This window comes from Flavobacterium limicola (assembly GCF_003634755.1).
GTDB lineage: Bacteria > Bacteroidota > Bacteroidia > Flavobacteriales > Flavobacteriaceae > Flavobacterium > Flavobacterium limicola.
This window is the reverse complement of the sequence record NZ_RBXA01000004.1, coordinates 115,344-173,014: the sequence shown is the minus strand read 5'-3', so window position 1 is coordinate 173,014 and position 57,671 is coordinate 115,344. Positions and strand designations below refer to the sequence as shown.

Genomic DNA, 57,671 nt, shown 5'->3' with positions numbered 1-57,671 from the left:
GGGTTCATTCTGCGAATGGCTTTTACGGTTTCAATCCAAATGATAGAACCACCATCTTTTAAATCATCTCTGTCAACGCTAGTAATTACGGCATGTTTGATGTTCATAATTTTTATAGAACGCGCCACTTTTTCAGGCTCATCCCAATCCACAGTTTCAGGCCTTCCGGTTTTAACACCACAAAAACCACAAGAGCGCGTACATACATTTCCTAAAATCATGAATGTTGCCGTTCCTTCGCCCCAGCATTCACCCATGTTCGGGCAACTTCCCGAAGTACAAATCGTGTTCAAACTATATTTATCAACTAAGCCGCGAAGTTCTGTATATTTTTGTCCAATTGGGAGTTTTACCTTCAGCCATTTCGGTTTTCCTACAGGTAAAGTATTTTCTAAAACAGTTTCCATATATCAATTTTCAGAGCACAAAGATAAGGAATGTAGTTTATTTGTGGATTCCTTTATTTGTTTATTTGAAGAAATAGAAACGGATGCTTTAGGAGCAGAATGTTTGCTTGTTTTTAGGGAATAGTCGTTCTGCTTTTCGTTATATCCACGCTGACTGCTACTCTCCTTACAATGACAGTATAGGACACCATGCAAATGAAATTCACTTAACCTCCTATGTGTAATAAAGGTTTTGTGAAGTAGTCAGGACTAGATTAGAGCTTTTTGTTGTTTTTAGGTTAAAAAGAAAAAAAAATAAAAAGATATTAAAAAGAAAAGCTTCAAAATTAATTGAAGCTTTTCTTTTATATTTAATTCATCTGTACTGTAATAGGAAGGCTATAGGAAGTTCGTACTGCTTTCCCGGCAATCATTCCCGGAGACCATTTTGTTTTCAAGGATTTTAACACACGAACGGCTTCTTTTCCCAAGCCATAACCAGGGTCTCTTTTCACTTGTATGTCAGTCATGCTGCCGTCTCTTTCAATTACAAAAGAAACATATACTCGAATCGAACCGCTACCGTCTATTTCTTGTTTCTCAAAATTATTGCCCACATAGTTATAGAACTTATTAATTCCGCCGGGGAATTCAGGGAGTTTATCCAGAGCAACACTATTGACAATAGTATTTCCAAGATCAACTGGCGTTACGGTTTCAGTTCCTGTTCCCGAAGAAGAAGTTGGATTAATTCCTATAGTTCCAGTTCCTTCAGTGGTTGTATTTGTTACGCTAGTATTGTCGGTGTTTTTTGCAATATCTTGATTTGCTTGTGAAGTCTTAACAATCATAGGATTAACAAGTTGTTTACTTTCAACTGGGACATCAACAACTTTGGTTTTTATCTCAGGAAGGGCTTTTTTGGGCTCAAGCTGATTCGGAATTATATTGGTAAGTTGGACGACAGTATTTGTAAGTTCAGGAATGCTTATTGTGATTCCTTTATTGGGGTTCAAATAGGTAATAATTACGGGAATACTTAAAGCCGCTGATAAAAATAATACACCCACAAAAAGTGCTGTTACTGCCGTTTTAGTGCTTTCCTGGCGTAATTGATACGCACCATATTCTTTGTTTCGGTCTTGAAAGACAAGGTTAATCCAACCGGTTTCGTAAATGCTTAATTTTGACATAATTTATGGATTTAGAGGTTAAGTACAATTAAATCATAAGCAGAGCTGTTTTTATTTTATAACGTGTAAAATAAGATTTTTAGTATATAAATTTAATAATTATTTTTGATTTTAGTTGTGTTATGTTTATTTATTTAACTTTTATGATAATTAATTGTTTGTTTTATTGGTTTTAGGGCTAGATATTCACAAAAAAAAGCGCATCCAGATCAATGAATGCGCTTTGTTGCGTGTGTAAATAGCTTTATTATTTTGTTAAAAATAAAGCTACCTTCTATTCTGAATGATTTCTGCCAGAAGTTTTTTGGCGCGAAGCAACTTAATCTTCACATTACTCAAAGGTTCGTCAATTTTATTGGCTATTTCTTGGTAACTCATTTCCTGGAAATAGCGCAACTGAATCACTTCTTGATAATGTGGTTTCAATTCTTTGATGAATTGCAGTAACCGAGAAAGATTTTGTTCGGTAATCAATTCATCTTCTGCAGATGGAGTAGTGTCGGCAATATTGTAGGCTTGCAGGTTTTGTTCATCAGTAATTTCGACAAAAAGACTTGATTTCTTTTTTCGTAATAAATCGATGTGTACGTTTTTTGCAATAGCAATAAGCCAAGTGTTGAACTGGAATTCTGAGTTGTAAGTGACTATTTTATCAAAAGCTTTCGAGAACGTTTCGATGGTAATATCCTCGGCATTGGTTTCGTTTTCGGTGCGTTTCAGCATAAAACCATACACTTCATTCCAATAATAATCCAATAGAAAAGTAAAGGCAACCTGATCGCCTTGTTTTGCTTTTTCTATTTGTTTGTTTATTTCCAATGTACCGGTTTTGAGAATATATTAGTTATAAAGATATTGATTTGTGTTAAGATAAGTACTATCTCAACTATAGGAAACCAGAATTTAATGTCATTTTCTTTAAGTTTACCTGCCGAAAATCCTACCACAATCCATGCCACAAGATAGCGCAATGCGATTAAACTTAAAACTAATATCCATTGAAATTGAAAGGCTAACAATATAATGGGTAATAAAATAAATAGTAATTGCGAACAATAGAATGCTCCTAATTGTAATTTATCTAGAGGTTTGTAATAATTTGCCGTGGCAATATGCCTTCTTTTTTGGATCAACCAGTCTTTGTAGGTTGTTTTTGGTTTAGAAAGCGTAAAACTTTCGGGTGTGTAGGCAATAGTTGTATTTTTAGCTTTTGCAGCTTGGTTTATAAATAAATCATCATCTCCAGAACGAATTTGCATGTGTTCGATGAATCCATTTACATTGAAAAATTCTTCTTTTTTATACGCTAAATTTCTTCCAACGCCCATGTATGGATGTCCGATTTTTGCCCATGAAAAATACTGGATTGCCGTTAGTAAAGTTTCAAAACGAATTATTTTATTCAGGAATGAATTAGGAATTTTTTCATATTTACCATAACCCAAAACGATTGTTTTTTGCATAGTAAATTGAGAGCTCATAGCTGTAATCCATTCTTTCGAAGTGGGGTAACAATCAGCATCAGTGAATAATAAATACTCTTTTTTGGCAGCTTTTATTCCTAATGTCAAAGCGTATTTTTTGTTTCCCCAAAAAGCTTCGTTGTTCTCCACTTTTACCAAACGAACATTGGGATATTGCTTTTCAAAATCTTCAAAAATATCCAAAGTACTATCACTTGATGCATCGTCAATCAGTACAATTTCAAAATCAGGATAGTTTTGTTCTGCAAGCAAAGGAATAAATTTAGCGACATTTTCCTCTTCATTTTTGGCACAAACAATCACCGAAATCGGAATTCTTTTTGGTGTTATTTTTTGCGCTTTAGCGAAAGCAAATTTTCCAAAAACACCTAGATAATACGAAATTTGAACAATAACAATAAAAATAAAAAAGTAAAGAATTAGTATAAGCATCTGAGTTTAATGAGTTTTTAAATCGAGTGCAAAGGTATGAATAGAATTGTGAATTGTTAAATAGAATCTGTGAATTTCGAAAGAATTTATATTGGACATTTCTTCATCTCATTCGCAATAGAAATGGACTGATTTGTATTGACTTTTTCTAGCTCAGTAATGATGTTTTGATGATTTTTTTGGTCTCTGTTTTGGGATATTTTTTTTGTGGCTTGGATTTCAGTAATTTCAATTTCAAATGCTACAATACCTCGGGATTGCATCATTGTTTTCTTAGATAAATCCTCTATTCGGACCGGATTTTCTAAATTTTGCTCATACTTATCCACGAGTTTTTTTAAGGATTCGATGACGGCTTCTCCTTCAATAATTTTGACTTTTCCGTACACATGTACGGCAATGTAATTCCATGTTGGAACATTTTCATGATCGTACCAAGAAGAAGAAATATAACTGTGGGGCCCTGAAAATACTGCTAAAATTTGGTCATTGTCTAAGAAACCATTCCATTGTGGGTTTTCTTTAGAAAGGTGTCCATACAAGATTTCCTTGCCTTCGCTGTTGATTTCCAGTTCTAAAGGAATGTGTGTGGCACACAATTTCCCGTTAGTTTGATTGATTAGAATACCAAAGCTGTTTTCTAGCAGAAATTTTTTTATTTCTTCCTGATTCTCGTTTTTATAGATTTCTGGAGTATACATGGTTTGATAACTTAGATTTAGTACTATTAGAATTAAAGATAAAACGAATCAATAAGTTGTCTAATAATATAAGGAGTCTAACATTTTTTTATTAAATTACATTCACTTCGGCTTCGATATGGATGCCAAAGGTTTTAAAAATAGTATCCTGAATATCCTTAGAAACATTCAAAATTTCCTGACCGGTCGCATTTCCATAATTCACTAAAACCAAAGCTTGGTTTTTATGGATTCCGGCATCACCAAAACGTTTTCCTTTGAAACCGGCTTGTTCAATTAGCCAGCCTGCAGGGACTTTTACTTCGGTTTCAGAAATATCAAAATATTTCATATCGGGAAATTGCTGATGAATTTTTTCGAAATCCGATTTCAGTAAAATTGGATTTTTAAAAAAACTACCACTGTTTCCCAGTTCTTTTGGATCGGGTAATTTGCTTTGTCGAATTGCAATTACGGCATTACTCACGTCCTTTAAACTAGGATTTGTGATGTTATTTTTGGCTAATTCAGATGAAATGTCTCCGTAAGAAGTATTGATTTTATGATTTGTTTTTGTCAATTTAAAAACAACCGAAGTAATAATGTATTGATTTTTTGCTTCGTTTTTAAAAATGCTTTCTCGGTATCCAAAATGGCATTCGTCCTTTGCAAACGTTTTCATTTCCTGACTTTCTATCGTCATTGCTTCACAGGAAACAAAAGTGTCTTTTATTTCGGTGCCATAAGCTCCGATGTTTTGGACCGGCGTTGTTCCAACGTTTCCTGGAATTAGGGACATGTTTTCTAAACCACCAAAATTTTGGTCAATGGTCCAAAGCACAAATTCATGCCAGCTTTCGCCAGCTTGACTTTCGACCCAGACAAAATTATTATTTTCTTCAATAATTTTCTTGCCTTTCAAATCGATATGAATGACAAGCGCACCAATGTCTTTTGTCAAAAGCATGTTACTTCCGCCGCCTAAAATAAATTTTTGAGTAGTTTTATTTTCTTGTAAAACAGTTTTCAATTCCTGTACAGAATGTACAGCAACGAACTGTTTTGCTTTGGCTTCAATGCCAAAAGTATTGTATTTTTTTAGAGAGAAATCAGGTACTATTTCCATAAAAGAAAGTGCTTTTTGAATTGTTTAATGTCGTGTCAAAAGTAAGAATTATAAATTGGTTGTTTGATCATGCAAAATCTATTAATTCTAAAACAGCTTATTCTGCTTTTGATCCATCAATTAAGTGATGGTATTTGTCGGCAATAATCTTCATATTAATACTGTAATCCACATTTTTTTCAACAAATTTTCTGTTTTTAGAAACGGCTTGTTTTCTGTGTTCTGTATTCTCAAAGGACCAGATTAATTCTTCTGCAAGCTTTTCATAATCGTCAATTGGAATCAATTGACCATTTTTTCTATGCTCAATCCAGCTTTGATTTCCTGCAATGTCACTTACAATTGGATAGCAATTGGTAGCCATCGCTTCAAATAAGGAAGCTGAAACCCCTTCGGTTATTGGCATACTAATGTAAATGTTGGCTTGTTGCAATAGCTTTGGCAATGCTGTATTTGGAATTCTTCCAGTAAAGTTAATTTTGTTTTTAATGTCTAACTCTTTTGCTAAATCTTTCAATTTAGAAAGTTGAGCCCCATCACCTATAATGGTAAGTGTGAAATCAATTCCCTTTTGGTTTAAAATTGCAAATGATTTCAAAATAATGTCATGACGGTATTCTGGCGATAAAGAACGCGTCACAATAGCGCAAATTTTTTCGGGATTGTCATTATTTTCAGCTCCAAATAGAGTTAAATTAATTCCCTTAGGTAAAACCAAAACTTTAGTCATATCAACATTGGACTCGGTCATAGAAATAGTCATCACAGGTCCCCAGGCATGGATTAAATCTGCTTTTTTGAAAGCGTAATGCTGAATAAGTTTTTTTAACGGCAGTGAAATTGATTTTTCAGGCCACAAATCAGTTCTGCCTTGTTGTGCTATAGCAACTGGTTTTACACCAGATATTGCAGCAAGGAACCCATAACTGGTGGTTCTTTCTGCAATAATCATATCCGGTTTTTGCCGTTGGATTATTTTTTTGATTTTAAAAAAAGCGAGACTGAATTCGAAAATTCTCTTTATTCGGTTAAAAATACCACTATTTGATGTTTTTAATTCCCAAGTGATAATATCAAAATCGCCAAATTCCTTAAGGCCATTTATCCACGTGATGGCATCGACTCTGTAGGTTTCTCCCAAAAAAAGTATCCTTCTCTTTTTTGTCGATATCATTTGAATTACTCGGAAGTTAAGGCTCGATTGATGAAATCGTTTAATGGTTTTAGCACAATCAGTTTCTGGCTCATTACGGCAACAAAATCTTTTTTTGCAGCAGCTGAAAACTCAATTTTCTGTGAAGATTCAAAACTCTTTAGTTTTAATAATTCTATCGCCGGATGTTCTTTGTCATAGCCTCTTGGCGGGTTTTTTAAAGTATCTTTTTCATTTCTATCAAAATCACCAAATTCTCTTTTGAAATCTTTTTCCTCAAGAATAGCTTCCAGATCATCATGGAAATAGGCAATTTCTTTGCGCATTTTTTTTAAGTCATCGGATTCCGGACAATATAATCCGCCTGCAATAAAACTGGCTCCTTTTTCTAAGTGAATGTAATAACCGGAACGATTCAGTCCTTTGGCACCAGACGAAAGCCAGATTCCCAAGTGCGATTTGTAAGGCGTTTTGTCCTTAGAAAACCGAATGTCGCGATTGATTCTGAACGTACAATTTTTAACTTCCAGCATTTCCAGCGATGGATCAAGCGGTTTCATGGCATCCAGTAAATCAGCAACTAATTGTTGGTAATCTTTCTTGAAAGCTTCGTAGCGTTTTTTATTTTCTAAAAACCAGTCCCGGTTGTTATTGGCTTTTAAATCATCCAGAAATTGCAGTGTTTCTTTTGAAAGCATCTTTGTACTATTGTATTTGTTTTCTTAATTCTTCTTCGCTTATGAAACCGGATTTTCTCCATTTTACTGCTGCTTTTTCATACAATAATATAGTAGGAAGTTCACTGATTTTCATTTCGGTCATTAAGGTTTTGTTTTTATCCGCATCCAATCGAATGATAGTTACGCTATCTGCTAGTTCAGTTTGCATTTTTGTGATGTAAGGTGTCATTTTTTTGCATGGTGCACACCATTCTGCATAAAAACTAACCAATACTTTTTTATCAGAGTCTACTAATTTATTGTAGTCCTGCAACGTCATTCCTGTGATTTTGTTGCTTGGTTTAGACAGTCCTGCAGCGTCCCATTTTAAAATTCCGCCTTGTAATTGGTAAACGTTTTTAAAGCCAAGTTCTTCCAGTTTTTTAACGGCACTTTGACTTCTCCCACCGCTTTTACAATACACGAAAACAGGTTTTGTTTTGTCCAGTTTTTCGGTTCCTGCAACAAAGTTGTCTCCGAGCCAATCTACATTGACGGCTTTGTCGATATGATCTGACGAAAATTCCGCAGGCGTTCGTACATCCAGAATTTGTGGATTTGGTGTTGCTGCAATTTTTTCGCTAAATGCTTTTGCATCGATAGTTTGGCTTTCTTTTGAGACTTGTCCGTTACAAGACAAAAAAGCAAAAGATATGATTAATAGGAATATTGAACTGAATTTCATTGTAATTTGATTTAAATTTGAATAGGCTAAATTAGTTTTTTTTCGATTTTTGAACGCTATAAAAACTATTAAATAAAAGTTATAAGTTAAAAATTTTATAGCTCTGATGAGTCGATTTTACAATAACTTCCGTGCGCTCCGGATGCGTATCTGAAATAAAGAGTTGTCCAAAAGTATCGCTGTTGACCATTTCGATTATTTTGGCCACCCGACTTTCGTCTAATTTGTCAAAAATATCATCAAATAACAGAATTGGTTTTACACCGCTTTGTTTTTTTAAAAATTCAAATTGTGCCAGTTTTAAAGCGATTAAATATGATTTTTGTTGTCCTTGTGATCCAAATTTCTTTATTGGATGTTCATCAATTTCAAAGGCTAAATCATCTTTATGAATTCCCACACTGGTATAATGTAAAGCACGGTCTTTATTGATGTTTTCCTGTAAAAGCGTCAACAGGTCTTTTTCGAATAAATTACTTTCATACACCAGTTGAACGGTTTCTTGTGAGCCGGTTATGGCTTGATGATGCGTGTTGAAAATAGGAATGAACTGGTCAATAAATTCTTTTCTTTTTTCGAAAATATAGTTTCCAAAACCATTAAGTTGCTCATTATATATAGATAAGGTGTCGTTTTCAAAAACATGATTCAACGCAAAATATTTTAGTAATGCATTACGCTGGCTCATTACTTTCTGGTATTGAATGAGTTGCTGTAAATAATGGGGATCCAGTTGCGAAATGACGCTGTCCATGAATTTTCGTCTGGTTTCGCTGCCTTCCACAATCAAATCCCTGTCAGCTGGAGAAATAATCACCAATGGAATAAACCCAATATGATCCGAAAACTTATCATACGCTTTGCCGTTGCGTTTCAATATTTTTTTTTGGCCTTTTTTAAGACTGCAGACGATTTGTTCCGTTCTTTCGTTCTTTTCAAATTCAGCATCAATTACAAAGAATTCCTCTCCGTGTTTAATATTTTGAACAGCTAATGGATTGAAATAGCTTTTTCCGTACGATAAATGGTAGATTGCATCGAGTACATTCGTTTTGCCAATACCGTTTTTGCCTACAAAACAATTTATTTTGCTGTCAAAATCGAAATTTGCTTCGGAGAAATTCTTATAATTAAATAGTGAAATTTTTTTTAAATACATGGGTAAGGCTTGCTGGTATTGAGAACTTTGCTGTTTTTGAACAGGTTTTTCAAAGTGGGTGCAAATTATTGAAAAATATCGATAAAAATGACTTTTCCATTTTTTCTATGTTGATTATTTTGCCTTTGGAAAGAAAGAATACCCAATGATATTTTTTTTGAATATAAAAGCATATTTTTTGTGTGGGTTTGAATAAAAATTTTATTTTTGCGACTCACTAAATTAAAAATAAATGGCTACTTACAATAAAAGAGGATATAAAGCACCAAAAGAAAAAGAAGTAAAAGACGGAGTTGAAACGGTAATTGTAGATGATAAGGATAGCACAACAGCAGAAGTGTTTTCAAAATTAGATGAAACCGCTACAATAACAGAGGATTGGGTTGCCAAAAATCAAAAAATCATTATTGGGTTAGTTGCCGCTGCCGCCATCTTTACGATTGGATATTTAGCATACCAAAGATTTATTGCAGCTCCACAACAAGATGAAGCAGCAAATGAAATGTTTGTTTCACAACAAAATTTTCAAAAAGCAACTGATGGTATTGCAAGTGACTCATTATATAAGTTGTCTTTGAATGGTTCAGAAGGAAAATTTGGATTCTTAAAAATTGCTGATGAATATTCTGGAACTGATGCAGGGAATTTAGCAAACTATTATGCGGGTATTGCGTATTTGAACACAGGAAAATATACTGAAGCTATTGATTACTTAAGCAAATTTAAATCAGATGATATTGTTTTAGGCGCTTTAGCAAAAGGAGCAATTGGAGATGCTTATTCTCAAAAAAATCAGCCGAAAGAAGCTTTAGAGAATTACGTAAAAGCTGCTGAATCAAATAAAAATGATTTCACAACGCCACGTTTCTTATTGAAAGCTGGAAAAACGGCTTTGGCTCTTGGAAATAAAGCGGATGCATTGAAATATTTTACAGATATTAAAGAAAATTATGAAGGAACTCCAGAAGCTGCTTCAGTTGACGTTTTGATAGGATTAGCGCAATAGTAAAAAATGATTTAAGATTACTGATTTAAGATTGTAGATTTTTGATTTGAAAATTCTACCTTTAATGTCTGAAATGAAAACTTTAAAATCAAATGGCTACCGAAAATAAAAATTTATCCGAGTACGACAAAAACGCTGTTCCAGATGCGAAAAATTTTCGTTTTGGAATTGTTGTTGCTGAATGGAATGAGACAATTACTGAAGGACTTTTTGATGGTGCATTCAAAACACTATTAGAGAACGAAGTTCCAGCTGAAAATATTTTACGTTGGAATGTTCCTGGAAGCTTTGAACTTATTTATGGATCCAAAAAAATGTTGCAAACTCAAAATGTTGATGCTGTAATCGCTATTGGATGTGTCATTCAAGGGCAAACCAAACATTTTGATTTTGTATGCGAAGGTGTAACGCAAGGTATTAAAGACTTGAATGTTCAAACGGATATTCCGGTTATTTTTTGTGTTCTAACGGATAACACAATGCAGCAATCTATTGATAGAAGTGGAGGAATTCACGGAAATAAAGGAACTGAAGCTGCAATTGCTGCCATAAAGATGGCTTATATTCGTCAGCAGGCTTCTCTTAGTCATCAATTTAATAACCAACAATTGTTGTCTTCCGGTGCATTACAAATTGAAAATTTGCCTTTGGAATTAGAAGAATAAAAATTTAAAATAAATAATTTAAAAACCTATACTGTCTCGTAAATAGTATAGGTTTTTTGTTTTTTTTATGATTAAATAAGCTACCATTCCCAATAGAAATTCATTAAATTTGTATTTCTTGGTTTTATAGACTTTAAACCTTAAACATCAAATAAATTTTTTAATGTCGAGTATAATTCAATTACTTCCTGATCATGTTGCCAATCAAATTGCTGCTGGAGAAGTCGTTCAAAGACCAGCTTCAGTTGTTAAAGAACTGCTTGAAAATGCAGTGGATGCCAGGGCTACAGATATCAAGTTAATTATTAAAGATGCAGGAAAAGCATTGGTGCAAGTAATTGATAATGGTTTGGGAATGAGTGTAACCGATGCTCGTTTGTGTTTTGAGCGTCATGCCACTTCTAAAATTCGTCAGGCAGAAGATTTATTTTCTTTAGATACAAAAGGTTTCCGAGGAGAAGCTTTGGCGTCTATTGCCGCGATTGCGCACGTAGAAATGAAAACCAAGCAAGAGCAAGAGGAGTTGGGAACACATATTATTATTGAGGGTAGTAAGTTCGTGTCCCAAGATGTTGCTGTTTTGCCAAAAGGAACTTCTTTTGCCGTTAAAAATTTATTTTTTAATATTCCGGCGCGACGCAATTTCCTCAAATCAGATACTGTGGAATACCGTCATGTGATTGATGAGTTTCAGCGTGTGGCTTTGGCTCACCCAAAAATACATTTTACGTTTTATCATAATGGTAGTGAAATGTTCAATTTGCCGCCTTTTACTTTGCGACAACGAATTGTCAATGTTTTTTCGGGTAAAACCAATGAAAAATTAATACCCGTTGAGGAAGAAACAGAAATAGTGGCCATTCAAGGATTTGTCAGCAAACCTGAATTTGCCAAAAAGAATCGTGGTGAACAGTTTTTCTTTGTCAATGACCGATTTATAAAAAGCGGTTATTTGCATCATGCTGTTATGGCCGCCTATGATGGAATCTTGAAAGACGGTGCTCAGCCCAGTTATTTTTTATATTTAACGGTGCCGCCAAATACCATTGATATTAACATTCATCCCACTAAAACGGAGATCAAGTTTGATGACGAGCATGCATTGTATGCTATTTTAAGAGCTTCTATAAAACATAGTTTGGGTCAGTTTAATGTGGCTCCAGTTTTGGATTTTGATCGCGATTCTAATTTAGATACGCCGTATCACTACAAAGATTTAACCGGAGAAACACCAACAATTCAAGTTGATGGTAACTTCAATCCTTTCTCTGAAGAAAAACCAAGCAAACAATTTTCCAGTTATAGAAAACCGGAACCAACGGCTAATTGGGAAAGTCTTTATGTTGGTTTAAAACAAGATACGGATGAAATAGGACAGATGACTTTTGAGAATGAAGAGGTAACTTCGTCTTTGTTTAATGATGAAGAAGTAGAGCATTCTGTTCATAAAACATATCAAATTCATAAGAAATACATTGTTTCTTCGATAAAATCAGGAATGGTAATTGTGGATCAGCAACGGGCGCACCAACGCGTTTTGTACGAACAGTTTTTGATTAATATGACCGTTCATCAGGCTTCAAGTCAGCAATTGTTATTTCCTTTGAACTTGTTTTATTCGTCAAGCGAAATGGAACTTATTGGTGAGTTGCAACTTTCGTTGATGAACACTGGATTTGTTTTTGAAGAAAATAATATTGATCATATCGTTATTTCTGGAATACCTGTAAATGTCACGGAAAGTGAAGTTCCATTGGTTTTAGAACAATTATTAAGTGATTTGCAAGACGGAATTCCCGAAAGTAGTTTCAGCCAGAATGATACTATTGCTAAATCCATGGCCAAAAGTTTGGCCGTGAAAACTGGAACTCACCTTTCAGAAAAAGAACAGGAAAATTTGGTAAACGGACTTTTTGCCTGTAAAGACCCAAATGTTTCCCCATTTCATAAACCCACTTTCATCACCATGCGTGTGGAAGACTTAGATAAAAAATTTGCAATATGAGAAACGTAACTGAAACCGTAAAACAATTAATTATAATCAACGTATTGTTTTTTGTAGGAACTCTGGTAATAGGTGATGTTGCCTATAAAATACTGGCATTGTATTTCCCGGAAAATTCAGATTTTCAACTTTGGCAACCGCTGACGCATATGTTTATGCATGGTGGTTTCATGCATATTTTTTTCAATATGTTTGCCTTGTATTCTTTTGGATCTGCTTTAGAGCAAATGTGGGGAAGCAAGAAGTTTTTGTTTTTCTACATTTCGTGTGGATTAGGAGCTGCCTTGTTGCATACCGGAGTTAATTATTACTATTTTCAAGATAGCTTGAATACACTTATTGGCAATGGATTTGAAAAACAGGAGATTTTACAACTTTTAAATGAGGGTAAAATCGATACAAGATGGCAGGAGATTTTGTCAACTTCAGATTTTCAAAATTTTACAAGTGCATTTATGGGAACTGCTGTTGGTGCGTCGGGGGCAATTTATGGTATTATTGTAGCGTTTGCTTTTATGTTTCCTAATGCTGAATTGGCTTTAATGTTTATTCCTGTTCCAATAAAGGCTAAGTACTTTGTTCCTGGCTTAGTCTTAGTCGATTTGTATTTAGGAATTTCTGGAAAATCAATTTTTGGTGGTGGTGGAATTGCCCATTTTGCGCACGTTGGCGGTGCTTTCTTCGGTTTTATTATTATGTGGTATTGGAAGAAAAACCAGTTTAATCAAAATCGTTGGAATTAAAATCTAACCACTTTTAAAGTACTACGACCTAAATATCAGCTCTTAAATCCCAATTTAAATTATGAATATTATTGACGACCTGAAATTACAATACAAAATGGGAGGAATAGTGACTCAGCTAATCTTTTGGAATGTGGCTTTGTTTGTTCTTCCGTGGTTGTTTTTTACTCTATTATCTTTATTGGGTGTCGATATCGATTATATGCATTATGTGAGTTTGTCTTCTAATCCGGCACATTTGCTTTGGAAACCTTGGTCGTTGCTTTCGTATGCTTTTTTTCACAGTGGAATCATGCATATCGTTTTTAATATGATTATTTTGAATTTCTCGGGTAGATTATTTATGACGTATTTTACGTCTAAGCAATTGCTAGGCTTGTATGTGTTGAGTGCCATTTTTGCTGGAATTAGTTATATTCTGGTGTTCTATCTTTTAAATATAAATGCTCCAATTGTAGGCGCCTCTGCTGCGATTATGGCTATTTTAGTCGCCACTACTACGTATTATCCTTTGATGAATCTTCGATTATTAATTATTGGAAATGTGAAATTATGGCATGTAACTGCCGTTATTATTATTGTGGATTTGATGCAGTTGCGTTCCGGGAACATGGGCGGACATATTTCTCATCTTGCAGGTGCTTTATTTGGTTTTATTTTTATTAAATTGCTTCAAAATGGAACAGATTTAAGTAAAATAGTATCTCTTGTTTTAGATTTTTTTGCCAATATATTTAAGAAAAATCCATCAACTCCATTTAAAAAAGTACATAAAAACTACCAAAAACCGGTAGAGAAAAATATTTCGAAAATAGTTACAAAGGATAAATCGCAACAACAAATCGATGAGATTTTAGATAAAATCAGTCAGTCGGGTTATGATAGTTTGACGAAAGAAGAAAAAGAATTCTTGTTTAAAGTAGGTAAATAAATAACTACAGGTCTTTTAATAGTTTGCCAAAATAAAAATATAGTAAATGAAAAATCTTTCATGGTTTAATAAAGGAATGTTTCTTTTGAACATTGTTCTTACACTTGTCACTTTTATTGCCTATGTTTTGCCTTTTTTAGCGCCAAAATCATTTCCGCTTTTGTCTGTTTTGACACTTTTTATGCCACTTTTTTTTGTTTTCAATGCGCTGTTTTTTATTTATTGGGCATTCCAATTCAAAAAGCAATTGATTGTATCGGGTTTGGTTTTATTGATAGGAATCACTTTTATAAATAAATTTTACAAGTTTTCGTCTCCTAAATTTTCTAAAGAAGAAAAAGATTTTACCGTCATGAGTTATAATGTTCGGTTATTGAATGTATTCAGGTGGATCGACAGAGATGATGTTCCTTCGGATATTTTAGCTTTCATCAATGATAAAAACCCCGATATTTTATGCATGCAAGAGTATTCTCCTTCTGCCGATATTGATTTGAAAGTGTATCCGCATCGGTATATTTTTACCGATGGAAACCAAATCAGAACCGGTCAGGCAATTTTTTCTAAGTTTCCAATTATCGATCAGGGAAATATAATTTTTCCTAATTCCAGCAATAATGTTGTATTTGCAGATATCAAAAAAGGGAAAGATATTATCAGAGTTTACAATATGCATTTGCAGTCTATCAAGATTTCTCCTGATGTGAACGAGATTGACGAGAATATTGATGCTATAAATCAGCAAAAATCACAAATGCTTTTCATCAGAATAAGTAAAGCGTTCAAGCAACAACAGCAACAAGCAGAATTGTTCAAAGAGCATAAAATGAAATGTATTTACCCAACTATTATTTGCGGAGACATGAATAATAGTGCTTTTTCGTATGTTTATCGAAGTATAAAAGGTAAGATGAAAGATAGTTTCGAGGAAGCGGGAAAAGGTTTTGGAGAGACGTATAAATTTAGGTATTATCCTGCTAGAATTGACTATATTTTTGTTGATGAAAAAATGACCGTTAAGAAATTTGAAAATTTCCCGAAATTTATTAACTCAGATCATTTTCCCATTATGGCAAGATTGTCTTACGAATAAGTAGACTATGAAAATTACTTTATAATTAAAGTTTGTTTTTTTAAGTAATCCATAGCATATTTCCCTTCGTTAAATAATAAATCTAAAACACTCAGATTGTTTATAAAGCCATATTTGTCATCAAAAACCTGTTTGTAGCTTTCAAAAATGGATGGATCTTTTTTTCCATTTATCAAATACCTGAAGTCCATCGTTTTAATTATATCTACGTCATGAAAGTATTCTGATGTGGTATCAAATTCTAATTTCATCCTAAAACATTTAGTCACAATAGCTAAAGTTTCAAAATTTAAATCCAATAAAAAATCATATTTTTTTTCGAAAATTATTCGGATATCATCTTCAAAGAATTCAAAAAAGGGGGAGCTTCTGTATGCAGCTTCAAGAGATTTGAAATGTTGCTTTTGCCAGTCAAAATCAGTTTCAATTTTGATGTCTTTTGTTTTTTGATGGCTTTCTTTCGAATGTTTTACAGGGATATTCAATAGCTGAATCCCGTTAGGAGAATAAATATAAGTTCGGTTGCGATTGGTCTGTTTTTGAAAGTTATCTTCTACTTCAAAAGTTATGCTTTCGGATTGTGCAATCGCTGCAAAGTGACTTATCGACGGAAAATAGGAGGGATGTAATATGGTATTCATATTGATAGTTTAAGGTTTAAAGTTTAAGGCTCAGTAAACTTTAAACCTTAAACTTTAAACATTTTTTATTTAAACTTTTTGCTCTTTTCTTTTTTTCCAAAAATAATCTCCTACGAAAAAGATAACCAATCCAAGTAAAAATAATTTGAAATAAGATTGAGGCTGACCTTCACCGCTAACTGTTGTGAAAACTCTGTCCCAACGAATTTTATTTATTCCTTTTCCATTAGGATCGATACTTAGCCATATAAAAATAGGTTTTCCTACAATGTGGTTTTGAGGAACAAATCCCCAATAACGGCTATCCTCGGAGTTGTGACGGTTATCCCCCATCATCCAGTAATAGTTTTGCTTGAAAGTATACGTATTGGCAATTTCACCATTAATTCTAATCTCTGAACCGTTAGTTTTTAAATCATTGTTCTCATAATCCGTAATGATTGCTTTGTAAAAAGGCAATGTTTCCATAGTTAAAGCAACTGTTTTTCCTTGTTCTGGAATATAAACAGGTCCATAATTATCACGATTCCATTTATTGATATGCGGGAAGACTCCATTATCAACTTCTTTTGATATTTGTCGGATGACGGCAGTTATGCCAGGTGTGTTTTTCAATCTCTCTGCTCCGGCTTCGGTCAAGGCACTCATGAAAAGTGTGTCTCTTTTGGTCTGATCCATAAAGCCGGCTGGATCCGTCACATCTAAATCTTTAAATAGAGTTTCAAAATCGATTGGTGTTTTTCCGTCCAAGGCCACTTTATAGGAGAATTGAGGTTTAGCTCTTTCAGGTAATTGTAACAGTTTTCCATCGATATAAACCATCCCGTCTTTTATGGATAAATTATCTCCCGGAATTCCAACACATCTCTTTACGTAATTCGATTTCTTGTCGACAGGTTTGTAAGCGCGTCTTTTTGAAGTATCAAAAAACCTGTAAACAGTATCCACCGGCCAGTTGAACACTACAATATCAGTACGTTTTATATTTTGAATTCCTGGTAATCTCATATAAGGTAATTGAGGCCAAGTCATGTAAGATTTGCTTTTTGTCAAAGGAATGGAGTCATGCACCATTGGTAAAGCTACGGTAGTCATGGGAACTCTCGCACCATAGTTCATTTTGCTCACAAATAAAAAATCCCCTACCAATAATGATTTTTCCAATGAAGGAGTTGGAATTGTGTACGGTTGAATAAAATAAGTGTGCACGATTGTAGCTACAACAATAGCAAAAAGTAAAGAACTAATGGTGTCAGCAGCTTTGTTTTGTGGGCTTAAACTTCTATCAGAAATGTAATTTAATTGTTGTGTATAATTGATATAATACAGATACAAGCCCAAGGTTATTAGTACTAAAAATGTATCTAATCCAGATCGTTTTCCAAAACTTCGTAACGTTTCTACCCAGATAACCGGAAAGATGATTAAATTGATAATGGGAATAAATAATAAAATCGTCCACCATGTAGGGCGACCGATAATTTTCATTAAAACGATCGCATTATAAACAGGAATGGCTGCTTCCCATCGTTTTCTTCCTGCACTTTCATATAATTTCCATGTTCCTAAAAAGTGAATTATTTGGACAATCAGAAAAAAAACAAACCATTGATATACTGACATAAATTTTTGTTTAGAGTTAAGTTAAAGTACTTTAATAGGACCTTAAACTTTATAAAGTTTATTTTAAATTTAAAACATCTTTCATTGTGAAAATACCTTGCTTACCCACAATCCATTCTGCTGCAATTATGGCTCCTAGAGCAAAACCCTCTCGATTGTGAGCCGTATGTTTAATTTCTATTGCATCTACTGAAGAGTTGTAAGTTACGGTATGAGTGCCCGGCACAGTCCCAATCCTTTTGGATTCAATATGAATCTGGTTTTGTTCGGGGTTTTCTATGGTCCAATCGGTGTATGAACTATTTTCTATGATACCTTTGGCTAATGAAATAGCAGTGCCACTTGGGGCATCCAGTTTTTGGGTATGATGAATTTCTTCCATTTCTACTTTATAACTGTCAAATTTTGACATTATTTTAGCTAAATAGTCATTAAGTTCAAAGAAAATATTTACCCCTAAACTAAAGTTGGAACTAGAGATAAATCCACCGTTTTTTGCTGCGCAAAGTGTCGCTATTTCATCATAATGTTCTAACCAGCCAGTTGTACCTGAAATTACAGGGACATTTGCATGAAAACAACTGGAGATATTACTCACGGCTGCTGTCGGAACACTGAAATCAATCGCCACATCAGCATTTGAAAGACCTTCAAAAGAATTAGTCTCGTCTTTTTTCAAAACGATTTCATGGCCTCTTTCCATCGCAATTCTTTCAATTACCTGGCCCATTTTTCCGTATCCTAAAAGCGCAATTTTCATTTGTTTATTTTTTAAATTTCGAATAATTAACGAGACCTGCAAGCAATAATGCTATTAAAAATCCCGCAATGAATCCTGAAAAGAAGGAGTTCATTCGGATTGGATCGAACGTTTTATTTTCGGAATAATTTACTAAAGTGATTAGTAATAAAATTGTAGTTCCAATAAAAAAATATTTCTTCCCAATTCTATTGATTAATGACATACTGATTTGTTTTCTTTATTTAATCTTTTAAACTAGAAACTATAATTAAAAGTTAGTCCTACATTAGTCTTTAATGTTACATCATTTGGATAAAGAACAGGTCTTACAGATAAGTTTTCATCCACATTAAATTGAATTAAAGCAGCATCTACATTGGCGTCTAGAATATTCAAAGCGTAAAATGCTACTGTAATTAAAGCGGATAAATCGCGGTTGCGTTGGTAAAATTTCTGTCCTGCAATCAAACGGTTGTTGTCCAGGAAAGCTAAGTCATCAGTGGTGTAGCCTTCCAGTCTACTTTTGTAAGCGTCTCTGTATTGATGGTATTTTTTATTATTATCGATATAAAAATAAATACTTGTTCCCAAGGCACCATACACGAGCGGTATCTTCCAGTATTTCTTATTGTAAGCTTGACCCAGTCCCGGTAAAACTGCCGAATAAAAAGCAGCTTTTGCCGGCGTTAGCGGATCAATATCATTCGATTTCAAAGTATCTTTAGCTATCAGCACCGCCTCTGTTTTCGATTGCCCAAAAATAGTATTGTTTCCTAAAATAAAAAGGAACAGACCGATGAAAATGATTTTGTACACTATCCGTTTATTAGTTTAATGATTCTGTTGAAATCTTCTTCAGAGTGGAATGGAATAGTGATTTTCCCCTTACCGTTTCCGGCTACTTTTACATCAACTTTAGTTCCGAAATAATTTGTAAAAGTGCTTTTCTGAGCATCTGCAACTTCAAACGATGCCGCTTTTGGTTTACCCGCAGGTTTAGGTTTTAAGCTTTCCTGGTAGTTTTTTACCAATGCTTCGGTATCACGAACGGATAGGTTTTGACTAACGATTTTTTGATAAATATCGGTTTGAATATCTAAGTCTTCAACATTTATTATTGCACGACCATGACCCATACTGATGAAGCCATCACGAATACCGGTTTGGATAATTGGATCCAGTTTTAAAAGTCTCAAATAATTGGCAATCGTAGAACGTTTTTTTCCTACACGCTCACTCATTTGTTCCTGTGTCAATTGAATTTCGTCAATCAAGCGTTGGTACGAAAGTGCAATTTCAATTGGATCTAAATCATGACGCTGAATATTTTCAACCAAGGCCATAACCAGTGACTCGTTATCATTTGCGATACGAATGTAAGCGGGAACAGTTGTCAATCCTACAAGAGTCGACGCACGAAGACGACGCTCCCCGGAAATTAATTGGTATTTATTGAAATCTAATTTACGTACTGTAATGGGTTGAATTACTCCTAATTCTTTAATTGAAGTAGCTAATTCTCTCAATGATTCTTCATTGAAATTGCTTCTTGGTTGGAACGGATTTATTTCAATCGCATTTATTTCAAGCTCAATAATATTTCCTACAACTTTATCCGCATTTTTATCATTAACTGATTTAATGTCGTTTTCCGGATCTTTTAATAATGCCGATAATCCTCTTCCTAAGGCTTGTTTTTTTATTGCTTGTGCCATAACTAATTTAGCTATTTTTCTTTATAATTTCTTGAGCGAGATGCAAGTAGTTGATTGCTCCTTTGCTTGTAGCATCATAATTAATGATACTTTCACCAAAACTTGGTGCTTCACTTAACTTCACATTTCGTTGGATAATGGTATCAAAAACCATATCGTTGAAGTGTTTTTGAACTTCCTCAACAACCTGGTTTGATAAACGCAGTCTGGAATCAAACATGGTTAATAATAATCCTTCAATGTCTAAATCAGGATTGTGAATTTTTTGGATACTCTTTATTGTATTTAATAATTTCCCTAAACCTTCTAATGCAAAATACTCACATTGAATAGGAATAATTACGGAATCAGCGGCAGTCAAAGCATTCAATGTAAGTAGACCAAGTGAAGGAGCGCAGTCGATTATAATGAAGTCGTATTCATCTTTGATACTTTCCAATGCTTTTTTGAGCATATATTCTCTGTTTTCCTTATCAACCAATTCGATTTCTATGGCAACAAGATCAATATGCGATGGAATAACATCAACATTTGGTGCAGAACATTTTATGACAGCCTCTTTTGGAGTGTGACTATGTTCGAGAATTTGATAGGTTCCTATTTCGATAGTTTCAACATCAATTCCCAAGCCAGAGGTGGCATTTGCCTGAGGATCGGCATCGATTAATAATACTTTTTTTTCTAAAACCCCTAATGAAGCAGCAAGATTTACTGACGTTGTAGTCTTACCAACTCCACCTTTTTGATTAGCAATCGCGATGATTTTGCCCATTTATTTTTCTAAATTTTGAACCGTAAAAATACAATTATTTATGGTTTTTGAAAATCTATTTTGTTAACATTTGTTAAAGACTGATTAGTGGCAGTTTGACAATTCTCATTTTTAAAATGGATTCTATTGCATAGGAGCTATTCCAGCTGTGCGCTTCAAGTTCTTGAGCTGCTCCCAGTTTTTTCTAAAGCCATAAAAGGAGCTTCCTTTGGTCGCTCTTTTCTGTCAAGAAAAAATCGGGAGCAGCTCGGTGAAGCTTTTCACTGCCATCTGGGCTAGGGGAGTTGTAGTTGAATAATGCTTTGAAAAGTAAATTAATTTAAATTTCTGAAGTTATTTTCGCAAGAAATAAATTTAGTTCTTATTTCTGCAATATTTTTGCATAAGCCAAAAATAGTACTATATTTGCACCCGCTTACGGGGTGTAGCGTAGCTCGGTTATCGCGCCTGCTTTGGGAGCAGGAGGCCGCAGGTTCGAATCCTGCCACCCCGACAAAAATCCTTTCTGTATCTACAGAAGGGATTTTTTTATTGTAGAATAACAAAAACTGATTATTCAGGTTCTGTAATACATTAATTATATCTTATTTTTGCACTGTTAAAAATTATAATCCACACTTGTTATGTCTGATACAATCGAAAAAATTAAATGTCTTATTATAGGTTCTGGTCCAGCAGGTTATACTGCAGCAATATATGCCGCTAGAGCAAACATGAATCCTGTTTTATACCAAGGAATGCAGCCTGGTGGGCAGCTAACAACTACTAATGAAGTAGAAAACTGGCCTGGTAATCCAGAGGGAATAACTGGTCCAGAAATGATGGTGGGGTTACAAGCACAAGCACAACGTTTTGGAACTGACGTGCGTGATGGTTGGGCTACTAAAGTGGATTTTTCGGGGGATATCCATAAAGTATGGATCAATGATACTAAAGAATTGCATTGTGAAACTGTAATTATTTCTACCGGAGCATCGGCTAAATATTTAGGGATGCCATCAGAACAACATTATTTAAAAATGGGTGGTGGTGTATCAGCATGTGCTGTTTGTGACGGTTTTTTCTATAGAAATCAAGAAGTCGTAATTGTTGGGGCTGGAGATTCAGCTTGTGAAGAAGCACACTATTTATCCAAACTTTGTAAAAAAGTAACAATGCTAGTGCGTAGCGAAAAATTCAGAGCTTCTAAGATCATGGAAGAGCGCGTTCGCAAAACAGAGAATATTACTATATTGATGAATCACGATACTGTTGAAGTATTAGGGGACGAACAAGTGGTTACTGGGGTAAAGGCTTTAAATAAAACTACTAATGAAGTTTTTGATATTCCTGCAACTGGTTTCTTCGTGGCTATTGGTCACAAACCCAATACAGATATTTTCAAAGAGTATATCACATTAGACGAAACAGGATATATTATCAATACTCCAGGAACTTCAAAGACCAATGTTGATGGCGTTTTTGTAGCGGGTGATGCTGCGGATCATGTGTATCGTCAAGCGATAACAGCAGCTGGAACAGGTTGTATGGCCGCTCTTGATGCCGAAAGATATTTGGCTGCTAAAGAATAATCTTAGTTAGAAAATTTCAATATAAAAAAAGTCCCAGTTGCTTTGGCAAGTGGGACTTTTTGTTCCTTATTATACAGTATCAATCCAGTTTTTTTCCCTACCCGAGAGTCAGGGATAGGATTATTTCAACTTTTTTATCAATTTTGCTTCATCGGCAAATCTTCTGATTTCAATTTTTGGGGCGCCCACAAGTTGGATTTCTGATTTATTTGCAGCGTCTATAATGACTGTTGTTGTCGCATTTACACTGCAATTGGAATAACTTTCTGCGGTAACATCAATATTTTTTATAGTTAATTTATTCCCTGTTAATTCCGAGTTGTTGTCCAATCGTATTATAGCATTAGTTGCAGTACCTTCGATAGTTGCAGTAGCTTTTTGGTACAAATCCACTTTCAAATCTATTGTACTGACTAAAGCTTTAAGTGTAGCATTTTTACTCATTTCTATACTTGTGTTTTCGGACTTTAAATTAAGTTCCGTTTTTGATTTGTCATCAGCCTGTAGTATGAAGTTTTTCGCATTGACATTCAAAAAAAGTTGGGAATAATCATGAGATTTAAAGGTTATGTTCTCTAATAAAATCTCTTGTATTGCGTTTATTGTCGTTTCATTTTTTGAAGTTACCAGATTTAAATCATTGGTATAGGTTACTCTTATAATCAGTTTTTTATAATTGACTGCATGTTTTGAGGTGTAAATGCGAAGTGTTTTATCCTTTAAATCTAAAGTAATAAGGTCTTGAAGATTTTCGTCGGCTTCAATTTTGATTTCGTTTTTATCACCTCTTTCTAAATATACTTCAAGATTGTCCTCTATTTCAAGACTTTCGAAAGGACCAATTTCTCTTAGCTCAACAGTAACTGTTTTTGAACCTTTGACTTTTTCCTTTTTCTGTGCGAAACTTAATGTAGTTGATAAAAGGAGTAGGAGTATTACTGTATATTTTTTCATAGTCATTTGGATTAGAGTCTACACAAATATAAAGAAATCATCCACTTGTGATGGATGATTTCTTTATTTTAGTAAAATGATTTTATTTATGGACAACTTCTTTCTTAACGTATTTTCTTTATACCTTGGTAAACAAGAATTCTTGACCATTTACTTTAAATGTAAATTCATTTTTAGCCTCATTGAAATGAATTTCAATTCCTGCTGGTTCAAAACTAAATTTGTCTTTACTGATTGAGTCAAAAGTAAGTGTCGGTTGTCCTGTTGCATTTGCTGTAAGATTTCCATTATCCTCCGTTAAAATAATTTCTACCGGAATTTGTTTGCTGGAAAAACTACCAAGATAGCTATCTAAAATTACTGCTTTTTCCAATTCACTTTTGTCTGAACTCCAAACGTTATTTGCAGGATTAATATCAGGGAAAGCGTGGTCTGGATCTATAGTAATCGATTCAATCTCTTCCGTTGAAGCATTTCTAAATACCCAATTCGTATTGCGTTGCCAGATTTCTACAGGGAGTTGTACACGGTTAGTAATTCCGCTTTTGGTTTTAATTTCTAATACCACAGGCATAGCCATTTTTTCCAAATTTTCAATATAAATAAGTGCTCCTAATTTCGGGTCATTTTTTAAATATTTGATTTTCGTAATCCCTTGATCTAAACTCCAATTGTTTACAAACCATGATCTCCAAAACCAATTTAAATCTTCTCCGGAAACATTTTCCATAGTTCTGAAAAAATCATCAGGCGTTGGATGTTTAAAAGCCCAACGTTCCGTATACACTCTAAAGGCTTTATCAAAACGTTCTTTGCCTAGCACTTGCTCACGCAACATAATTAATCCTGATGATGGTTTTTCATAAGCTAATAATCCTAAACTGCCCTCTTTCATCCCGTCAGGAGCGGTCATAATGGGTTCTAATTTCGGATTGGTGAATCTTTTAGACATTCTTTGCATGTCTTTTGGTTTCGATTTGTATTCTCCGTTGTTAAAATCCTCGGCGCTCAGTGAGTTGATAAAAGTATTAAATCCTTCGTCCATCCAAGCAAATAAGCGTTCGTTAGAGCCCACAATCATGGGAAACCACCCATGCCCAAATTCATGATCCGTAACTCTCCATAACTCTCTGTCTTTTGATTGCCAATCACAAAAAACAATTGCTGGATATTCCATTCCGCCTTGGTTTCCAGCTACATTGGTTGCTGCAGGATAAGGATATTCGAACCATCTTTTAGAATAATTTTCAACAGATGATTTTGTGTATTCCGTTGCACGGCTCCAAGCATCTTGACCCGCGCTTTCCACAGGATATGCTGAAATGGCTAATGATTTTTTACCATTTGGCAAATTGATTTTTGCGGCATCAATGATAAATGCTGCTGAAGATGCCCAGGAAACATCACGAGCATTTTTTATTTTAAAATGCCAGTTCAATGTGGATTTTCCGGTAGGTCTTGAAGCAATATTCGTTACTTCTTCTGCAGAACGAATTATTACTGTTTTGTCACTTTTTGAAGCTGTTGTCCAACGTTTTTGTTGTTCAGCGGTGTATACCTCAGAAGGATTCATTAATTCACCGGAGCTAACTACGATATGATTTGCTGGAGCAGTGATGTTGATATCAAAGTCACCAAACTCAAGATAGAATTCACCTGCGCCTAAATAAGGCAAGGTATTCCAACCTTTTACATCATCATAAACACACATTCTTGGATACCATTGCGCCATGGTAAATATTTTGCCGTTTTTAGTTTGTAAAACGCCCATTCTGTCTGAACCAAAGTCTGGAGAAATAAATGAAAAATCAATTTTAAGTTTAATACTTCCTCCGTTTGGATTCAAATCCTGAGGAAGAAAAACTTGCATTCGCGTATCGATTATTTGAAATTTAGCTTCAGTTTCAACAGTTTTTCCATTTTTACCAGTAACTATTTTGATCGATTTTATTTTATGGCCACCGTCAAAAACTTGTCCTTTGTCTCCATTGCGACTACCAGTTATTGGGATTATAGCTTTCCCACGAGAATCATTTTTAAATAAATTTTGATCGACATTCATCCATAAAAATGAAATTTTATCAGGACTATTATTGGTGTACGTTAAAATTTCGGAACCAATGATTTCATTGTTTTTTTCATTTAATACAGCAGTCAATTGGTAGTCAGCCCTGTTTTGCCAGTACTTTGCTCCGGGTTGACCACTTGCTGAATGCGAATCAGTCCCGTTTTTAGTATAGAAATTAGGGCCAAAAGTATCATGATAATTATACTTTGAGATTAACTTGTTTGATGGGACAGCAACTGGATTTTGTTGTGCCTGTAGCGATGTGACTCCGAAAAATAAAGCTAAATAGGCTGAAGCTTTGAAGAATTTTTTTTTCATGATTTGATTGATTTTGATTGATGATTTTAAAAGTGCAGTTTTATGATTCACTATTTAGTGATTTTGCTTTATTATGTTTTAGTGGTTTGCAAAAGATGTTAATTGTAAATTCATATTAATTTTTTTGTAATAAATAGCGGGTTAATTATTCTTTTTTGATAAAATTAGGTCAAAAAAAACACCCATGATTGGTGGATGTTTTTTTGCTTTAAGTAAAATTAGGATTCTATTCTTGGCTAATAGTTCCTCCTGAACTCGTTTTCTTTTGAATCGATTTTGGCTGTATGTCGTAGCTTATTTCACCACCACTGGAAGCCTCGGCAAGTAAGCTCACAATTGGGTGAACATTTATAGAGGCACCACTGGAAACATCAGCTGTTATTTCGTTGGCTAGTAATTTTGTAGCATTAATTTCGCTTCCACTTGATGCGGTTGTTTCCATCTTTAATGCTTTTCCATTGATGGTGATGCTACTTCCACTGCTGGAATCACACGTAATCGTATCCGATTCGATACTTATATCAATAGTTGCTCCACTGGACGTATTCAATCTTATATTTTCGCCTTTCAGTGTATTCTTGCTCGTGATTGTTGCGCTGCTTGTCGCTTCTAATTCATCAATTACAGGCATTTTTACCGTTACTTTTTTAGAACCTGCATTTGAAAAAGAATTTTTATCAAATGAAATAACAAGAGTTCCATTTTCAACTTTGGTAGTGATGTGTTTTTGCAAATTATCATCAGCTTCAACCACTATTTCCATTTTATCTGATTGTTCTATGACAAGGTCAATGGAATTGTTGACTTCTATGCTTTTGAAATTACCTTCAACAGTGCGTTTCTCCGTGGTTATGTTGCCACTTCCTTCTATTGAATTCAAATTAATGGAGTGGTTGCACGAAGCGAATAACAAAGCTGTTAAGGCAACCAGAATGAATTTTGTGATTAACGTGATGATTTTTAACATAACTAATTCGTTTTAATGATGATACCGTCTTTATTTATTTTTAATTCTTTAATGTTATTTTTTGAATTAATCAAAGTGTCATTTGTTACAGAAACCCCGTCTTCATTTATGGTAACTGACGTTTCAGTACTGTCGTTTTCATTATCGTTATATTCATTTTCATCAGCAGGACAATTTAAGCATTTTATTTTATTATCTTCAACTCTGTAGATGTCGTTGTTGGAATCTGGATTCCATAAGAAGTAATCTCCATCAGTACGATCATAATGTCTCATGGAAGCATCTGGTTTTATCAAAGTCCCTTTAGGTAAAAATAACGTTATTTCAATTTCCTGATCTCTGTATTTGTTTTTTAAATCGGTTACTAAATAGTTGTCTAAAATTAATTGATTTCCAATTATTTTATAAGCATATTTAATTTTTTCGGCTCTTTTTTTGGCTTCTGATAATGATTTTCCGCTTGCCTCTTTTTCAATTTGGATGTAAGGTTGTTTTTCATCTGTATTTTCTATTTTAAAACTAACCTCATTAGAATAAATGACATCAGTTCCTGTAGAATCTTGGGTTACTGTGAAATCAGTGCGGTCATCAACATTTTTAGCAAAATAATCATTGTGTCTGAATTTGATGAACAGCGTGTCATTTGGATTCAAAGTAATAATTTCTTTCTTAACCACTCGTCCGTCAACCGCAAACGCACTGGCTTGTTTTATTCCAATTGATATCGCTATTGAAACCGCAATTAACCAAAGTGCTAACAACGTGTATTTTGCAATATTCCCAATAGATTTCATATTTGGAGCTAAAAGCTTGAACCCTAATAAAGAAAGGAAAAAGAAAGGAATTCCAACAGCAAAGAACATCAAAAGTCCAAAAGCCCAGATAGGATAATCCGTGAAATTACCAGCTTCTATAAAACCTTGCCAAGGAAAATCAATAAATAATCCAGATCCTAATGTGAAAATACCTACTAGCAGAAAAAATAATACTGTTATTCCGGTAATTATTAAAATCACTCCTAAGAATTTTGCGAAAATCTTGAAAACTGTTATGATAAAATCTCCAAAAGAACTTCCCAATTTTTCTGCTCCCGTTTTTATTTGATTTCCATATTTGTCATAATCAGCATTTTTTATTTTATCAGAAACATTTTCAAATTCCTCACGGACTTTTTTTTCAATGTTTGAAATGGTAACAGGTTCTCCTGTCATTTCCAGTTTCTCTGATGTAGTGACCGCTTCAGGAGTAACAATCCAAAGAATGATGTAGATCAGAATTCCAGTTCCAAATCCAGCAAAAACTAATAAAATAAGTGCGATTCTGATCCATACAGCATCAATCCCAAAGTAATGTCCTAATCCTGCTGAAACACCGCTAATCATCCCTTTTTCCCTGTCACGGTATAGTTTTTTTGTTCTTCGATTTGTATTGTTACTATAGGAATTGGTTCCTTTCAATTCATCTTCAATGATGTAATCTTCCGGTTGTCCCATGACAGCAATCACTTCATCTACGTCTTTTAAACCAATAACATATTTGTCGGTTTTTTGCTTTTCATTCAATAATTCCGAAACACGCATTTCAATGTCCTTAATAATCTCATCGTGTCCTGATGAATTGGATAAAGAACGTTTTATAGCGTCAAAGTAGCGTGTCATTTTTTGGTATGCATCTTCATCGATATGAAAAAACATTCCGCCTAGGTTTATATTTACAGTTTTGTTCATGACTATTATTTTTGGTTGGTTATTAGGTTTACGGCATCGGATAATTCAGTCCAAGTACCATTTAGTTCATTTAAAAAAGTTTGTCCTATTTCGGTTAGACCGTAATATTTTCTTGGTGGTCCTGAGGTGGATTCTTCCCAACGGTAGTTCAGTAATCCATCATTTTTTAGTCGTGTTAGCAGCGGATAAATGGTTCCCTCCACCACTAATAATTTTGCATTTTTTAAAGTGTCCAGTATTTCCGATGTATAGGCATCTTTTTCTTTTAAAACAGATAGGATGCAAAACTCGAGAACACCTTTTCGCATCTGGGCTTTTGTGTTTTCAATGTTCATAATTTCTTTTTTTTGATTTTGTGTTGATTAAATAGTTCATTTTTTGATTGATGATTTGTCATTGCGAGGAACGAAGCAATCTGGTATTGCCTGATACTCTTTTTATTTTTTGGAGCTTATTCCTGCTTTCCATTGCAATCAAGGCTAGTTCGTTCGCTTTACCTATTACGTCTATTCTCTTTTAATCTGATTGCTTCCTTATTTAATGAACGGAATTGTTATTGGATATTTATATTTTTCTCCATTTGATGTTTTGATTGAAGCGTAAATAATCAAAAAGAATTCAGCCACTTTCAAAAGTCCAAAAAGCAAAACACAAATTAATCCAACTGTTAACATTCCAATATTATTTTCAAAGTTGAAATTTGAAAGCGTAATGTCATGATGATGTACTAATGTTTCAAATGAAGTGTCCTTAAACACCGAAATAATAAACGAAGGAATTGCAATCATAATCAGTACTAAAGAGTACAGTAATAAACTTAATTGAAAATTCAGGACTTGCTTTCCGTTGTGATCTACAAATTCAGATTCCTCTTTTTTGCTACTCCATAGAATTATTGGAAAAATATAATTTCCAAAAGGAATGAAATATTGAGTCAATGTACTCAAATGTGTAAATGTTGCAATATTTTTTTCAGTAGTTGTTTCCATTTTTTTTTGATTTTGATGATGATTAAAACTTTTCAGGATGATTACTAAATGTGCTACCTAGTAATTTCTTATGCAAATATATGTCTAAAAGACAGTATCTTGTTTCGCATAGTACCAAATATTAACATAAAATTAACAAATTAATTTTATATGTATGCATACTATTTTTTTGTATTTTAGCAAAAAAACCTGTAATAATGAAACTTACCGTATCTAAACTCAATAAATTTTTACTCTTCAAATTACCGTCGGCATTTTTATGTGGAGTACGTGTAAAAGAGATTGATGCAAACAAATGTGTAGTATCTGTAAAACACCGTTGGATTAATCAGAATCCGTTTAACTCTATGTATTTTGCAGTGCAAGCCATGGCTGCCGAACTTTCGACAGGTGCTCTGGTCATGTATCAAATTGCAAAAAGCGGACGGAAAATTTCGATGCTGGTAGCTAATAATAAGGGAAATTTTACAAAAAAAGCGACAGGCAGAATAACTTTTACCTGTAGTGACGGACATTTAATAGAAAAAGCAATTCAAGAAACAATTGCAACCGGAGAAGGTCAAACGTTTTGGATGAAATCTATCGGAATGAACGAAAGTGGAGTTCAAGTATCTGAAATGGACTTTGAATGGAGTGTTAGGGTAAAATAATAAAAGCTCAATTTTCCCATGAATCTTACCAAGTAGAAAACGCCTCTAAATTATAGAGGCGTTTTCTATTTAAAGGTAATTTAAATCTGCATTTTAAATCAGCTTTTACTTAGCAAGCTGTTTTACATGTTTTTCCTTCAGCTTTGCATTTCGCTTTACACTTAGCTACTTCAGCGGCAGTCATCGCTTTAGTTTTTGTGTCTTTTTTTGCACAACAGGATTCTTTTTTTCCTTTTTCTTGTACAGGTTTTGATTCCTGTGCACTTAAATTAATGGTAAATAAAGCGATTGCTGCAAATGTTGCTATTTTTTTCATTTTCTATAAAGTTTATATTTGTTTTTTTCCTTTAGATATAAATCTAAAATTCTATTCAAATATAAATAATTATGTAAATAAAATTCAATAGCGGTATTAATTTTTACTTAATTTTTAGTTTGATTTTTATGGGATGTTGTCGTAGACAACTTTATAATTAGTTATTAAGATTTTCTAGAATTTTTAATTCTAAAACAAAACACGTAAAGTTCTGGGAATTGATGACTTGAATAATAAAAATCATCGATGTACTCAGTTTTAATTAGAGCTACAAACCGCCACCAAAACTGAAGCGGAAATTAAAATATTTGGATAGAGTTCAAATGATAGAAACGAAAAACTACATTTCATTTATACCTTTTCTGTTTAATGCTTAGTAATATCTATATCTCAATTTATAAAATTCCTCACTCCCTTTCCTCACTTTAGCGTTTTAAAGTCTATATTTTCGAAACATTATTGCAATAAAAAACCCTAATATATTGATGTTAGGGTTTTTGCTTTGGTAGCGAGACCGAGATTTGAACTCGGGACCTCAGGGTTATGAATCCTGCGCTCTAACCAACTGAGCTATCTCGCCATGATTAGGGTGGAAAACCATCCCTTAATGCGGGTGCAAATATAAAAATAATATTAGAGCTTGCAAGCATATTTCAATAAAAAAAAATATTTTTAAAAATCCTTTTTTTTTGTAGTTATATTCTATATATTTCCGAAAAATTAAAAGTAGCTCATGGATCAAAAAGTACGTTATGAAATCGAGTTTCCCATAAATTCCTCGCCTCAATTGTTGTATCAATATATATCGACACCATCAGGTTTGTCTGAATGGTTTGCTGACAATGTCAATTCTCGTGGTGAATTTTTCACTTTTATTTGGAATGACTCTGAAGAAAAAGCAAGACTAGCTTCTAAGAAAACCGGTGAAAAAGTAAAATTCAAGTGGGTAGATGAAAATAGTAAAGATACTGAGTACTTTTTTGAATTGCATATCTTAGTCGATGAGCTCACGAAAGACGTTTCTTTAATGGTAGTTGATTTTGCTCATAAAGATGAAGTTGATGAAGCTACACTATTGTGGGAAAATCAAATTTCTGATTTGAAACATCTGATTGGTTCTGTATAGAAAATCATTTTTTATAACTTATATTTGCCCTGAATAAAATTTAGGGCTTTTTTTATGATTAATTTTAATGGAACTATAGTGTCTCAGGATGCCAATATATTGACTCAAAATCGTGCTTTTTTATATGGTGATGGAGTTTTTGAAACAGTTAAAATAATAAACAATAAAATTCTTTTTCTGGAGGATCACTATTTTAGATTAATGTCTTCTATGCGTGTGGTTCGAATGGAAATTCCTATGAATTTTACCATGGAGTTTCTAGAAGAACAAATTCTTGCTTTAGTTAATAAAAATGGACTGACGTCTTCTTCTCGTGCCAGAATTACAGTGTATAGAAACGATGGTGGTTATTATTTGCCACAAGATAATACGGTGTCTTTTTTGATTCATTCTGTAGCGCTCGAAAATACCTTGTATTCCTTCGGAAAGAAAGAGTATGAAGTAGATTTATACAAAGATTTTTATGTCACAAAACAATTATTATCGTCTATCAAAACGACTAACAAAATCATCAATATAACCGGAAGTATTTTTGCAAATGAAAACGGGTTAAATAATTGTTTGTTGCTTAATGACAGTAAGAATATAATTGAAGCACTGCAAGGAAATATCTTTATGTTAATGGGGAATAAATTGATTACGCCACCGGTTTCTGAAGGCTGTTTAAATGGAATTATGAGGAAACAGATCCTAAGTTTAGCTAAACAGATAGAAAATTTAGACGTTGTAGAAGAGGTAATCTCTCCATTTGATCTTCAAAAAGCAGATGAATTATTTATAACTAATGTTATAAAAGGGATACAACCAATAACACAATATCGTAAAAAAACTTTCGCCACTAAAATATCTCTTCAATTGTTGGAGAAACTCAACGAAATGATAAGTAGTACTTAATTTAAGTATGGATTTTCTGGAGCATTCGACCAGATTAGATATTCACCACCTAATTCCATGATTTGTTCTTTCCAGAAGTGAGTGGCTGATTTTCCAATTATTTTATTTTCATAGCTATTTGCAGTAATGATCCATGAGTTGTTTTCCATCTCGGATTCTAGTTGTTTTTCATCCCAACCGGTATATCCTAAAAAGAATCGGATATTATTTTTACTTATTTTTCCTTCATTGATGAGCTCTTTTGTAGATTCAAAATCACCTCCCCAATATATCCCATTTGATATTTCAATGCTATTAGAAATCAAATCAGGTCTATTATGAATAAAATAAAGATTGTCTTGTTCTACAGGGCCTCCATTGTAAATTTTAAATCTAGCATCAATATCTGGAATTAAATCATGGATGGTATATTTCAAAGGTTTATTAATTATAAAACCAACGGATCCCTCTTGATTATAATCAGCTAATAAAATTACCGATCTATTAAATGATAAATCCCCAATTATCGTAGGCTCTGCAATAAGCAAATATCCTTTTTTTAATTTTTCTGTAATCATTGGATTTTATTTTTTATTAAATTTAAGTTTTTTATTATAATAGTGCCAAATAAAATCGTCTAAATGTATAAAAAAACCTTCCAGATGGAAGGTTTTGATTATATTAAGGGGGTTGAAACTAGTTTACCGCACCTTCTAATTCTGCACCTGCTTTAAATTTTACTACGTTTTTAGCAGCAATTTGGATAGTTTTTCCTGTTTGAGGATTTCTACCGTCTCTTGCAGCTCTAGCAGAAACAGACCATGATCCGAAACCTACTAAAGATACTCTTCCACCTTTTTTCAAAGTACCTCCCACGTTTCCTAAAAATGACTCTAAAGCTAATTTTGCAGCAGCTTTTGTGATTCCTGCATCAGCAGCGATAGCATCGATTAATTCTGATTTGTTCATAATAAATAGTTATTAATTGTTGGTTATTAAAAATTGTTAATACACAAATTTAGTAGGAAATACGTTCCTTGCAAGCGTTTCATGTTAATTTACGCCGTTTTGTTGATAACTTATTTTTTTTGTTGATAAATCAATGGTTATTTCTGATTAAAGTTAAGAAACACCCGTTATTGTTGATGTTAATAGACTTTTGCATCCGCTGAAAATGCAATACCATTCAATAATTCTGGTGTGCTCATTTTCTTTTTACCCGGAAACTGTAAATTAAGTATTTGGATGAAACCATTTTTAACCGCAATTTTCATTTCTTTTTTGGTACAAATTAAACTTCCTATCGGATGATTGTGCTCCTCAGAAATTATTTTGGTTTCGTATATTTTGACATTCCATTCTTCATTTTTATCTCCAAAAAAACACCAAGCTGCCGGATAGGGACTCAAGCCTCGAATCAGATTGTTTATTTCTTGAGCTGATTTTGTCCAATCTATTTTGCAATTCTCTTTGTTGAGTTTGTAGGCAGTTTTGATATCAGCGGTGTCTTTTTGAACAACTGTCGATACATTTCCTTTTTCAATCATTTCCAAAGTGTCAATAACGGTCTTGCTTCCTAATTCCATTAATCGGTCGTGTAAGTGACCCGCATTTTCGGTTTCATTAATTGCAATTTCGGAACTTAAAATCATCGCCCCAGTATCGATTTTATCATCGATAAAAAAAGTGGTGACACCCGTTTTAGTTTCTCCATTGATAATTGCCCAATTTATTGGTGCGGCACCGCGATAATTCGGCAGGAGTGAAGCATGAAGATTGAATGTGCCTAATGAAGGCATTTCCCAAACAACTTTTGGCAGCATTCTAAACGCAACTACAATTTGTAAATTAGCATTCAGCGCTTTTAATTCAGCCAAAAAAGTTTCGTCTTTTAAGTTTAAAGGCTGCAATAAAGTAAGATTATGAGCCAGCGCGTATTCCTTTACTGCAGAATATTTTAATTTTTGTCCTCGGCCTGCTGGTTTGTCCGCAGCAGTGATGACACCTACAACCTCATAGTTGTTTTTGATTATTGTGTCTAATATTCCCACTGCAAATTCGGGCGTACCCATAAAAACAATTCGTAATTTTTCCATTATGATCGTAAAGTATATTTGTTATTTGGTTTAACCAAAATTGTGTTGTTTTCTAATAAATCCTGAAGTACTCCAATAACTTCGTCCGGACTATTTTTAGTTTTATTTTGAATGTCTCTTGAATTTAAATCTTCGCCTTGCAATAAAGCAATTATTGCTGTAGAAAGTAGTGATACATCTTTTTTCTTTATTTTTTTGGTAATGCAAAACGAGCAAATGCCGCAATCAACAATTGTTTTTTCGCCAAAATAATTTAAAATCAACTTATTTTTGCACACTTTTTTCTCACTGATGTACTGAATTACAGATTGAAGTTGCTCTTTTTTTAATTGATTTTGATTCTCTAAATGTTTCGAAACCCGATTGATGGTTCTGTCATCTTCTCGAACTTCATTGAAAATTAATGTGGCGTCATTATTTTTTGAATGATAATCTATAATTTCTTTTTCTTTTAATTTATGCAAAACAGCCTGAATTTCAGCTTCCTTATGATTTGATTTTTTAGCAATCAGCTGCAGATTGAAGGCAGTTTGCATTTCGTAAATTCCCGGATACGTTCGCAAAATGGCTAAAATAATTTCCTCATCGTTTGGATTTAAACTCATATACCGAATCACTTCTTTGGAAGGTATTAGAAACTGCATGGTGATTTTTTCTGAAAATTCTTGAGACAAGCTAATGATTCCTTGTCGGTCCAGGAATTGCATGGCATTGTAGGTTTTCAGTGTTGGGAATTCATATTTTAAACAAAAATGATGCAAATTGAAATTGAACTGCTCATTGATTCCTTCTCCGTAAGCGATTTGAAAATAGTTGCAGAGCTTGACATACATGAGATTCAAAAACTTTTTATCAGGAAGAATATTGATAAATTGGCTTTGAGCCTGAATAACATCAGAAGGACTGGTCAATAAAACGGCAAAGGCTCTTTCTCCATTTCTTCCTGCACGTCCGGCTTCCTGATAATAATTTTCCATGTTTTCCGGGAGCTGAATGTGAATCACCGTTTTTACATTTGCTTTATCAATTCCCATTCCAAACGCATTGGTAGCCACAATAACCTGCACTTCTTCATTCATCCAGGATTGCATGTTTTTGTCTTTTTCTTTGGACGAAAGCCCACCGTGATAATATGTAGCTTTAAATCCTAATGAATTCAACTGTGAGGAAATATCAAGACATGATTTTCTGTTTCGCACATATATTATGGAAGGTTGTGGGTTTTTCTTTAGAATTTGTTCTATTCTAAAAAGTTTATCCTCGACCTCAAAAATCATGTAAGCAATATTTTCCCTGGCGAATGATTTTTCGAAAACTTTTGGTTTATGCAGTCCCAACTCATTGATAATATCTTCTTTGACTCTTGGCGTCGCAGTGGCAGTCAATGCCAAAAATGGCACTGTTGGAAAATGTTTTTTTAATTCCGAAATTTTTAAATAAGCAGGTCGGAAATCATGTCCCCATTGTGAGACGCAGTGCGCTTCATCTATAGTGATTAAATTGATTGGGAGATTTTTTATTCGTTCCAAAATCCAATCGGATTGAAGACGTTCTGGAGATAAATATAGAAATTTGTAATTTCCGAATTGGCAATTGTCCAGTAAATCGATCATTTCCTCGGATCGAATTCCGCCTGTCAATGCAATGGCTTTGATGTTTCGCTTTTGCAAATTGGCGACTTGATCTTTCATTAGTGCTACCAATGGTGACACCACCAGGCAAATGCCTTCATTCATCATTGCCGGAATCTGAAAACAAACTGATTTTCCGCCGCCGGTTGGCATCAATGCAAAAGTGTCATGACCGCTTAAAACGGAATCAATGATTTCCTTTTGCAACGACCTGAATTTGTCGTGCTTCCAATATTTTTGAAGAAAAGCTACTGCTTCTTGCATAAAGTATAGATTTCATTTCATTGAAAAACAGTCCAAAGCTTAAATCTTAAACCTGCAGACTATTTAGAAATTTCATCTAAGATAAAAAGAATTCTGTTATCCATCGTGTCTTTTGGAACTTCTATAAGTTCGTAACCGTAACTTTGATAGGTTTCCGTAAGATGATTGTAGATGAGTTTAGCTTGTTCGAAGTTTTCGTAACGTTCGTGATCGCTGATATAAATTTCTTCCCAAGGCGGGAGAATGAATATTTTTGAATAGGTATGTTCGCGGCAAGCGGCATCAAAAGAAGCAGGATAACTATCGCCAATGTAATGCATGTAAGCCAAAACATCCGGAATTCCTCTGTCGATAAATACAACTTCATGCGGCTCTTTTGAAGCATTTTGAAATTGTTTTTTTCTTCCTTCAAGAAGTAATTCGCTGAATAACAAAGGTTTTTCAAGGAACAATTGTTCGATTCCTTGTTTTTTTGCTTCCAAAGTCACCTCTCGGGAAATTTCGGGATAACAACAATGTCCTCTAGCGACCAATCCGTCGATAATAGTGGTTTTACCTGTTCCTGGACCGCCAATGATAACTATGATTTCTTTTTGCACTTTTAAAAAATAAGGGGCAAATTTACTTAAACTTATCGGGATTTGAAAAAATCATTGCGGTTAAAATGCGATTAGACAAAAAATCATAATTCAAAATTCATAATTTACGTTCTAAACCGTATATTTGCCTTTATTTTTAAATAGAAAATGGATAAGAAGACTGAAGAATTTTATGATAGATTAAAAGTCGAGTTGGATATGAGCAATACATGGCCAGCAGAATACTTATTTAAATTTATTGTACCAACAGAAAGTGATAACATAGAAAGAGTGCAATTGGCATTTGACTGTATGGGCGCAGTTATCAAAACTACAAAATCCAAAACAGGAAAATTTACCAGCATATCTGTTGATGTTACTATGAAACATTCACAAGAAATAGTAGATAAATACCTGGAAGTTTCTACAATAGAAGGTATTATTTCCCTTTAATGACAACATAAAACTTTTGATTTGCTGTGTTCGAATGGTTCTAATTTTCGAAAAAAGCATTGGAATCAAAACAGATACATTCGAATATGAATTCAAAATATATTAAAGAAAACTCGAACGATGTCGTGCATCATTTGGAATATAATGCCGAGAGATCGCATTTGATTATTCCGGAATACGGCCGTCATTTGCAGAAATTGATTGATCAGGCAACTAAAATTGAAGATGATGTAGAACGCAACAAAGCGGCAAAATACATTATTCAGGTGATGGGAAGTTTGAATCCACATTTGCGTGATGTTCCTGATTTTCAGCACAAATTGTGGGATCAGCTTTTTATAATGTCTGATTTTAAATTAGTGGCTGATTCACCGTATCCAATTCCTTCACGTGAAGTGTTACAACTCAAACCGGATGTTTTAAAATACCCACAAAATTTTCCAAAATACAGATTTTATGGCAATAACATCAAATATATGATTGATGTGGCTAATAAATGGGAAGATGGCGAGATGAAAAGTGCTTTGGTGAAAGTGATTGCCAATCACATGAAAAAATCATACTTGAGTTGGAACAAAGACACAGTAAAAGATGATGTAATTTTCGAACATTTATATGAACTTTCTGATGGGAAATTGAATTTGATTCAAAGTACAGAGGAATTATTAAATACCACGGATTTATTACGAACCAATAAACGCGTTTCCAATAAAATCTTGCCGGTAGGGCAGCCAAAAATTCTTAGTAATAAGAATATAAAAACGGGAAAACCAAATCCAGTTCACAAAAACCAAAATAGAAAACCTTTGTAAATCAGTTATAAATTAGGTGTTAAAAGTTATTAATTTTTTCAGTAATAACTTTTAGCTCGTCAATTTTTAACTTATATCTAATAATTTATAACTCATAACTGTAAAAAATGGGAATTTTCAAAATAGAAGGAGGCATTAGTCTAAAAGGAGAAATCACGCCACAAGGAGCTAAAAATGAAGCGTTACAAATTTTATGTGCCGTTCTTTTAACGCCTGAAAAAGTGATTATCAATAATATCCCCGATATTATTGATATCAATAAACTAATTACGCTTTTAGGAAATTTAGGTGTAAAAATCCAAAAAACAGGATCAGGATCGTATACTTTTCAAGCTGATGAGGTGAACATAAACTATCTGGAAACCGAAGCATTCAAGAAAGAAGGCGGTTCTCTAAGAGGTTCTATTATGATTGTTGGTCCACTTTTGGCACGATTCGGAAAAGGATATATTCCAAAACCAGGTGGTGATAAAATTGGACGCAGAAGATTGGATACGCATTTTGAAGGATTCATCAATCTGGGCGCTAAATTCCGTTACAACAGAGAAGATCATTTTTATGGCGTAGAAGCACCAAAAGGATTGAAAGGTGCCAATATGTTATTAGACGAAGCATCTGTAACCGGAACTGCTAACATTGTTATGGCTGCCGTTTTGGCCAAAGGAAAAACAACAGTTTATAATGCTGCTTGTGAACCTTACTTGCAACAATTGTGTAAGATGTTGAACTCCATGGGAGCTAAAATAACAGGAGTTGGTTCTAACTTATTGACCATAGAAGGGGTTGAAAGTTTAGGTGGTTGCGAGCATAGAATTCTTCCTGATATGATTGAAATTGGTAGCTGGATTGGTCTGGCTGCAATGACAAAATCAGAGATTACGATAAAAGATGTAAGTTGGGATAATCTTGGCGTAATCCCCAACACATTTAGAAAACTAGGAATTACTCTGGAACGTCGCGGCGATGATATTTACATTCCTGCTCACGTAGATGGGTATGAAGTGAAAACGGATATTGACGGTTCTATTCTTACAATTGCTGATGCGCCTTGGCCTGGATTTACTCCAGATTTATTGAGTATTGTTTTAGTGGTTGCTACTCAAGCAAAAGGCGATGTTTTGATTCACCAAAAAATGTTTGAAAGCAGATTATTTTTTGTTGACAAGTTAATTGACATGGGAGCAAAAATCATGTTATGTGATCCGCACCGTGCTGTTGTTATGGGGCATGATTTCAAATCACAACTCAAAGCAACAACAATGTCATCACCAGATATTCGTGCCGGAATCTCCTTATTGATTGCTGCGCTTTCTGCAAAAGGAACGAGTACCATTCAAAACATTGAACAAATCGACAGAGGATACGAACGCATTGACGAACGATTGAGAGCTATTGGAGCGAATATTGTACGCGCGTAAATAACATAAATTATAAAAAATATCGTTTAAGTAAGCCAGAAAGAATTTGAATCTAAAATTCAATTCGGTTTACTTAAACGATTTTAGTTTTACTTCACCTATAAATAAAATACATGTCAAGCGAACAAACGGCAATCAAGGCGACTTATTTTAGTATTGTAGGAAACACTTGTCTGGCAATAATAAAAGGTTTAGCCGGTTTTTTTGGAAATTCGTATGCCTTAATAGCGGATGCAATTGAATCAACAACTGATATTTTTGCTTCATTTTTAGTGTTGTTTGGAATCAAATATTCCAATAGACCCGCGGATAAAAATCATCCTTACGGGCACGGTAGGGCAGAACCTTTGATTACTTTTCTAGTTGTAGGTTTTTTGATTACTTCGGCTACGATTATTGCCTATGAAAGTATCATCAATATTGGAACGCCACATGAATTGCCAAAACCATGGACATTAATCGTTCTGGCTGCAATCATTATTTGGAAAGAATATTCTTTTCGAATCGTGATGAAAAGAAGCATTGAAACCAATAGTTCTTCACTACGAGCTGATGCCTGGCATCATCGCAGCGATGCAATAACTTCTGTGGCAGCATTTCTTGGGATTTCGATTGCTTTAATTTTGGGGAATGGATACGAATCTGCTGATGATTGGGCAGCACTTTTTGCTTCGGGATTCATACTTTATAACAGTTACCTTATTTTTAGACCCGCTTTGGGCGAAATAATGGACGAGCACTTATACGATGATTTAATAGAACAAATCAGAATAATTTCTATTCAGGTGGATGGAATTATCGATACAGAGAAATGTTTTATTCGAAAAGCCGGTATGCAATATCACGTAGATTTGCATGCTACTGTTGATTCAAATATTACCGTGAAAGAAGGGCACGATCTCGCTCATAAACTAAAAGATACTTTGCGGGAAGAAATTCCGGAGTTAGGACATGTGTTGATTCATGTGGAACCAAATGATTAGATTTTATCCAATAAAATTAAAAAGGCACCGAAACTATTTTCTGGTGCCTTTTTTAATTCGTTATGATTTTGTCACATCGAGCGCAGTCGAGATGCTGTAATATTTTCAGACTGCACTGCAACTGACAAATAGATTCTTTTTTTATTCCAATATATTCAAAAACTTTAGCCCAAAAACAACTCCGTCACCTTGAAATCCATTTTGGTACGAACGGACATAATCGACACGGAGCATTTTAAATTTTCCAAAACCTAAATTGTCCAGCCCAACGGTGACTTCAGTATAAGGTTTGTTATTAGGAGTAGACAGAGCATGAGCTCCCAATATCAAAGTTGATTTTAGTTTGTTCAACAACGGTATTTTATTCATGATATAGCCTTTGTCATTGTATTCCGTATGTGCTTCAAAATAGCTGTCATTCGTACTATTAGAGTAATACGGCAATAAGTTAAATACATTCAAATAACGCGCTGTTTGTCCTATGTGGGTTTGATTGCCATTAAAATGCTTGTAATCTATAAAAGCAATATTGTCTGCATTCAGAAATTTACCTGCTTTTAGATTCAACCCTAAAACTCCTTTATTTCCTAATGTCAAATCATACATTAATCGGGTGTTGAAGTGGTCGAATTCATACTTCTTTTCGTTAGCTGCAACTGCTTTCTCATAGCCCAGATAAAGCGTTGGATATTTTTCATTTCGGATGTTAAATTTTCCATCGGGACGAGAGGAATATTTGTTTCCAAAATTTATTTTTGCAAGCAAATTAATTTTCGTCAAATGGTGTTTTTCAAAAGCTGCAGTGGTGAAATCATTCGGTGCCAACGGATTATTCGACGTGTATAAATCGTCTTTGCTAAACAAAGAAAAGTCAGTGTTATTGAATAACGGTTTGCGTTGCTGATATTCTATCTTTCCATTTAGATTCACACCATTTGCAACATCTTGGCTGTAGCCAATTGCCGCTGATTCCAAGTTATACAACTTCATGAAATTGTTCTTGAAAGCCAAGGAACTTATCGTGTTTATCGCTTTACTGATGGGTTCATTTGGATTAAATTGCTTTACGGAACTTCCCCCAGTCATATATAAAGTGGCATAATTCTGATTGTTGAATCGATGGATAAATTGTCCGGTGACACGCAAACGATCTTCGGCAAAACCGTAATTGAGTTTTGTACTTATGGAAGTGTATATACCTTTACTTTCCTGATTTTTCCAGTTGGTATATCGAAACCCCGAATCAAAATTATAACCTTGAACGGTATTGAAACTTAGTGAGCCAAGGTTTAATAATCCCTCGTAACTAAAACTATGTTTTTCAGTACTATTCTTGTACGTGTAGCCCGTCAGCAGCTTTAATAGTTTGAATTTATTTTCTTTTGCATCAATTGAATCTAAGTATTTTTCAGAATTTCTGACTTTGTAAATGCTGTCTTTTCTAATATAATCAGTGCTTTCTTCCATTGTTAACGGAATGGGTCTGTTGGTATTCCAGAACAAACTGTCTTTTTTATTGGCATTTATTTCGATGCGTGTAATTTCATTTGTAAATGTTTTGGGAGCAAATGCATCTATGAATTCATAATTGCTATACACGTAATTGTATTTTCCGGTAAATTTTATACCAAAAGCACCTGCTGTAATTTCGAGACTTTGGGTATTTTTAGCCCAAATTTTATTGCTATTGTTGTAACTGAAATTTTGTTTTAAGGTCATCACATCGAGAAATTCTTCTTTTATTCGGTAGCCTTTTATATCCAAATCAACAGCGTAAATTGCCCAGGAATCTTCCACGATATAAATGTATCCTTCAAAAACCGGTTCGCTGTCACGCTTTGCAGTCACTTTTATTTTGTTAATCATATTGGCATTCTCGTCATTAAACGTGCTTTCTAACTTGTAATTATAGTAGTTAAAAGCGTTATTAGCTATTGGAGAAATCATTTGGACACCAAAATCGATGGTGTTGTCATAAAAATCATAGAAAGAAGATCTGGCAGTATTGTAGCTGTAGCCATTGTCTCTACCACTTACTTTTGATGCAGTAACGACTTCTTTTAAGTTGTTGGGTTTTTCAAATGCTATTTTCGAAAAGGTTTCCGAAAGTGAAATAATTCCGGTTCCGGTTGAATCCAAAGCGCCATTCAAGTCACCAATTTTTTGTCCTAATATTTTTTTCGGAGCATTTTTTAGTTTAAAAATACCTCTGGAATAAAAGTCAGCATTGAATCGATTTGTTTTTTCGGTGTTTCGTTTTCTGCTGGCAATCGCACTTTTTATAATCGCTAAAGCAGGATTGTTTTTTTTGTTGATGATTACTTCGTTCAACGAGAAACTTTCTTCCATCATTTTGATGTTTAAATCATAAGGCAATTTTTCGGTTTGTATGGCAACTTTTTGGGTTTTGAAACCTAAAAACTGAAAGACAACGGATTGTTTTCCTTTTTTATTTAAGTTGAACTCGTAATTTCCTTGTTCGTTTGAAGTGGTTCCATTATAGGTGTCTTCCTGAAAAATAGTAACAAAAGGTAAGGGATTTCCTTTTTCGTCCGAGACAGTTCCTTTTATTTGTGCATTGCTGACAAATGAAACTAAGAAAAGCAAAAGTAAGTAGTGTTTTTTCATGAAAGTTTTTTCTTTCACAAAAATAGAAGAAGTTTAAAAAGAGCGTATTAATTATTTGTTAAAGATTTCTTTGGTAGATAATTATATTTTAAAATTACAAAAAGGACTGTATTGCTAGCTCGTAACTCTTTAAACCAAAACCTAGAATAACTCCTTTGGCATTTCCAGAAATATAGGATTGATGTCTAAAACTTTCACGCGAAAAAGTATTCGAAATGTGAACTTCAACAACTGGAGTAGTAACGGCTTTGACAGCGTCGCCAATTCCTATGGAAGTATGGGTGTACGCACCTGCATTCAAGATAATACCATCAAATGAAAAACCATATTCTTGGATTTTATCAATTAATTCGCCTTCAATATTACTCTGAAAATAGGAGAATTCTATGGAAGGAAATTTTATTTGTAAAGTGGTGAAATATTCTTCAAAAGTTTGACTTCCATAAATGGCTGGTTCACGTTTGCCTAGAAGATTTAGGTTTGGTCCGTTGATGATACTGATTTTCATACGTAGTTAATATTTGTTTTTATTTGAATATGGAATTGCTTCGCCTGTTCGCAAAAGCTCGGGTCGCATATGACTTATCTGGTTTTTATTACATATTCGATATGCTCATTTCATAATTCCTGTTTTGGTAAAAATAAAAAAACCGTTCCAATTTATAGAACGGTTTTAGTAATTTAATTTTTTATTGGGATTAGAAAGTAAATCCAGCAGATATTTGAACTACTGAATTCTTAACTTCTGCATCTTGTGAAGCTTCAGTCAATCCTAATACATAACGACCTTGTAAAAAGAAGTTTTTAGTGATATTAAATCCAAGGCCACCTGCTACTCCAAACTCAAAAGTTTCAGCGTCTTTAAAATTCACATTATTTCTTTCACTCAATAAAAATGAAGCTTGCGGTCCAAGATCTAAACTAACTGTTTTGTTCAAATGAAATTTTGCCAAAACGGGAATGGATAAGTAACCCAATTCATTTTTGAATTCTTCTGCAGCGTTTTTATATGTTGCTCCTTGAGTGGAATACAACAATTCGGGCTGAACAGAAAAACCATCTGTTACTTTAATCTCTGCGACTAAACCAGCATGGTAACTAGTAATGGCTTCTTTATCATAATTATCGCTATTAATTGTAATGTCACTTCCGGTTTGATTAGCGTAATTTAAACCCGCTTTTATACCAAATTTAACCAATTGTGCTTGCATGTCTACTGATGCTGCGAGTAGAACTACTGCTACTAAAATTATTCTTTTCATATTTTGTTTTTTTAATATTGATTATTATTTAATTGAATTAGAACATGTACTTAAAACTGTTTTGTTTAATTTTTATTGTTTTGTTTTTTTTTACAATAAACTAAAGTCAAAAATTAGTCCAAAATTTTGATAAATGCTTATTTAATGCATTTTTGAAGTTGTTTATTTTAGGTTTAAAATGTATTGTATTGAAGTTCAATTGTTTGTGATTGTTGTATTTTTATGCTCTTAATCTGATTTATTTGTTTATTGACGAGTATTTCAGATAAATATGGAATCCCATATTTGGTTTTTTTAACTTTGATTTATAAATTTTAAATGATAAGTCATGAAAAAAGTTATAATAACATTAGTAATGGTGTTTGCTTTTGGTTTTGTAAACGCTCAGGATTCTGGACAAACAGCTGCTGGAAAATGGTTAATAGAAGCCAACACTAATTTTGGAGTTGCAGCGGGTTCCAATACCGGTTTTAGTTATTCCAACACTGATGGAGATTCTGAATACAATATTGGTGCTGAGGTTGGTTATTTTGTAATTGATGATTTAGCCATAAAAGGAGGTTTAGGGTACGGAGGAATAAATACAGATCTTTTTGATACAAATGTTGTCTCTTATAAAATTGGATTGAAATATTATATTCTAATTATGATTCCGGTACAGGTTGATTATTCAGGTGGTATAATTGAAGACCTTGATGAAGATCCTTCCTATTTTGGTGTTCAGGCGGGGTATGCCATATTCTTGGGTTCTAATGTAAGTGTTGAACCCGGAATACGATATAATATCAGTTTGAATGAGGATTATAGTAACAAAGATACATTTCAATTTAACATTGGTTTTGTGTTGCATTTCTAATGTTTTTTAAAAGTATAGCAGTAAATAACCTCTCAATTTGGGAGGTTTTTTATTTGATGTGCCTTCCGTTTTAATTCATTTTTTCGGAAATATTTTTTTTCGTTTGCAAAAATCTTCTGGTTGGATTGCTGTACTCATGGATTAATACTTTCCTTCTATAGTTTTAACACTTCTTGCTATTAATTAATAAGTATTTACTTTCAAATAAATATTTTTTTTGATTGAAATTCATCTCACTAAATTTAGTGATAAGATTATTTTTAAAGTATTGATTATTAGTATTTTATTTTTTTTAAAAGATGGTAAATTTATTCACTATCAGATTTATTTTAATTTTTTATTAAAAAATAGTGTGTTTTAATACGATGTTATTTACATTTGTCGCATTAATTTTAACAAACAAACAAACAAACATGAAAAAAATTATTTTAACAGTTGCGGCTGTATTTGCTTTTGGATTTGCTAATGCGCAAGAAACAAAATTTGGTGTTAAAGGTGGAGTAAACTTCGCTAATCTTTCAGGTGATATTGAAGATAATTCAGCTAAGGTTGGTTTTAACGTGGGTGGTTTTGTAGAAATTAAGGTTTCAGATAAATTTTCTGTACAACCTGAATTGTTGTTCTCTACTCAAGGAACAAAATTTGAATATTCGGAAACTTTCGATGGTTCAACGATTAATTATCAAGAAAAAGCTAATCTTTCCTACTTAAATATTCCTGTTATGGCTAAATATTATGTAGCTACAGGATTTAGTCTTGAAGCAGGACCACAAATTGGTTTTTTGACAAGTGCAAAATACAAAGTTGAGGCAAATGGTGAAGAAGAAGAAGTAGATGCAAAAGATGATTTTGAATCAATCGATTTTGGTGTTAATTTTGGAGCTGGATACGATTTTACAGAAAATCTATCTGCTGGTTTAAGATACAACGTTGGTTTGTCTAACATCGCTAAAGATTCAGGTAATGATAAAATTTCAAACAGTGTATTCTCAGTATCATTAGGATATAAATTCTAATATTTCTAGAAATAGATTTTTAAACCTCCCAATTTGGGAGGTTTTTTTATTTGATGCGCCTTCCGTTTTAATTCATTTTCCGAAGTATTTTTTCTTTCACAAATATCTTCGGTTTAAATTGATGTACTCATAAACTAATACTTTTTTTCTCCTTTAGTTTTAATACTTCTTATGATTAATTAATAAGTATTAACTGTCAAATAAAATTTTTTTTGATTGAAATTCTTCTCACTAAATTTAGTGAGAAGTTATTTTTTAATATATTGATTATTAGGCATTTTGATATTTTTTAAATAAAAATAAATTTACTTATTGTCAGATTAATTTTAATTTTTTATTTAAAAATATTTTTTTTTAATACGATGTTATTTACATTTGCCGCATTAATTTTAACAAATAAATAAACATGAAAAAAATTACTTTAACAGTTGTGGCTGTATTTGCTTTTGCTCTCGGTTATTCTCAAAAGGAGGGTGGATTTAGAGTTGGTTTAGATTTAGGTTATACAATTCCTTCAAATGGAGGAGGCGGTGTATTATTCTCTATTGAGCCTAAATACAACATCAAAGACAATATGAATGTTGGTTTACGTATTGGTGCTGCCGCAATGGTTCGTGATATAAAAACCGATGAAAATGAAAATATGAGTGCTAAGATTTCAGCTAATGGTTCTTATGTAGGTACATACGATTATTACTTTAATGCATCAGGAAAATCTTTTGTACCTTATTTGGGAGCTGGTGCAGGTTATTATTCTATAGCAAATGTTGAGGTGGACGAAACATCAAATAATGATACTGCTTTAGACGCAAGTGGCAAAATGGGTGGATTGTTAAGAGGAGGATTCGAATGGGGTAAATTTAGAATGGGATTGGAATACAATCTTGTACCAAAATCTACCTTACAAAATAGTAATGGGGATAGTTTAGGAACCATTTCAAATTCTTACTTAGGAGTTCACTTAGGATTTTTTGTTGGCGGAGGAAAATGGGGGAAATAATCCATTTTTTTTAGTACTTATAAACCACGCTTCTGGCGTGGTTTTTTTATGCCTAAAAAAAGCGTTTCTTTGTAATCATGAACTGGAACACTTACATAAAAAGCTATCAATCATACTTGAAAATTGAACGTGGATTGTCTAAGAATACCATAGAGAATTATTCTTTTGATATCGAGCGGTTGTGTCTCTATTTGATTACAAATGAAATTGATGTCTCGCCAGTTCAAATTGGGGAAGAAACAGTGCAGCAGTTTATTTATGATATTTCAAAACAGGTTAATCCGCGTTCACAAGCCAGAATAATTTCGGGTCTTAAAAGTTTTTTTAGTTACTTGATTTTTGAAGATTATAGAACAGACAATCCTTTAGAACTAATTGAAACTCCCAAAACAGGTCGAAAACTTCCGGATACTTTGTCTGTAGATGAGATTGATAATCTCATTGCAGCTATTGATTTAGCCACTAACGAAGGAGAGCGTAACCGTGCCATGCTCGAAACCCTTTATGGTTGTGGGCTTCGGGTTTCCGAATTAGTGGCCTTAAAAATTTCCGATTTATTCTTTGAGGAAGGTTTTATTAAAATAACCGGAAAAGGAAATAAACAGCGTTTTGTGCCTATTGGTGATCTGACCCAAAAATACATCCAGATATATCAGCATTCTATTCGAACCCATACACCTATACAAAAAGGGTTTGAAGATACGCTCTTTTTAAACCGAAGAGGGAGACAACTGACACGTGCTATGATTTTTACCATTATTAAAAACTTAGCGGTAAAAATTGAATTGAATAAAAGGATAAGTCCACACACTTTACGACATTCTTTTGCAACTCATCTTTTAGAAAATGGAGCTGATTTGCGATCTATACAGTTGATGCTCGGTCATGAATCTATCACTACAACAGAAATATATGTGCATCTTGACAGAACGTTTCTGACGCAAGTTCTAAATTCATTTCATCCCAGGAAATAACATTTTGGTTCATTTACATTTCAGATTATTGAAGAATGAAAAGAGTCATGGATTGAACTTAAAATGGGATTTCTAATCATTTGTCTTAAAATCTCATTAAATTTGTGTTATTATATATTTTTTTAATGGTTAAATTAAAAATATACTATAAATTGTTATCCTATATAAATGATATGAAAAGTTGTTATGGTTTTTGATTTTTCCCAAAACGAAAATTGCCAAGAGATAAATAATTTTTACACAAAATTATTAAAAGAAATTCCAGATTTGATTTTTGAATTTATTATTGCTCCTGACAATACCTATTTATTTCCGATAGTGAGTAAATCGGTGATGGATTTTTTTGAGTTGTCTTCAGATCATTTTTCGGATAATGACAAATTCAAAGTCTATGAAAGGATATTTGAAGCGGACCGATTGCCTTTCTTTCAGTCATTGGTAGATGCAAAAAGAAATATAGTAAGATGGGATTTTGAGTTTCGGGTTTTATTACCTGAAAAGGGATTACGATGGCTAAAAGTTTCCTCTAAACCAGAGTTGTATCCGAATGGGAATGTTGCTTTTTATGGAAGAATTTCTGATATAACCGATTTAAAAGAACAGGAAACCAAACTTAAAATTTCTGAAGAACGTTTTAAATTTGCTCTTGAAGCTTCAACAGCAGGAGTTTGGGATTGGGATTTAACAACTAATAAAGTTTTTTATTCTTCGCAATCGATGAAAATCCTCGAACAGGAATCGTTGGATATTTTTGATAATCCGGAACGTTGGGATGAAATTGTGCATCCGGATGATTTGGCAAAATATTATTCTGAAATTCAGGATCATTTAGACAATAAGACGCCTTTTTATGAAAATTACCATCGTGTTTTAACTTCAAGTGGAAAATATAAATGGATTTTGGACAGAGGGAAAGTCATTGAACGTGACAATAATGGGAAACCACTTCGAGTTATAGGTACGCACACCGATATTTCCTCCCAAAAAGAAAAAGAATTAGAGTTAATAAAAACAATGGAATTATATAGTCAGCAAAACAGTAGGCTATTAAATTTTTCACATATTGTATCCCATAATCTAAATACTCAGGCGGGAAACATCAAATCGATATTAGATTTTATTGATTCTGAGGATGATTTAGAGACCAATAAAGAAATGATGTCTCATCTGAGAACAGTGTCGAATGACTTAAACGAGACGATAGTAAATTTAACTCAATTAGTCCAAATACAAAGCAATTCGAATATTCCAATTAAATCTTTAGAGTTGAATTTATATTTAAATAAGACATTGGATTTGATTCGAGATTTAAAGAATCAGAATCAGGTCACTATTATTAATGATATTCCGGATGGTGTTTTTGTTGATTTTAATCCAGCCTACTTAGAAAGTATTTTGTTGAATTTCACAACAAATGCCATAAAATATTCAAATCCAGAAAAACCAATTGTTATAAAATTTACTTTTTCATTAGAAAACGGGAAGAAAACGGTATCAATTTCCGACAATGGTTTGGGCATCGATTTGAAAAAACATGGTGATTCTCTTTTTGGGATGTATAAAACGTTTCACAATCATAAGGAAGCCCATGGTCTTGGTTTATACATAACAAAGAACCAGATTGAATCGATGAAAGGTACGGTTTCAGTCGAAAGTGAAGTAGGAGTAGGAACTACTTTTAAAATCACTTTTAACGAGAGTTTGAATGATTAATTAACGGGTTTCTATATGCAATAAAATATCTTTTAAAGTGATTCGCTTATAGTACAAAAAAAACTTCTCAGTGATGAGAAGTTTTTTTATGTGTAAAATTCAATAAATTATTTAGCAATATTCACTGCTCTTGTTTCACGAATTACAGTTACTTTAACTTGTCCTGGATAGGTCATTTCCGTTTGGATTTTTTGTGAGATGTCAAAAGATAAGTTAGCGGCATTTTCATCCGAAACTTTTTCGCTTTCCACAATTACACGAAGTTCTCTACCGGCTTGAATGGCATAAGCATTTTTCACACCGCTGAATCCATAAGCTACTTCTTCAAGATCTTTCAAACGTTGAATGTAAGAATCCAATACTTGTCTTCTTGCTCCTGGTCGTGCTCCTGATATAGCATCACAAACCTGAATAATTGGAGATAGTAATGATTTCATTTCAATCTCATCGTGGTGCGCTCCAATAGCGTTGCAAACCTCTTCTTTTTCACCATATTTCTCAGCCCATTGCATTCCTAATAATGCGTGAGGTAAATCACTTTCGGCATCTGGAACTTTACCAATATCGTGTAATAAACCAGCTCTTTTAGCCAGTTTTACGTTTAGGCCAAGTTCAGCAGCCATGATTCCACAAAGTTTAGAAACTTCACGGGAGTGTTGCAATAAGTTTTGTCCGTAAGAAGAACGGTATTTCATACGTCCTACCACTTTAATCAATTCAGGGTGTAATCCGTGAATTCCTAAATCGATAACGGTACGTTTACCAACTTCTATAATTTCATCGTCAATTTGTTTAGCAGTTTTTGCAACTACTTCTTCAATACGAGCCGGATGTATTCTTCCGTCAGTTACCAGTTTGTGTAATGCCAAACGTGCAATTTCTCTACGTACAGGATCAAAACAAGAAAGTATTATAGCTTCCGGTGTATCATCTACAATGATTTCTACTCCAGTTGCAGCTTCCAGTGCGCGGATATTTCTACCTTCACGACCAATGATTCTACCTTTTACATCGTCAGATTCAATGTTAAATACCGAAACGCAGTTTTCTACTGCTTCTTCTGTACCAACTCTTTGAATGGTATTGATGATTATTTTTTTAGCTTCTTGTTGTGCTGTTAATTTTGCCTCTTCAATAGTGTCTTGAATATGAGACATTGCTTTGCTTTTTGCTTCTGCTTTCAGTCCTTCTACTAATTGATCTTTAGCTTCTTCAGCAGATAAACCAGAGATAACTTCTAACTGCTGCAATTGACTTTTATGTAATTTGTCAACTTCAGCTTGTTTCTTATCTAAATTTTCAATTTTAGTGGTGTACTCTAAAGTTTTTGCTTCAAAATCATCATTTACTTTTTTAGCTTTTGATAATTCGTTAGAAATTTGAGATTCTTTATCGCGAACTCTTTTTTCTATCTCAGCAACTTTTTTATCACGGGATAAAATAACTTGTTCGTGTTCTGATTTTAATTCGATAAATTTCTCTTTTGCTTGAAGAATTTTATCTTTTTTTATGTTTTCAGCTTCCAGATTTGCATCTTTCAAAATGGATGCTGCTTCTTTTTTTGAATTTTTAATTAAGTTTGAAATATTGCTTTTTTCTATCAGTTTGGCGATACCAAAACCTCCCGCAATGCCTATAATTCCTGAAATAATAATCGTTAATATGTTGTCCATGGTTTTTAAAATTTATATATAAAAAAGCCTACATTAGAGTGAATTGAATAAACTCGAAAAGACAAGTTTTGAGCTAACTCGTTGTTCAAGCTTCCAAACTGAATTGGCTTGCTATAGTAACGATGATTTGCTCATTCTAAATTGTTAGTGTTGAGTTTACCAAATGTGAACTAATGTAGGCAGTATCTTAGTTTTTGTAAAGAACGTTTATTTGTCGAGATATTGATCTAAAATCGCATTGATTTTTTTAATTCTTTCAATGGTTGCTTCTCCATCAATGGTATTATCAATTTGTTTTTGTTCCGTTTGTGAGGCAAATTGTAAGGCACACATTGCCAAAACATCTTGTTTGTCACGAACGGCATAATTTTCTTCAAATTGCTTTATCATCTTATCAATTTTTTTTGAAGCGCTTCTAAGGCCTTCTTCCTGTGATAGATCAACCGTTAATGGGTAGACTCTGTCTGCTATTGATATTTTAATTTTAAGCTTTTCGTCCATATCTTTTATTAATCTGATAGCTGTGCTATACAGTAATCAATTTCGCGAATTAATGAATTTATTTTAAGCTTCGTATCTCTTTTATTATCGTCACTGCCTAGTAATGTGTTTGCTACTTTGAGTGTTTCATATTGCGTTTTTAGCGCTTCAATCTCTTGTGACTGAGTTTGTATTATGGATGCAGTTTTTGTTAATTCGGTTGTCAAATCTTGATTGTTTTTCTCTAAACTTTTCATTTTAATAAAAAGTTTTTCGACTTTATTTTCAAGAGTATCAATAATTTCTGCAATTGCACTCATTATATATCCTATTCATTACATAATCATACAAAGTTAGTATTCCTTTTTAATTTTGCAATATTTTATTATTTTTTTTGCATTAAATAAATTAAATATCAGTTGGACAAATGGTTATGAATTTTTTTTTCAAGCATGTTTTAAATACTTTTTTTTATCTTAGCAAAAATGTAAACCATGAGATTTTCTATATATTTTTTATTTTTCTGTACTGTTGTTTTTGCACAGGTTGACTATCCAAAAGATTATTTTAGATCTCCTTTAGATATTCCGATGCAATTATCGGGGAATTTTGGAGAGTTAAGACCCAATCATTTTCATGCCGGTTTTGATTTGAGAACGCAACAAAAAGAAGGATTAAAAGTGTATGCCGTTGCCGATGGCTATGTTTCAAGAATAAAGATATCTACTTTTGGCAACGGAAAAACAATTTACATCAACCATCCTAATGGTTTTACTTCCGTTTATGGGCATTTAAAAATAGCCAATGGTGAAATAGAAAACTACATCAAGAAAACGCACTATAAAGAACAATCATTTGAAATTGAAATGTTTTTGAAGCCAGATGAAATGGTTGTGAAAAAAGGAGAAATTATTGCTTTTTCTGGAAATACAGGAGCTTCAGAAGGACCACATCTGCATTTTGAATTTCGGGATTCTAAAACGGAGTTTATCATTAATCCGATGCTTTTTGGATTTAATAAATTTTTAAAAGACACGAAAAAACCAATCATATCTGGAGTTTACGTATATCCTTTGGATTCAAAAACTACGGTCAATAATTCTAAACGGCCGTTATTACTGAATGTTTCTTTACAAAAAGACGGAACTTATTTGTCAGACAAAGTTGTTGCAAATGGTTCCATCGGTTTTGGTATTTCGGCTTATGACACAGATGATGTTTCGTTTAATAATAATGGAGTGTATAAAGTGCAGTCTTTTTATAACGGAAAACCAAATTTTGGATATGAATTCAACACGTATTCATTTGATGATATGCGCTATATCAATGCGCTAATTGATTACTCGCGATATAAGAAAATGCAACAACGCGTTCAGAAATTATTCATGAAAACACCTTATAATTTGAGCTTTATTCAGGCCGATGAAAACAAAGGTGTTTTGCAGGTAACGCCAAATTTAGGCTCGCTGTATCGCATAGAAGTTTCTGATTTCTTTGGAAATAAAAAAACAATAGCCATTCCTGTTCAATATGATTTATTGACTACAATAATAAGTCCTGAGCCAATGCAATCGAACTATTTTATAAAAGCTAATAAAGACAGCAATTTTGCTTTATCGAATATGTCGGTTTTCTTTCCTGCGGGAACTTTTTACGAAGATTTTGATTTGAATTTTGATGTAAAAAATGATACGTTGTTTTTGCATGACGACACGGTTCCTGCTCACACTAATTTTACGGTTTCAATTGAAGATATAAAATCGACTGAAGCGCAAAGAGAAAAAATGTTCATTGGTAGAATCGAAGGAAAAAAAGTAAGTTATAATCCAACTTATAGAAAGGACAGCGTATTCAATACAAAAGTTAAAATTTTAGGAAAATATGCTTTGGTTTCTGATACGGTTGCGCCAAAAGTAAGTATTGCCATTCCTGTAGAAGGGAAATGGATCAGCGAGCAAAAAACAATTCAGCTTTCTATTTACGATGACGTGTCAGGTATAAAATCATATAATGGCTATTTAAACGGAAAATGGATCTTATTTGAATATGATAACAAAACCAGAAAACTAACCCATTATTTCAATGATGGAATTGCCACTGATGGTGCAAATGATTTAAAAGTTGTGGTGATTGATAATGTAGGAAATTCAACTACCTTTGAAACTCGTTTTTTTAGAAGCCAAAAAAAATAAAAACCAAATCACTTGAGTACTAATAAATTAATTTTTGTTTTCTTTTTTTGCTTTGCAAGCCTACCTTTATTGGCTCAAACGGCTAGAATAAAAGGAGTTATTTTAGATAAAAACAATCAACCGGTAGAAAATGTAAATGTTTCTTATTCGAGTATTGGTACTCAATCCAATCAAAATGGATTTTACGATATAAAAGTTCCCGCGAACCAAAATGTAACGTTAGTTTTTACACATGTCTCGTTAAAAAAAATAACTATAATTTTTTCTTTGGATTCCAATGAACAAAAGGAGTTCAATCCTGTTATGAGTGATCAGGAGGAACAAATGGGAGAAGTTATTGTGACATCGAATAACCGAAAGTTGATTCAGGGTGTTGCTACAATTGAGCCCGAAATGATTCGAAAAATTCCTGGAGCAAATGCCGGAATTGAAAACATTTTAAAAACCTTACCTGGAGTAAATTCTAATAATGAATTGAGTACACAATACGCTGTGCGTGGTGGAAATTATGACGAAAATTTGGTTTATGTAAATGAAATTGAAGTCTATCGCCCGTTTCTTATTCGTTCGGGACAACAAGAAGGGCTGAGTTTTACCAATACGGATTTAGTGCAAAATGTTGATTTTTCGGCAGGAGGTTTTCAAGCCAAGTTTGGAGATAAATTGTCTTCTGTTTTAGATATTACTTACAGAAAACCGCTTAAATTTGGCGCAAGCCTTGAAGCGAGTTTTCTAGGCGGTAGCCTTTCCGTTGATGCGGTGTCAAAGAATAGAAAATGGTCAGCGGTTACAGGAGTTCGATACCGAAATAACAGCCTGTTAGTAAAAAGTCAAGAAACTCAAACGAATTTTACGCCTTCCTTTGCGGATATTCAAACCAATGTAAATTATCAAGCATCGGCTAAATGGCAGTGGAGTTTTTTGGGAAATATTTCTCAAAATAAATACCAATATCAGCCATTAACCAGACAGACTAATTTTGGAACCATAGATAATCCTATGGCACTGACTGTTTTTTATGAAGGTCAGGAAAAGGACAAATACGATACGTATTTTGGAGCTTTAAAAACAACTTTCAATGTTTCGGATAATTTTACGTTGAAATTTATCAGTTCTGTTTTTCATACTTTAGAACAAGAATATTTAGATATTTTCGCTCAATACCGATTAGGAGAAGTGGATTCCAGTATTGGATCAGAAACTTTTGGAGAAGTTGCTTTTACGAGAGGAATTGGATCGCAGCTGAGTCATGCTAGAAACGATTTGGATGCCTTGATTGTAAACACGGAGATAAAAGGTTTTCACGATTGGAAAGAAAGCCAATTTGAATGGGGAATTAAATATACACGAGAATCTATTCGGGATAGAATAATAGAGTGGGAGGTTATTGATTCAGCTGGTTTTTCATTGAATCCACCCATTATTGATTTGCCAAAAAATGATCAGCCGTATTCGCCTTACACCGGACCGCTTGTTCCGTATCAAAATATCCGAGCGACTAATTTTAATTCTATCAATAGATTTTCAGGTTATGGTCAATGGAGTTTAAAATCGAATATTGGGTCGAATGAAGTTTGGTATAATGCAGGTGTTCGTTTTCACAATTGGGAGGTCTTAGGTTCTGCTTTAACTGGGAAATCCCAAATTACTTTTAGTCCCAGAGCACAATTTGCCATAAAACCAGATTGGCAGAAAGATATGGTTTTTAGACTTTCGGGAGGATTGTACCATCAGCCGCCATTTTACAGGGAATTGAGAGATGCGGATGGAATGGTGCAACCCAATACCAAGGCGCAACAATCGGTGCATGTTGTTATTGGAAATGATTATAGTTTTAAGATGTGGAATCGTCCTTTCAAGTTGGTTTCGGAGTTGTATTATAAATCGCTGACAGATGTTAATACATATACGATTGACAATGTTCGCATTCGTTACGCAGCCAATAATAATGCAACTGCGTATGCGCAAGGACTGGATGTTCGCTTGAACGGAGAATTTGTGCCCGGAACGGAATCGTGGTTTAGTTTTGGCTATTTGAAAACAGAAGAAAACAGCAATGACAAAGGATATATTGCCAGACCTACAGATCAAAGATTGAAATTTGGGCTTTTGTTTCAAGATTATATGCCTAATATTCCAAGTATAAAATTGTATCTGAATTTACTTTACAATACCGGATTGCCAGGCGGTTCACCGTCATATGCTGATCCTTATTTGTACCAAAACAGATTGAATGATTACCGCCGAGTGGATGTGGGTTTCTCTAAAGTTTTTATAGATAACACTACAGTAAAAAAGGATACGGGTTGGTTCAAGGACTTTAAAGAGTTGGCGATAGGATTGGAAATTTTTAATCTTTTTGACAATCAAAATGCCATTACAAATACTTGGGTTCGGGATGTATATTCTAAAAATCAATATGCAATTCCCAATTATATGACAACACGAGTTTTTAATGTTAAGCTTACTGCGAAGTTATAATCGTTCAGAATTACTAAAGTTTAACCCAATTTTAATTCGTTAAAATCAAGTATCGAATGCCATTACCATTTTTAAAAATGATTACATTTGAATTTTAATAGTACAATAACATGAAAAAGCTACATATTACATTAATAGGAATCGCAATTTTGTTTTTAACGAGTTGTAAGGAAGAAGTTGAAAAACCAAAAGTTACTTACGATGGAACGAGCAGAGCAAAAGAAATTGCGAAAGCTGATTCAAGTCAGATACAAATTGCCGATTTGCCACTTCAAATGGAAGGAACGGATTATTTGATTCATCCTGTTGCGGATTTAAGCATTCGTGAGAAAGGAATAAAATCGAGATATGGTTCTTCCAGCGTGAATGATTTGAGTTTTACTATATCTAATTATGGCGAATTTGAAATTACCGGTTTTTTGCAGAATTTGAAATTTCAAAAAGTTGATTCGGATTCCATCAGAAAATTGACAGACAAACCTGTTTTGATTCAAACAGCTACGTATTTGAAGTCAGTTGCTGATAAAACCAATAACCAGATTATGGTGTATACGATGGTTGATATGGATACGAATAAAGACGGAAGATTAGACACAAGTGATATAAAAGCATTGTATTTAAGCGAAATCAGCGGCGAGAAATTCACGAA

At 33.6% G+C, this 57,671-nt stretch carries 57 protein-coding genes and 2 tRNA genes (2 of these 59 cut by a window edge); 23 read left to right on the top strand and 36 right to left on the bottom strand.

Translation table 11 applies throughout. From position 1 onward, the window contains the following. From lipA to recF, 10 genes are all read right to left on the bottom strand, one after another. On the bottom strand, positions 1–407 hold the 5' end (the start) of the coding sequence (gene lipA / locus BC952_RS13410; RefSeq protein ID WP_091171698.1) for a lipoyl synthase. Its footprint begins 463 nt before the window's first position; only the first 407 of its 870 coding nucleotides appear in the window; the start codon lies at positions 405–407; its stop codon lies beyond the left edge, outside the window. A 350-nt stretch (positions 408–757) separates the two neighbouring features. Continuing rightward, positions 758–1,579, bottom strand: coding sequence for an energy transducer TonB (locus BC952_RS13405; RefSeq protein WP_121366127.1), 822 nt, complete (start codon positions 1,577–1,579; stop codon positions 758–760). Between the two features lie 267 nt (positions 1,580–1,846). Next, on the bottom strand, positions 1,847–2,398 hold the full coding sequence (locus tag BC952_RS13400; protein WP_121366126.1) for an RNA polymerase sigma factor: 552 nt from the start codon (positions 2,396–2,398) through the stop codon (positions 1,847–1,849). After that, positions 2,389–3,495 carry a glycosyltransferase gene (locus BC952_RS13395; protein WP_121366125.1) on the bottom strand — a complete coding sequence of 369 codons (1,107 nt, stop codon included), beginning with the start codon at positions 3,493–3,495 and terminating at the stop codon, positions 2,389–2,391. Before BC952_RS13395 ends, BC952_RS13400 begins: the two co-directional genes overlap by 10 nt. Positions 3,496–3,581: 86 nt before the next feature. Beyond that, a complete protein-coding gene (locus BC952_RS13390; protein ID WP_121366124.1) occupies positions 3,582–4,196 on the bottom strand; it encodes an FMN-binding negative transcriptional regulator in 615 nt (204 codons plus the stop codon). Between the two features lie 91 nt (positions 4,197–4,287). Next, positions 4,288–5,301 (bottom strand): UDP-N-acetylmuramate dehydrogenase, encoded by a 1,014-nt coding sequence (gene murB, locus BC952_RS13385; protein ID WP_121366123.1) that lies wholly within the window; start codon positions 5,299–5,301, stop codon positions 4,288–4,290. Between the two features lie 97 nt (positions 5,302–5,398). Next, positions 5,399–6,475: a glycosyltransferase gene (locus tag BC952_RS13380; RefSeq protein WP_121366122.1), complete on the bottom strand. Its 1,077-nt coding sequence runs from the start codon at positions 6,473–6,475 to the stop codon at positions 5,399–5,401. A gap of 5 nt (positions 6,476–6,480) precedes the next feature. Continuing rightward, complete coding sequence (locus BC952_RS13375) at positions 6,481–7,152, bottom strand: DUF2461 domain-containing protein (RefSeq protein WP_121366121.1); 672 nt, start codon at positions 7,150–7,152, stop codon at positions 6,481–6,483. 7 nt (positions 7,153–7,159) lie between these two features. Further along, entirely contained in the window at positions 7,160–7,858 is a 699-nt protein-coding gene (locus tag BC952_RS13370) for a thioredoxin domain-containing protein (protein WP_121366120.1), read from the bottom strand. A gap of 79 nt (positions 7,859–7,937) precedes the next feature. Continuing rightward, positions 7,938–9,017 carry a DNA replication/repair protein RecF gene (recF, locus tag BC952_RS13365; RefSeq protein ID WP_121366119.1) on the bottom strand — a complete coding sequence of 360 codons (1,080 nt, stop codon included), beginning with the start codon at positions 9,015–9,017 and terminating at the stop codon, positions 7,938–7,940. 232 nt (positions 9,018–9,249) lie between these two features. Here recF and BC952_RS13360 point away from each other — a divergent pair, with 232 nt between their 5' ends. The 6 genes from BC952_RS13360 to BC952_RS13335 all read left to right on the top strand — a co-directional run bounded on the left by BC952_RS13360 (position 9,250) and on the right by BC952_RS13335 (position 15,460). Then, on the top strand, positions 9,250–10,023 hold the full coding sequence (locus BC952_RS13360) for a tetratricopeptide repeat protein (RefSeq protein WP_121366118.1): 774 nt from the start codon (positions 9,250–9,252) through the stop codon (positions 10,021–10,023). 92 nt (positions 10,024–10,115) lie between these two features. Next, the gene (ribH, locus tag BC952_RS13355) at positions 10,116–10,688 is read left to right on the top strand and encodes a 6,7-dimethyl-8-ribityllumazine synthase (RefSeq protein ID WP_091171676.1); all 573 of its coding nucleotides are present in this window, start codon (positions 10,116–10,118) and stop codon (positions 10,686–10,688) included. 163 nt (positions 10,689–10,851) lie between these two features. Continuing rightward, on the top strand, positions 10,852–12,693 hold the full coding sequence (gene mutL, locus BC952_RS13350; protein ID WP_121366117.1) for a DNA mismatch repair endonuclease MutL: 1,842 nt from the start codon (positions 10,852–10,854) through the stop codon (positions 12,691–12,693). Then, complete coding sequence (locus tag BC952_RS13345) at positions 12,690–13,436, top strand: rhomboid family intramembrane serine protease (protein WP_121366116.1); 747 nt, start codon at positions 12,690–12,692, stop codon at positions 13,434–13,436. The genes mutL and BC952_RS13345 overlap by 4 nt, the downstream gene beginning before the upstream one ends. A gap of 61 nt (positions 13,437–13,497) precedes the next feature. Next, entirely contained in the window at positions 13,498–14,367 is an 870-nt protein-coding gene (locus BC952_RS13340) for a rhomboid family protein (protein ID WP_121366115.1), read from the top strand. Between the two features lie 46 nt (positions 14,368–14,413). Further along, complete coding sequence (locus BC952_RS13335) at positions 14,414–15,460, top strand: endonuclease/exonuclease/phosphatase family protein (protein ID WP_121366114.1); 1,047 nt, start codon at positions 14,414–14,416, stop codon at positions 15,458–15,460. Positions 15,461–15,474: 14 nt separating this feature from the next. On the opposite strand, the gene BC952_RS13330 is transcribed toward BC952_RS13335, so the two are convergent. The 7 genes from BC952_RS13330 to BC952_RS13300 form a co-directional block, all read right to left on the bottom strand. Beyond that, complete coding sequence (locus tag BC952_RS13330) at positions 15,475–16,101, bottom strand: WbqC family protein (RefSeq protein ID WP_121366113.1); 627 nt, start codon at positions 16,099–16,101, stop codon at positions 15,475–15,477. A 69-nt stretch (positions 16,102–16,170) separates the two neighbouring features. Continuing rightward, positions 16,171–17,724, bottom strand: a complete 1,554-nt coding sequence (gene lepB / locus BC952_RS13325; protein WP_121366112.1) for a signal peptidase I — start codon at positions 17,722–17,724, stop codon at positions 16,171–16,173. Positions 17,725–17,782: 58 nt separating this feature from the next. Further along, positions 17,783–18,484 (bottom strand): 4-hydroxy-tetrahydrodipicolinate reductase, encoded by a 702-nt coding sequence (gene dapB / locus BC952_RS13320; RefSeq protein ID WP_121366111.1) that lies wholly within the window; start codon positions 18,482–18,484, stop codon positions 17,783–17,785. 4 nt (positions 18,485–18,488) lie between these two features. After that, entirely contained in the window at positions 18,489–18,689 is a 201-nt protein-coding gene (locus BC952_RS13315) for a hypothetical protein (protein WP_121366110.1), read from the bottom strand. 32 nt (positions 18,690–18,721) lie between these two features. Beyond that, the gene (locus BC952_RS13310; RefSeq protein ID WP_121366109.1) at positions 18,722–19,282 is read right to left on the bottom strand and encodes a DUF5683 domain-containing protein; all 561 of its coding nucleotides are present in this window, start codon (positions 19,280–19,282) and stop codon (positions 18,722–18,724) included. Continuing rightward, complete coding sequence (locus BC952_RS13305) at positions 19,282–20,181, bottom strand: ParB/RepB/Spo0J family partition protein (RefSeq protein WP_121366108.1); 900 nt, start codon at positions 20,179–20,181, stop codon at positions 19,282–19,284. Before BC952_RS13305 ends, BC952_RS13310 begins: the two co-directional genes overlap by 1 nt. Before the next feature lie 7 nt (positions 20,182–20,188). Beyond that, positions 20,189–20,953 carry a ParA family protein gene (locus BC952_RS13300; RefSeq protein WP_121366107.1) on the bottom strand — a complete coding sequence of 255 codons (765 nt, stop codon included), beginning with the start codon at positions 20,951–20,953 and terminating at the stop codon, positions 20,189–20,191. A gap of 418 nt (positions 20,954–21,371) precedes the next feature. On the opposite strand from BC952_RS13300, the gene BC952_RS13295 reads away from it, so the two are divergent. After that, a tRNA-Pro gene (locus BC952_RS13295) sits at positions 21,372–21,446 on the top strand. 130 nt (positions 21,447–21,576) lie between these two features. Continuing rightward, a complete protein-coding gene (gene trxB, locus BC952_RS13290; protein WP_121366106.1) occupies positions 21,577–22,524 on the top strand; it encodes a thioredoxin-disulfide reductase in 948 nt (315 codons plus the stop codon). 120 nt (positions 22,525–22,644) lie between these two features. Here trxB and BC952_RS13285 read toward each other — a convergent pair whose 3' ends face one another. From BC952_RS13285 to BC952_RS13260, 6 genes are all read right to left on the bottom strand, one after another. After that, positions 22,645–23,478 carry a GIN domain-containing protein gene (locus tag BC952_RS13285; protein ID WP_121366105.1) on the bottom strand — a complete coding sequence of 278 codons (834 nt, stop codon included), beginning with the start codon at positions 23,476–23,478 and terminating at the stop codon, positions 22,645–22,647. Positions 23,479–23,596: 118 nt separating this feature from the next. Further along, entirely contained in the window at positions 23,597–25,864 is a 2,268-nt protein-coding gene (locus BC952_RS13280; RefSeq protein ID WP_121366104.1) for a M1 family metallopeptidase, read from the bottom strand. Between the two features lie 226 nt (positions 25,865–26,090). Further along, a complete protein-coding gene (locus BC952_RS13275) occupies positions 26,091–26,831 on the bottom strand; it encodes a head GIN domain-containing protein (RefSeq protein WP_121366103.1) in 741 nt (246 codons plus the stop codon). Positions 26,832–26,833: 2 nt separating this feature from the next. Next, a complete protein-coding gene (locus BC952_RS13270; protein WP_121366102.1) occupies positions 26,834–28,558 on the bottom strand; it encodes a PspC domain-containing protein in 1,725 nt (574 codons plus the stop codon). A 5-nt stretch (positions 28,559–28,563) separates the two neighbouring features. Continuing rightward, complete coding sequence (locus BC952_RS13265; protein ID WP_073210148.1) at positions 28,564–28,893, bottom strand: PadR family transcriptional regulator; 330 nt, start codon at positions 28,891–28,893, stop codon at positions 28,564–28,566. Between the two features lie 198 nt (positions 28,894–29,091). After that, complete coding sequence (locus BC952_RS13260) at positions 29,092–29,547, bottom strand: DUF4870 domain-containing protein (protein WP_121366101.1); 456 nt, start codon at positions 29,545–29,547, stop codon at positions 29,092–29,094. 197 nt (positions 29,548–29,744) lie between these two features. On the opposite strand from BC952_RS13260, the gene BC952_RS13255 reads away from it, so the two are divergent. Then, positions 29,745–30,197, top strand: a complete 453-nt coding sequence (locus tag BC952_RS13255) for a DUF4442 domain-containing protein (protein ID WP_121366100.1) — start codon at positions 29,745–29,747, stop codon at positions 30,195–30,197. Positions 30,198–30,306: 109 nt separating this feature from the next. On the opposite strand, the gene BC952_RS13250 is transcribed toward BC952_RS13255, so the two are convergent. After that, on the bottom strand, positions 30,307–30,513 hold the full coding sequence (locus tag BC952_RS13250) for a hypothetical protein (RefSeq protein ID WP_121366099.1): 207 nt from the start codon (positions 30,511–30,513) through the stop codon (positions 30,307–30,309). A gap of 503 nt (positions 30,514–31,016) precedes the next feature. Then, positions 31,017–31,093 (bottom strand) — tRNA-Met (locus tag BC952_RS13245). Between the two features lie 153 nt (positions 31,094–31,246). On the opposite strand from BC952_RS13245, the gene BC952_RS13240 reads away from it, so the two are divergent. Together BC952_RS13240 and BC952_RS13235 are read left to right on the top strand one after the other, a co-directional pair. Beyond that, the gene (locus BC952_RS13240) at positions 31,247–31,639 is read left to right on the top strand and encodes an START-like domain-containing protein (protein ID WP_091171633.1); all 393 of its coding nucleotides are present in this window, start codon (positions 31,247–31,249) and stop codon (positions 31,637–31,639) included. Between the two features lie 54 nt (positions 31,640–31,693). Then, a complete protein-coding gene (locus BC952_RS13235) occupies positions 31,694–32,533 on the top strand; it encodes an aminotransferase class IV (protein ID WP_121366098.1) in 840 nt (279 codons plus the stop codon). On the opposite strand, the gene BC952_RS13230 is transcribed toward BC952_RS13235, so the two are convergent. The 5 genes from BC952_RS13230 to BC952_RS13210 all read right to left on the bottom strand — a co-directional run bounded on the left by BC952_RS13230 (position 32,530) and on the right by BC952_RS13210 (position 37,102). Next, positions 32,530–33,090, bottom strand: coding sequence for a YqgE/AlgH family protein (locus BC952_RS13230; protein WP_091171629.1), 561 nt, complete (start codon positions 33,088–33,090; stop codon positions 32,530–32,532). The genes BC952_RS13235 and BC952_RS13230 overlap by 4 nt on opposite strands. 118 nt (positions 33,091–33,208) lie before the next feature. Then, positions 33,209–33,481, bottom strand: a complete 273-nt coding sequence (locus BC952_RS13225; protein ID WP_073017033.1) for an HU family DNA-binding protein — start codon at positions 33,479–33,481, stop codon at positions 33,209–33,211. Between the two features lie 179 nt (positions 33,482–33,660). Then, a complete protein-coding gene (gene fmt / locus BC952_RS13220; RefSeq protein ID WP_121366097.1) occupies positions 33,661–34,608 on the bottom strand; it encodes a methionyl-tRNA formyltransferase in 948 nt (315 codons plus the stop codon). Continuing rightward, positions 34,608–36,503 carry a RecQ family ATP-dependent DNA helicase gene (locus BC952_RS13215; protein WP_121366096.1) on the bottom strand — a complete coding sequence of 632 codons (1,896 nt, stop codon included), beginning with the start codon at positions 36,501–36,503 and terminating at the stop codon, positions 34,608–34,610. The genes fmt and BC952_RS13215 overlap by 1 nt, the downstream gene beginning before the upstream one ends. A 59-nt stretch (positions 36,504–36,562) precedes the next feature. Beyond that, positions 36,563–37,102: an AAA family ATPase gene (locus BC952_RS13210; RefSeq protein WP_121366095.1), complete on the bottom strand. Its 540-nt coding sequence runs from the start codon at positions 37,100–37,102 to the stop codon at positions 36,563–36,565. A 147-nt stretch (positions 37,103–37,249) separates the two neighbouring features. Between BC952_RS13210 and BC952_RS13205 the strand changes: the two genes are divergently transcribed. From BC952_RS13205 to BC952_RS13190, 4 genes are all read left to right on the top strand, one after another. Then, entirely contained in the window at positions 37,250–37,534 is a 285-nt protein-coding gene (locus BC952_RS13205; RefSeq protein ID WP_121366094.1) for a DUF493 family protein, read from the top strand. Between the two features lie 86 nt (positions 37,535–37,620). Then, positions 37,621–38,346, top strand: a complete 726-nt coding sequence (locus BC952_RS13200; protein ID WP_091171614.1) for a DUF4290 domain-containing protein — start codon at positions 37,621–37,623, stop codon at positions 38,344–38,346. A gap of 107 nt (positions 38,347–38,453) precedes the next feature. Next, positions 38,454–39,764: a UDP-N-acetylglucosamine 1-carboxyvinyltransferase gene (gene murA / locus BC952_RS13195; protein ID WP_121366093.1), complete on the top strand. Its 1,311-nt coding sequence runs from the start codon at positions 38,454–38,456 to the stop codon at positions 39,762–39,764. A gap of 113 nt (positions 39,765–39,877) precedes the next feature. Beyond that, positions 39,878–40,747, top strand: a complete 870-nt coding sequence (locus tag BC952_RS13190; RefSeq protein WP_121366092.1) for a cation diffusion facilitator family transporter — start codon at positions 39,878–39,880, stop codon at positions 40,745–40,747. Positions 40,748–40,888: 141 nt separating this feature from the next. Here BC952_RS13190 and BC952_RS13185 read toward each other — a convergent pair whose 3' ends face one another. The 3 genes from BC952_RS13185 to BC952_RS13175 all read right to left on the bottom strand — a co-directional run bounded on the left by BC952_RS13185 (position 40,889) and on the right by BC952_RS13175 (position 44,637). Next, positions 40,889–43,375 carry a DUF5686 and carboxypeptidase regulatory-like domain-containing protein gene (locus BC952_RS13185; protein ID WP_121366091.1) on the bottom strand — a complete coding sequence of 829 codons (2,487 nt, stop codon included), beginning with the start codon at positions 43,373–43,375 and terminating at the stop codon, positions 40,889–40,891. 94 nt (positions 43,376–43,469) lie between these two features. Next, on the bottom strand, positions 43,470–43,883 hold the full coding sequence (gene aroQ, locus BC952_RS13180; protein WP_121366090.1) for a type II 3-dehydroquinate dehydratase: 414 nt from the start codon (positions 43,881–43,883) through the stop codon (positions 43,470–43,472). 190 nt (positions 43,884–44,073) lie between these two features. Then, positions 44,074–44,637, bottom strand: coding sequence for a porin family protein (locus tag BC952_RS13175; protein ID WP_121366089.1), 564 nt, complete (start codon positions 44,635–44,637; stop codon positions 44,074–44,076). 328 nt (positions 44,638–44,965) lie between these two features. On the opposite strand from BC952_RS13175, the gene BC952_RS13170 reads away from it, so the two are divergent. The 5 genes from BC952_RS13170 (at position 44,966) to BC952_RS13150 (ending at position 50,196) form a co-directional block, all read left to right on the top strand. Then, positions 44,966–45,493, top strand: coding sequence for a hypothetical protein (locus tag BC952_RS13170; protein ID WP_121366088.1), 528 nt, complete (start codon positions 44,966–44,968; stop codon positions 45,491–45,493). Between the two features lie 413 nt (positions 45,494–45,906). After that, positions 45,907–46,509, top strand: a complete 603-nt coding sequence (locus BC952_RS13165; protein WP_121366187.1) for a porin family protein — start codon at positions 45,907–45,909, stop codon at positions 46,507–46,509. 406 nt (positions 46,510–46,915) lie between these two features. Next, on the top strand, positions 46,916–47,509 hold the full coding sequence (locus tag BC952_RS13160; RefSeq protein ID WP_121366087.1) for an outer membrane beta-barrel protein: 594 nt from the start codon (positions 46,916–46,918) through the stop codon (positions 47,507–47,509). A 77-nt stretch (positions 47,510–47,586) separates the two neighbouring features. After that, on the top strand, positions 47,587–48,483 hold the full coding sequence (gene xerD, locus BC952_RS13155; protein WP_121366086.1) for a site-specific tyrosine recombinase XerD: 897 nt from the start codon (positions 47,587–47,589) through the stop codon (positions 48,481–48,483). Between the two features lie 186 nt (positions 48,484–48,669). After that, a complete protein-coding gene (locus tag BC952_RS13150) occupies positions 48,670–50,196 on the top strand; it encodes a PAS domain-containing sensor histidine kinase (RefSeq protein ID WP_121366085.1) in 1,527 nt (508 codons plus the stop codon). A gap of 107 nt (positions 50,197–50,303) precedes the next feature. Here the strand turns inward: BC952_RS13150 and rny are convergent, their stop codons facing one another. The 3 genes from rny to BC952_RS13130 all read right to left on the bottom strand — a co-directional run bounded on the left by rny (position 50,304) and on the right by BC952_RS13130 (position 52,669). Next, positions 50,304–51,869, bottom strand: a complete 1,566-nt coding sequence (gene rny, locus BC952_RS13145) for a ribonuclease Y (protein ID WP_121366084.1) — start codon at positions 51,867–51,869, stop codon at positions 50,304–50,306. Between the two features lie 207 nt (positions 51,870–52,076). Then, the gene (locus tag BC952_RS13135) at positions 52,077–52,370 is read right to left on the bottom strand and encodes a cell division protein ZapA (protein WP_091171592.1); all 294 of its coding nucleotides are present in this window, start codon (positions 52,368–52,370) and stop codon (positions 52,077–52,079) included. A gap of 8 nt (positions 52,371–52,378) precedes the next feature. Next, positions 52,379–52,669, bottom strand: a complete 291-nt coding sequence (locus BC952_RS13130; protein WP_121366083.1) for a hypothetical protein — start codon at positions 52,667–52,669, stop codon at positions 52,379–52,381. 174 nt (positions 52,670–52,843) lie between these two features. Here BC952_RS13130 and BC952_RS13125 point away from each other — a divergent pair, with 174 nt between their 5' ends. From BC952_RS13125 to BC952_RS13115, 3 genes are all read left to right on the top strand, one after another. Then, positions 52,844–54,541: a M23 family metallopeptidase gene (locus BC952_RS13125; protein ID WP_121366082.1), complete on the top strand. Its 1,698-nt coding sequence runs from the start codon at positions 52,844–52,846 to the stop codon at positions 54,539–54,541. Positions 54,542–54,553: 12 nt separating this feature from the next. Next, positions 54,554–57,022, top strand: coding sequence for a TonB-dependent receptor (locus tag BC952_RS13120; RefSeq protein ID WP_121366081.1), 2,469 nt, complete (start codon positions 54,554–54,556; stop codon positions 57,020–57,022). 110 nt (positions 57,023–57,132) lie between these two features. Then, a protein-coding gene (locus tag BC952_RS13115) for a hypothetical protein (protein ID WP_121366080.1) crosses the window boundary here: on the top strand, positions 57,133–57,671 show its 5' portion. 184 nt of this gene lie beyond the right edge of the window; 539 of the gene's 723 nt are visible here — the first part of the coding sequence; the start codon lies at positions 57,133–57,135; its stop codon lies beyond the right edge, outside the window.

What these genes read in the sequence shown, in the direction of transcription:
- BC952_RS13405 (WP_121366127.1), bottom strand. Translation starts at nt 1,579, where the DNA reads ATGTCAAAATTAAGCATTTACGAAACCGGTTGGATTAACCTTGTCTTT.
- BC952_RS13395 (WP_121366125.1), bottom strand. Translation starts at nt 3,495, where the DNA reads ATGCTTATACTAATTCTTTACTTTTTTATTTTTATTGTTATTGTTCAA.
- BC952_RS13390 (WP_121366124.1), bottom strand. Translation starts at nt 4,196, where the DNA reads ATGTATACTCCAGAAATCTATAAAAACGAGAATCAGGAAGAAATAAAA.
- murB (WP_121366123.1), bottom strand. Translation starts at nt 5,301, where the DNA reads ATGGAAATAGTACCTGATTTCTCTCTAAAAAAATACAATACTTTTGGC.
- BC952_RS13380 (WP_121366122.1), bottom strand. Translation starts at nt 6,475, where the DNA reads ATGATATCGACAAAAAAGAGAAGGATACTTTTTTTGGGAGAAACCTAC.
- BC952_RS13375 (WP_121366121.1), bottom strand. Translation starts at nt 7,152, where the DNA reads ATGCTTTCAAAAGAAACACTGCAATTTCTGGATGATTTAAAAGCCAAT.
- BC952_RS13370 (WP_121366120.1), bottom strand. Translation starts at nt 7,858, where the DNA reads ATGAAATTCAGTTCAATATTCCTATTAATCATATCTTTTGCTTTTTTG.
- recF (WP_121366119.1), bottom strand. Translation starts at nt 9,017, where the DNA reads ATGTATTTAAAAAAAATTTCACTATTTAATTATAAGAATTTCTCCGAA.
- BC952_RS13360 (WP_121366118.1), top strand. Translation starts at nt 9,250, where the DNA reads ATGGCTACTTACAATAAAAGAGGATATAAAGCACCAAAAGAAAAAGAA.
- ribH (WP_091171676.1), top strand. Translation starts at nt 10,116, where the DNA reads ATGGCTACCGAAAATAAAAATTTATCCGAGTACGACAAAAACGCTGTT.
- mutL (WP_121366117.1), top strand. Translation starts at nt 10,852, where the DNA reads ATGTCGAGTATAATTCAATTACTTCCTGATCATGTTGCCAATCAAATT.
- BC952_RS13345 (WP_121366116.1), top strand. Translation starts at nt 12,690, where the DNA reads ATGAGAAACGTAACTGAAACCGTAAAACAATTAATTATAATCAACGTA.
- BC952_RS13340 (WP_121366115.1), top strand. Translation starts at nt 13,498, where the DNA reads ATGAATATTATTGACGACCTGAAATTACAATACAAAATGGGAGGAATA.
- BC952_RS13335 (WP_121366114.1), top strand. Translation starts at nt 14,414, where the DNA reads ATGAAAAATCTTTCATGGTTTAATAAAGGAATGTTTCTTTTGAACATT.
- BC952_RS13330 (WP_121366113.1), bottom strand. Translation starts at nt 16,101, where the DNA reads ATGAATACCATATTACATCCCTCCTATTTTCCGTCGATAAGTCACTTT.
- lepB (WP_121366112.1), bottom strand. Translation starts at nt 17,724, where the DNA reads ATGTCAGTATATCAATGGTTTGTTTTTTTTCTGATTGTCCAAATAATT.
- dapB (WP_121366111.1), bottom strand. Translation starts at nt 18,484, where the DNA reads ATGAAAATTGCGCTTTTAGGATACGGAAAAATGGGCCAGGTAATTGAA.
- BC952_RS13315 (WP_121366110.1), bottom strand. Translation starts at nt 18,689, where the DNA reads ATGTCATTAATCAATAGAATTGGGAAGAAATATTTTTTTATTGGAACT.
- BC952_RS13305 (WP_121366108.1), bottom strand. Translation starts at nt 20,181, where the DNA reads ATGGCACAAGCAATAAAAAAACAAGCCTTAGGAAGAGGATTATCGGCA.
- BC952_RS13300 (WP_121366107.1), bottom strand. Translation starts at nt 20,953, where the DNA reads ATGGGCAAAATCATCGCGATTGCTAATCAAAAAGGTGGAGTTGGTAAG.
- trxB (WP_121366106.1), top strand. Translation starts at nt 21,577, where the DNA reads ATGTCTGATACAATCGAAAAAATTAAATGTCTTATTATAGGTTCTGGT.
- BC952_RS13285 (WP_121366105.1), bottom strand. Translation starts at nt 23,478, where the DNA reads ATGAAAAAATATACAGTAATACTCCTACTCCTTTTATCAACTACATTA.
- BC952_RS13280 (WP_121366104.1), bottom strand. Translation starts at nt 25,864, where the DNA reads ATGAAAAAAAAATTCTTCAAAGCTTCAGCCTATTTAGCTTTATTTTTC.
- BC952_RS13275 (WP_121366103.1), bottom strand. Translation starts at nt 26,831, where the DNA reads ATGTTAAAAATCATCACGTTAATCACAAAATTCATTCTGGTTGCCTTA.
- BC952_RS13270 (WP_121366102.1), bottom strand. Translation starts at nt 28,558, where the DNA reads ATGAACAAAACTGTAAATATAAACCTAGGCGGAATGTTTTTTCATATC.
- BC952_RS13265 (WP_073210148.1), bottom strand. Translation starts at nt 28,893, where the DNA reads ATGAACATTGAAAACACAAAAGCCCAGATGCGAAAAGGTGTTCTCGAG.
- BC952_RS13260 (WP_121366101.1), bottom strand. Translation starts at nt 29,547, where the DNA reads ATGGAAACAACTACTGAAAAAAATATTGCAACATTTACACATTTGAGT.
- BC952_RS13255 (WP_121366100.1), top strand. Translation starts at nt 29,745, where the DNA reads ATGAAACTTACCGTATCTAAACTCAATAAATTTTTACTCTTCAAATTA.
- BC952_RS13250 (WP_121366099.1), bottom strand. Translation starts at nt 30,513, where the DNA reads ATGAAAAAAATAGCAACATTTGCAGCAATCGCTTTATTTACCATTAAT.
- BC952_RS13240 (WP_091171633.1), top strand. Translation starts at nt 31,247, where the DNA reads ATGGATCAAAAAGTACGTTATGAAATCGAGTTTCCCATAAATTCCTCG.
- BC952_RS13235 (WP_121366098.1), top strand. Translation starts at nt 31,694, where the DNA reads ATGATTAATTTTAATGGAACTATAGTGTCTCAGGATGCCAATATATTG.
- BC952_RS13230 (WP_091171629.1), bottom strand. Translation starts at nt 33,090, where the DNA reads ATGATTACAGAAAAATTAAAAAAAGGATATTTGCTTATTGCAGAGCCT.
- BC952_RS13225 (WP_073017033.1), bottom strand. Translation starts at nt 33,481, where the DNA reads ATGAACAAATCAGAATTAATCGATGCTATCGCTGCTGATGCAGGAATC.
- fmt (WP_121366097.1), bottom strand. Translation starts at nt 34,608, where the DNA reads ATGGAAAAATTACGAATTGTTTTTATGGGTACGCCCGAATTTGCAGTG.
- BC952_RS13215 (WP_121366096.1), bottom strand. Translation starts at nt 36,503, where the DNA reads ATGCAAGAAGCAGTAGCTTTTCTTCAAAAATATTGGAAGCACGACAAA.
- BC952_RS13205 (WP_121366094.1), top strand. Translation starts at nt 37,250, where the DNA reads ATGGATAAGAAGACTGAAGAATTTTATGATAGATTAAAAGTCGAGTTG.
- BC952_RS13200 (WP_091171614.1), top strand. Translation starts at nt 37,621, where the DNA reads ATGAATTCAAAATATATTAAAGAAAACTCGAACGATGTCGTGCATCAT.
- murA (WP_121366093.1), top strand. Translation starts at nt 38,454, where the DNA reads ATGGGAATTTTCAAAATAGAAGGAGGCATTAGTCTAAAAGGAGAAATC.
- BC952_RS13190 (WP_121366092.1), top strand. Translation starts at nt 39,878, where the DNA reads ATGTCAAGCGAACAAACGGCAATCAAGGCGACTTATTTTAGTATTGTA.
- BC952_RS13185 (WP_121366091.1), bottom strand. Translation starts at nt 43,375, where the DNA reads ATGAAAAAACACTACTTACTTTTGCTTTTCTTAGTTTCATTTGTCAGC.
- aroQ (WP_121366090.1), bottom strand. Translation starts at nt 43,883, where the DNA reads ATGAAAATCAGTATCATCAACGGACCAAACCTAAATCTTCTAGGCAAA.
- BC952_RS13175 (WP_121366089.1), bottom strand. Translation starts at nt 44,637, where the DNA reads ATGAAAAGAATAATTTTAGTAGCAGTAGTTCTACTCGCAGCATCAGTA.
- BC952_RS13170 (WP_121366088.1), top strand. Translation starts at nt 44,966, where the DNA reads ATGAAAAAAGTTATAATAACATTAGTAATGGTGTTTGCTTTTGGTTTT.
- BC952_RS13165 (WP_121366187.1), top strand. Translation starts at nt 45,907, where the DNA reads ATGAAAAAAATTATTTTAACAGTTGCGGCTGTATTTGCTTTTGGATTT.
- BC952_RS13160 (WP_121366087.1), top strand. Translation starts at nt 46,916, where the DNA reads ATGAAAAAAATTACTTTAACAGTTGTGGCTGTATTTGCTTTTGCTCTC.
- xerD (WP_121366086.1), top strand. Translation starts at nt 47,587, where the DNA reads ATGAACTGGAACACTTACATAAAAAGCTATCAATCATACTTGAAAATT.
- BC952_RS13150 (WP_121366085.1), top strand. Translation starts at nt 48,670, where the DNA reads ATGGTTTTTGATTTTTCCCAAAACGAAAATTGCCAAGAGATAAATAAT.
- rny (WP_121366084.1), bottom strand. Translation starts at nt 51,869, where the DNA reads ATGGACAACATATTAACGATTATTATTTCAGGAATTATAGGCATTGCG.
- BC952_RS13135 (WP_091171592.1), bottom strand. Translation starts at nt 52,370, where the DNA reads ATGGACGAAAAGCTTAAAATTAAAATATCAATAGCAGACAGAGTCTAC.
- BC952_RS13130 (WP_121366083.1), bottom strand. Translation starts at nt 52,669, where the DNA reads ATGAGTGCAATTGCAGAAATTATTGATACTCTTGAAAATAAAGTCGAA.
- BC952_RS13125 (WP_121366082.1), top strand. Translation starts at nt 52,844, where the DNA reads ATGAGATTTTCTATATATTTTTTATTTTTCTGTACTGTTGTTTTTGCA.